The sequence below is a fragment of the Flavobacterium sp. 102 genome (assembly GCF_003634615.1).
Lineage (GTDB): Bacteria > Bacteroidota > Bacteroidia > Flavobacteriales > Flavobacteriaceae > Flavobacterium.
The window spans coordinates 2,018,501-2,075,963 of sequence record NZ_RBKX01000001.1 but is presented as its reverse complement, the minus strand read 5'-3'; the positions used below and the strand labels follow the sequence as shown (position 1 = coordinate 2,075,963).

The window sequence follows — 57,463 nt, the reverse complement described above, 5'->3', positions numbered from 1 at the left end:
AGCAAATCAGTGGAATCAAATCGGTAACCAAGGTTATTAATAAAAATGTTGAGGCGAATATTTTCAGCCGCAATCCAAACTGGAGTTCTGATAATATGGGACCAATTTACATTCCAGAAGCGGGAAAAACGATTACTTTAACCAAAGAGAATCTTCCTCAATACAAAAGATTAATCACAGTTTATGAAAAACATGATTTAAAAGTAGTGGGTGACGATATTTACATTGATGATCAAAAAGTAACCACTTACACTTTCGCTCAAAATTACTATTGGATGATGGGAGACAACCGAAACAACTCTGAAGATAGCCGTTATTGGGGATTTGTACCTGAAGACCATGTCGTTGGAAAACCGGTATTTATTTGGATGAGTTGGGATACCAATGGTAGCGGTTTAAACAAAATTCGTTGGGACAGAATGTTCACCACCGTAAGTGGCGAAGGCCAACCTCAATCTTACTTAAAATACTTCTTAGGCTTAGTCGTTTTGTATGTTTTAGGTGATTATTTCTGGAAAAGAAGAAAAAACGCAAAAGCTTAATTGTTTATAGGTTGTAGGTTATAAGTTAAAAACGTACAACTTACAACATAGAACTTAGAACCTACAAATGAACAACATCCTCATCCATCCGAGCTATTTTCCTTCCATCAGTCATTTTGTGGCGATGGCTCAATGTGATTTGGTTACTTTTGAAATGGATGACAATTTTCAAAAACAAACCAACCGCAACCGAATGTACATTTACAGTCCGAATGGTATTCAGTTGCTCAATATTCCTATAAAACATTCTAAAGAAGCGCATCAAAAGACCAAAGACATCAAGTTGGAAACCGCTTTTGATTGGCAAAAACAGCATTTTAAATCGCTCGATGCGGCTTATCGAAGTTCTCCATTCTTTGAGTATTTTGAAGATGACATTCGTCCGATATTTGAAAAAAAGCACGAATTCTTAATGGACTTAAATCTTGAGACGATGTCGATTGTGTCCAAATGTCTCGGACTCGAATTTGACTACAACGAAACCACCGAATATTTCCACGAAGTAACCGATAAAGTTGATTTGCGACATTTGGTCAATGGGAAAAAGGATAATTCTCAATTTGAACCTTTTACTCAAGTTTTCGGAGAAAAACATGGTTATTTGAACAACTTAAGCATCTTGGATTTATTGTTCAATGAAGGTCGATATGCTTTGGATTATTTGAAGAAGCAACAACTGTAATTACTTCACAAAAGAAAGTCTGCTCATCACCGGAAAGTGATCTGAATTCTCAAATTTGGAGAAACTTTTAAAACTCTTGACTTTCATCTTTTTATTGGCAAAAATGTAATCTATCCGCGCCGGATAATATTTGAATTTATACGTCTGTCCAAAACCATTTCCGGCTTCTTCAAAACAATCATTCAAATCACCTTTTATATTTCGGTAGATATAAGAAAACGCACTATTGTTCATATCGCCACAGATGATGACAGGATATTTACATTCTTTTTTGTGGTTGACTAAAATGGCTGCTTGCTGTTCTTGTTTTTTAAACGCCTCTCTAATTCTACCAAAAACTTGTTGCGATTTGTTTTGGTCAATCGCCTCAACGTGCTCCTGAATTTCATTCACATCCGGAGATATTTTTATCGATTGCAAATGAATATTATACACGCGAATCGTGTCTTTTCCCTTTTTAATATCGGCATAAATGATGTTATTTCCGGCTTCCGGTATTTTAAAATCACCTTTGTTGAAAATAGGAAATTTGGAAAAAATAGCTTGTCCGGTTTTGATTTGCTTTCCTTCCATAAAAACGGCTTTGTATTTGTAAATTCTTAAATCCACTTTGGCATTTTCTGAATATTCTTGTATGCAAAGAATATCAGGGTTTTGCTCGTTGATAAAAGACAAAATGGTGTCACCGATATGATCATTCGGAAGCCAATCAAACAAGTTAAACAAGCGTACATTGTAGCTCATAACCGTAAAATCTTTTTCTTCCTCGGGTAAGTCATTGGAAGAAAACTTATAGAACTTATTGATAAAAGTAATACCTAGTAATAAAACCAATCCTGAAAGCATCACTTGCCTTTTTAACTGAAGTAACCAATAAATAAAAAACAAGGCGTTTAAGATCAGAAACAACGGTAAAATCAAGGTCAAAACCGAAAGTAGTGGAAACAACTTAGGCGCCAAAAAAGGCAACACATAGGCAATAAAGGTCAATACAGTCACGACTATATTGAATCCGAAGACCACTTTGTTAAACCACGATAGTTTCTTCATTTACAATTATTTCCCTGCTTTGAAAAGAAATTCTTTTTCTTCACTGGTTAGGCTGTCATAACCCGATTGACTGATCTTATCTAAAATCTCATCAATTTGTTGCTGGGTTTTGTCTTTGGCAACAATTTTACTTTCTTTTTTAACTGTAGGTTTTTTGGGGTTAACGTGTACTTTTTTGAATGGTGTGGATTTCTTTGGGCTAAACAAATGAGTAAAAAAATCAATTATCGCACTCACCATCCGACTCAAATCGGTTCCGTTTTGCAATAACTTGATGTAAATATAACCAAAAAATGCTCCGCTCAAATGCGCTATATGTCCACCGGTATTATTCATTTGAATTTGGAGTAAATCCAATAACAGCAATACACCTGTAATGTGCCAAAGTTTGACATTACCAATCAACAACAATCTTAATTCCATTAGTGGCTGATAGGTCGTTGTAGCTACCAATAAAGCCATGATTGCTGCCGAAGCGCCAACCATCAATGAAGAATGACCAAGCAAATAAAAACTTAAAACATAAACCAATCCGGCAAAAACTGAGCCTAAAAGATACAAGCCAAGATATTGTTTTTGTGTAAAAAAGGTTAGAAATAATCGGCTGGAAAAATGCAAAACCATCATATTGAAAAACAAATGCAAAAATCCGTCATGAAAAAAAGCATAAGTCACTAAAGTCCATGGCTTGTATACAATAGCCAAAGGCTCCGAAGAAACCGCTAACCAATCCGGATAAGCAAAAACACCGGTCTTAAATTGGTAAAACAACGGAATAGACAACAAAAAAACACCCACATTCCAATAAACCATTTTATTGGCAATGCCGCCTATTTTGTACTGCAATTTTATGTCTTCAATGATGCTCATAATTTAATTCCAACGATTTTTATTGAATGAGTTTTTCTTCCAATACCACATCATGAGAAATCCGGTTAAAGCACCGCCTAAATGCGCAAAGTGAGCAATTCCCGTTCCGCCACTGCCAAAAATAGAACTGCCTTTAAATCCTAAAAATAAATCAACTGCCAATAATCCCGGCACAAAATATTTGGCCTTGATAGGAATTGGAACAAACATCAGTGCCAATTCAGCATTGGGAAACATAAAAGCAAAAGCGGTTAATAACCCATAAATCGCTCCGGAAGCACCAACAGCCGGAACCAAATAACTTGACATCATGCTGTTAAAATCACTTAACGGAATTATATTTTCCCAATTGGTATCATATTTTCCTTCCGCTAAAATCTTTAAAATATCAGCTTGGTTTTGACCGTTTTCAACTAATAAATTTACACCATGGTGAAAAGTATAATAATTCATTCCCATGTATAATAATGAAGCACCTATTCCACAGGAAATATAAAAGAACAAGAACTTTTTTGAACCCCAAAAATGTTCCAAGGCACTTCCAAAAGAATACAAGGCAAACATATTGAACAGAATATGCATAAAGTTAGGCATCTTCGCATGCATAAACATACTGGTCAATGGCTGCCAATATCTAAAACTTGGACTTTCAGGATAATACAAAGAAAACAATTGGTAAGCTACATCGCCCACATAATTGGAGCCAATGTAAAATATAACATTAATAATCAGTAACTGCTTTACAGTATCGGTCATTCGCATCATAAGCTGAATTTTTTATCTAAATCTTCCACACTCATCGTGATGAAAGTTGGTTTTTGAAACGGTGACACATTCGGTTCTTTGCAAGCAAAAAGATTGTGCACCAAATTTTCTTGTTCTTTTTCGGTTAAATACGTTCCGGTTTTAATGGCCAAACTTCTTGCCATCGACTTGGCAATCGTGTCATTTTGAGAAAAACTATTGTCCGGAATACCGTCTTGTAAATCACTCAATAACTCTTCCAAAACGATAGAAATTTCGCTTTCAGTCACATTGACAGGCAAACCTGAAATGAGTACATTGTCATCTTCAATAGCTTCAAAAACAAAACCGGTATTTTCGAGTGATGTTTTCAGTTCGGCCAACAATGCTACTTCGTCTGAAGAATAAAACAACTGCAAAGGAAATAACAATTGCTGACTTGATGCTTGCTTCACGGTCATGCTGGTTAAGAACTCTTCGTATAAAACACGTTCGTGCGCTCGTTTTTGGTTGATAATCACCATACCCGATTTGATTGGGCTGACAATGTATTTTTTATGAATTTGATAAGTGCGTTTGACTTCTTGTTCTATTTCATTTTCTTCAAATAAAGAGGAAGTTACAGCCTCATTTTCAAAAGTCATTTCGGCAATTTCTTGTCCGGCTTGTTTTAAACCAACATATAAGCTTTCCCAACTCGGTTGCGCTTCGGGCTTTCTATAATTAGAAGAAGAAGCAAAAGATTTACTGGGTTGCTTGTCTTCTGAAAATGGATTATAACTCCTATCGACTTGAATCGTAGGATACTCGGCTTCTTTATTTTGGTATTGATAAGGCGTGTCTAAATTGGGGTCGCGGTCGAAATCCAATACCGGAGCGACATTAAACTGTCCTAAACTGTGTTTGATAGACGAGCGCAAAATAGCATACAACGCATGTTCATCGTCAAACTTAATTTCGGTTTTGGTCGGATGAATATTGATATCAATCGTATGCGGCGGAACATCTAAGTATAAAAAATAACTTGGTTGTGCGCCATCTTTCAGCAAACCTTCATAAGCCGCCATGACAGCATGGTGCAAATAACCGCTTTTGATAAATCGATTGTTGACAAAAAAGAATTGCTCTCCTCTATTTTTTTTAGAGAATTCGGGCTTTCCTATAAATCCTTGCAGGTTTACAATCTCGGTGTCTTCTTTTACCGGAACTAATTTCTCATTGGTTTTACCCGAAAAAATATTGACGATGCGTTGTCTGAAATTCGATATCGGCAAGTTAAACATTTCACTGCCGTTGTGGTACATTGTAAAATGAATATTCGGATGCGCCATCGCGACGCGTTGGAATTCATCAACAATATGGCGTTGTTCAACGGTTTCCGATTTTAAAAAATTACGGCGTGCCGGAATATTAAAAAATAAATTTTTGACCGCAAACGAAGTACCTTTAGGCAAAACTGCCGGTTCTTGAGAAACAAATTTGCTGCCTTCAATAATTATGTGAATACCTAATTCTTCTTGCTCTTGTTTGGTTTTCATTTCCACATGCGCAATCGCCGCAATAGAAGCCAAAGCTTCACCGCGAAAACCTTTAGTATGCAAAGAAAATAAATCTTCCGCTTGACGGATTTTAGAAGTCGCATGCCGTTCAAAACACAAACGCGAATCGGTTACGCTCATTCCTAAACCATTATCAATAACTTGAACCAATGATTTTCCGGCATCTTTAATGATGAGTTTGATATCGGTGGCTTTCGCATCAACAGCATTCTCCAATAGCTCTTTCACTACCGAAGCCGGTCTTTGCACCACTTCGCCGGCAGCAATTTGATTGGCAACGTGATCAGGAAGTAATTGAATTATACTAGACATTCTTTTTTAAGTATTCAGTGTTTTATTATGGCTTCAGTATTTGGGTAACCGAAGCAAGCAAATTTAAGGAAAAAGTATTGGGATTTATAGTTAATACTTCCCTAAAAATAAAAAACCTATTCACAAAGGAATAGGTTCATATTATATATTCAAAAGGAATAAAATCAAATTGTTTTTCTTCTCAAATCAGCCATTTTAATTGCCGCGATTGCTGCTTCAGTTCCTTTGTTACCATGAATACCGCCGCTTCGATCGATAGATTGCTGTTCGTTGTTATCGGTTAATAAACAAAAGATAACCGGAACATCCGTTTGCACGTTCAAATCTTTGATGCCTTGGGTTACGCCTTCGCAGACAAATTCGAAATGCATCGTTTCGCCCTTAATCACACAACCAATCGTAATCACCACATCTACTTCTTGAGTAACAATCATGCGTTGCGCTCCGTAAACCAATTCGAAACTTCCGGGAACATTCCAACGGATAATATTTTCGGGTAACGCACCACAGTCTAACAAAGCTGCTTCAGCTCCGTTATACAAACCATTTGTAATATGATCGTTCCATTCTGAAACAACAATCCCAAACCGAAAGTCTTTCGCGTTTGGGATTGTGTTTTTATCGTAATTGGATAAGTTTTTGTTTGCCGTAGCCATAATTTAGGATTGTTCAGTCATCAGCTATTAGTGTTCAGCAATATTAACTGCCAACTAAACACTGAATACTGATCACTATTTTAATTTGCTAATCCAATCAAAGCATCAATTTGTTGTCCTTCCGGCGACATATCGAAGTTCTCTTTGATTTCGGTGAAATATTTTAATGCTTCTGCTTTATTTCCTAAAGCTAAAGCTGTCTTTCCTGCTTTTAATAGAAATCTAGGTCTTGTAAAATCATTAGTGCTGTTAACGTCTGCCGCTTTTACATAAAACTCTAGAGCTTCCTTTTGTTTGTTTTGTTGTGCATAAGCATCACCAATAGCGCCTTTAGACAAAGCACTCAAAGTAACATCTTTTGTAGAGAATTTTTCTAAACTTGTTACCGCTTCTGCATATTTACCTGTGTTCAGGTAAGCAATACCGGCATAATAGTTAGCCAAATTACCGGCAGCAGTTCCTGAATATTCTTCAGCGATTTTTAAGACTCCAAATTTACCTTCAGAACCGTTTAATACTAAATTGAACAATGAATCCGCTTTTACATCACCGTCAACTGCTTTTTGGAAGTTTTGTTGCGCAACGAATAACTGATCCGCAGCATCTTGTTGGTTTGGCTCAGCAATAAATTTTTCATAAGCAAAATAACCAACAACCGCCAATACTACAGCAACAAGGAAACCTAAAATAACTTTTTGATTTTTTGCAATAAAATCTTCTGCTCTCGAAGCTGATTCATCTAAAGTATCAAATGCTTTTGCGGTTGTACTGTCTTTAACATCAACATTCACATCTTCAATAAAATTATTGTCTAATTTCTCTTCTTTTTCTTTTGGTGATCTATATCCTCTTTTGTTAAAAGTTGCCATCTATTTTTAATTTAGTGTGCGCAAAAATAAAATTTTTATTCAAACCGACACAAAAAAAATTGATTTAATATTTAATACTGATGAAATTATTTTTTTTTATCAAAGGTTCTTTCTTTTCAAAGACAAAATATCACTTAAAGAAAAAATTTAAAAGCTATTTTTCTCGTTATTTTTGAATAATTTGCACCTCTTAACTTTAAGGCTTGGGAATAACAATAATTAATCAACCTTTTCCTGATATAAATAAGGAGCTTAAACACTAATTTCAAACAAATCCAAATTGTTTTTAAAACGAATATCAATACTCAATTACAAGAATTTTTCAGACGCTTCCTTCGAATTTGACCTCAAAATCAATTGTTTCGTGGGTAAAAACGGTATTGGAAAAACCAACATACTCGACGCTATTTATCATTTGGCCAATGGTAAAAGTTATTTCAATCCGTTAGCGGTGCAAAATATCAAACATGGCGAAGAGTTTTTTGTAGTCGATGGCGAGTTCGAAAAAAATGACCGTTCCGAGCAAATTCTCTGCAGTTTGAAAAAAGGCCAAAAAAAAATCCTCAAACGCAACAGCAAAGTCTACGAAAAATTTTCCGACCATATTGGTTTTATTCCGTTGGTCATCATTTCTCCAGCCGATAGAGATTTAATCATCGAAGGTAGCGAAACGCGACGTAAATTTATGGACAGCGTGATTTCGCAATTGGATAACACTTACTTACAAAAACTCATTCAATACCAAAAAATCATCAGCCAACGCAATGCTTTGTTGAAGTATTTCGCCTTGAACCATGTGTTTGAAAAAGACACTTTAAGCATCTATAATGAGCAGTTGGATAATTTGGGAAAAACTATTTTCGACAAAAGACAAAAGTTTCTGGAAGAATTTATTCCGATATTTAACCAATACCACCAAGACATTACCAACTCTGCCGAAACCGTGCAATTGGTTTACCAAAGTGATTTATTCGAAAAAGACACTTTGACTTTATTAGAAGAAAATCTCAGCAAAGATCGAGCTTTACAATACACTTCTGTTGGTGTTCACAAAGACGATTTGTCATTCGAAATTGACCATTATCCGATTAAAAAGTTTGGTTCTCAAGGCCAACAAAAATCTTTTCTTATCGCTTTGAAGTTGGCCCAATTCGATTTTGTCAAAAAACAAAGCGGCGAAAAACCAATCCTGCTTTTTGATGATATTTTTGACAAACTGGATGAATTTCGCGTTAGTAAGATTATAGAAATGGTCAACAACGAAGAATTCGGGCAATTATTTATCTCGGATACACATCCGGAACGAACGGAAAACATAGTAAAAACAACCCATCAGAGTTACAAAATATTTAACTTATAATGTTACACTATTTTGTAATTTAGCTAAAAAATTGCAAGACATGAAAACCAAATTATTTTCTCTATTATTATTGAGTTTCCTATTCATAAGCTGTCAAGGACAACCAAGTAAAAATATTCAAACATTAGCACCTAAAGCTTACGCTGAAAAGCTAAAAACTACTGAAAAACCTCAATTACTTGATGTTAGAACGCCGCAAGAATATAGCGTTGAACACCTTGAAAATGCGACCAATGTCAATATAAACAATAATGATTTTGTCTCGAAAGCGGCTGGATTTGACAAAACCAAACCAATTTTCGTGTATTGCAAAGTAGGCGGAAGAAGCGCACAAGCAGCAGATAAATTAGCTGAAATGGGTTTCAAAGAGATTTACAATTTAGAAGGCGGCATCATGAAATGGACCGCTAACGACCTGCCTAAGTCTTCGCAAAGCTCTACCAGTGCCAAAACCGGAATGACTTCGGACGATTATCAAAAACTGATCACATCCGACAAAAAAGTCTTGGTCAATTTCACTGCGGTTTGGTGTGGTCCTTGTCAAAAAATGAAACCATATGTATTGAAATTGCAAGAAGAATTGAAAGACCAAATTAAAATCATAAGATTGGATGCCGATGAAAATAAAACTTTGACCGAAGAAATGAAAATTGATGGTTTACCTACCGTTATTATATACGAGAACGGTAAAGAAGTATGGCGGAATATAGGCTATATCTCGGAAGAAGAATTAAGAAAACACTTGTAGTATGATAACTAAAGATGCCCTCCTGTTTCTGGAAGATTTAATCGCAAACAACAATACCGATTGGATGCATGCCAATAAAAAAAGGTATGAAAATTACAAAAAGGATTATCATAATTACATTGCTTTGCTTTTGGCAGAAATGAAACCATTGGACAAAACTTTAGAACCGTTGGAAGTCAAAAATTGTACGTTTCGCATCAATCGCGACATTCGTTTTTCTAAAGACAAATCGCCTTATAAAACCAACATGGGCGTATGGTTTACCCAAAATAAATTCCGTAAAAACAGTCCGGGATATTATGTACACTTCGAAAAAGGAAATTCCTTTATCGCCGGTGGTGTTTGGTGTCCGGAACCTAATGAATTAAAAAAAATACGCAAAGAAATCGCTTTTTTTAATGAAGATTTAGAAGCTATTGTCAATGATAAAACTTTCAAATCAACATTTGCAACACTGACACGCGACGACAGTAACACCTTAAAAAAAGCACCCAAAGATTTCGACCCAAATCATCCGGCCATTGAATTTTTAAAACTGAAAAGTTATACGGCTTCAACTAAAATTGATGATGCTCTTTTTACTGACAAAGATTTCAGCAAAATAGTAGCGCAAAAACTAATCACTTTAAAACCGATGAATGACTTTTTACGTAGAGCTTTAGAGACTGAAGATTAAATAATCAATGGCTAAAAAAAGAATACTGTTTTTGGGCGAAACTTATCGCGCCGATGCTGTTACTTGGATGAATGGACTCCGAGATTTTGGCGACTTCGAAATTGTCACTTGGGAATTGCAAACCAAAAGCTACGGAATTTACAGATTGATTCGAATACTTGAGTTGACCAAAGCATTTTTCACCATAAAAAGCATCGTCAAAAAATTCAATGCTGATATGGTCATTGCGGAGCGAACCACTAGTTATGGATACCTGGCAGCATTGTGTGGCATTAAACCCATAGCCATTGCCCAACAAGGCATAACCGATTTATGGCCGGTGAATTCCCCATCCTATCCATTCAAAAAAATCATTCAAAAATATGCTTATAACAAAGCCGATTTAATTCATGCTTGGGGAACTGTAATGGCCAATCATATGATTGAAAGTGGTGTCGACATGTCGAAAGTGATGATTTTACCCAAAGGCATTAATCTCAATTTTTTTCAGTTCAATGAGGCGTATGACAACCAAAAAATCAACGCAATTATAACGCGTTCGCTAAATCCGGAATACCAACATGATCTGATTTTAAAAGCTTTTGCATTGCTGAAGCAAAAAAACATTCCTTTTAATCTTGTAATTATTGGTGATGGTATCGAATTGAAAAAACTACAATCTTTAGCCATAGAATTGAATATAGAAAAGGAAGTTGACTTTATGGGCAGAATTGACAATAATGATATTCCAACCTATTTACAAAAATCCAATTTCTACATCAGTATGCCAACTACAGAAGGTGTTTCGGCTTCTCTATTTGAAGCTATGGCCTGTGGTTGTTTCCCAATTGTAAGTGATTTACCCGGCAATCGTCATTGGATAGAACAAAAAATTAACGGAATACTTGTACCTTCCGAAAATGCTGTTAAATTAGCGGAAGAATTAGAGTGGGCTTTTCTCCATACAGATTTAACTAAACTAGCTATTTTAGCCAACAGAGCGTTTGTTGAAGAGAATGCCAACTACGAAAAAAACATGAAAAAAATTGCCTTGAAATACCACGATTTGATTACAACTAAATCCGCCACTATTTAGTTATATGTGCGGCATAAACGGAATTCTACATTTAAACTATAAACCGGTTGACGAAAATCAATTGGTTAAAATGCGTGATGTCCTGGAACATCGTGGTCCGGATGACAAAGGCATTTATCTCAACAACAATATAGGCTTAGGTCATAGAAGGCTTTCCATTATTGATACTTCAACAGCCGGTCATCAGCCATTTATATCCGAAAACGGAAGATACATCATCGTCTTTAATGGTGAAATTTACAATTACCAATCTTTTTATCCCGAATTAAAAAGCAAAGGAATCACTTTAAAATCAGGCTCTGACACAGAAGTCCTACTTAGGCTCTTTGAATTATATGGTATGGAAATGCTACATCGCTTGAACGGGATGTTTGCCTTCGCTATTTGGGACACTTTAGAAAAAAAACTATCGCTTTGCAGAGATCGAATGGGTGTAAAACCTTTGTATTACGCCATTCACCAAAACACTTTATTTTTTGCCTCAGAACAAAAAGCGCTTTTTACCGCCGGTGTTCCTTTAGAAATTTCGGAAAACGGTATGGAAGAATATGTTTTCAATCGTTTTGTTGCCGGTGAAAACACTTTGTATAATCATGTGAAAAAGTTGCTCCCAGGACATTATATGGTTATTGAGGAAAACGGCAAAAGCACGACTAACAGATGGTGGAATTTAAAAGAACAAATCCAAAACCACAGCCCAATTATCCATCCGAAAAAATGGTTTGAAGAAACTTTCTTTGATTCGGTAAAACTGCGCATGGTGAGTGATGTTCCCGTTGGTGTTCTACTCAGTGGCGGATTAGACTCCTGCTCGATTCTATCGGCTTTATACCATCAAAATTTTAAGAATATTGAGGCTTTCAATATCAGTTTTTCGGAAGCCGAACACAATGAATTTCATTTGGCCAAAAGGATTACGGAAGAGTACCAATATATTTTGAATCATACCCAATTGGAGAATGACAATTTGTACCAAAATTTATTTGAAACCACTTATTTCCAAGACGAACCGATAATGCACCTCAACGAACCGCATTTATTGGCCATCGCTAAATTGGCAAAGCCAAAAGTAAAAGTGCTGCTTTCCGGTGAAGGTGCCGACGAATTGATGGGTGGTTATGTACGTTACAAAGCCTTGAAAAATCCTTCTTTGCTAAAAGTCATTTCACAAATTTCGAAGTTTGAAACCTTTAATAAAAAACCGCGCTACGACAAATTGTTCCGTTATTCCAAGATCAACAGCGATGCGGATTTAGTGATTTTCAATGGTTCTAATGTCTATCCTGAAGATATTAATTTGTTTTATGGCAATAAGAACAAACCCGAAAATGCCTATCGCCATCAGATTTTACAAGAAGCGCAAGAGTTGTATCCAAAAGACTTACAACGTCAAGCCTTGTATTTTGACCAACACACTTATTTGTGTTCGTTATTAGACCGAAACGACCGTTGCACTATGGGAAGTTCGATTGAATGTCGCGAACCGTTTTTAGACCCAAGATTAGTCGCCGGTTTAGGAACACTTGACAGCAAATGGATGTTCACCGGTAAAAAAGGAAAGTTCATTCTCAAAACTACGATGAAAGATAAACTTCCTAAAGAAATCATCGATTTCAGAAAGATTGGTTTGAGCGCGCCATGGGGAAAATACTTGACTGAATATCCTATTTTTAAAGAAGAACTGAACAGTTTTGCCAAAAGCGAGATGTTTGATATGCCTTTTTTGGAAAACATCAACGGTAGTAAAATTGTCAGTGAAATTCAAAAAGGAAACACCAAAATTATTCCTTATATAATGCCACTTTTCATGTTCCATGTTTGGCAAAAAAACTACCAAAAGAAATTCGTTTAAAATGATGGATTGTTTACTTTTGTAAACCATTAAGTCGATTTAAATGATGCCAATCCAGACCAATTTCTCCCTAAAAAAATACAATACTTTTGGCATTGAAGCCAAAGCCCAACAATTCATTGCAGTCCACACGGTAGCTGAATTAAAAACCGTTCTAAATGAAAACCAAAACCAAAAGAAATTCATTCTCGGCGGCGGAAGCAATATGTTGTTAACCCAAGACATTCAAGCCTTAGTGATTCATATCGATTTAAAAGGAAAAAGAATCCTCAAAGAAGACGATGATTTCGTTTGGGTAGAAAGTATGGCGGGTGAAAATTGGCATGAATTTGTACTTTGGACCATCGACCAAAACTTTGGCGGATTGGAGAATATGTCTTTAATTCCAGGGAATGTTGGAACAACTCCGGTGCAAAACATTGGCGCTTACGGTACCGAAATCAAAGATACTTTTGTATCGTGTGAAGCCGTTAATATTGCTACGCAAAGCCTCAAAACTTTCAACAAAGAAGAATGTCATTTTGGCTACCGAGAAAGCGTATTCAAACACGAAGCCAAAGACCAATTCGTCATTACTTCTGTCGTTTTCAAATTAACGAAACGCAATCATAAAATAAATACCTCCTACGGCGATATTACTAAGGAATTAGAAAAGCAAAACGTTGTTGTACCAACATTGAAAGATGTTTCCAATGCCGTAATTGCCATTCGCCAAAGCAAATTGCCGGATCCAAAAGAACTAGGCAACAGCGGTAGTTTTTTCAAAAACCCAATTATTTCAAAAGTGGATTATGAAAAAGCACATGCTTTACATCCCGATATGCCTCATTATGTGGTTTCTGAAACCGAAGTCAAAGTACCGGCCGGTTGGTTGATTGAACGCGCAGGGTTTAAAGGAAAACGTTTTGGTGATGCCGGAATTCATAAGAATCAAGCATTGGTTTTAGTGAATTATGGCAACGCAACCGGTCAAGAAATTTTGGCTGTTTCCAAAGACATTCAAGCCACTATTTTAAAAGAATTCGGCATTGCAATTGAAGCTGAAGTGAATGTGATTTAAAATGAAAACTATTCTGGAAACCAATCGTTGTTACCTCCGAGAATTAACTGTTATTGATGCTCAACATTTCTATGATTTGAATACCGATCAAGAAGTTATCAAATACACCGGTGATAAGGCTTTCACCAATGTGACTGAAGCCAAATCATTCTTGGAAAATTACAGTCAATATGAACTTTACGGATACGGTCGTTGGGCTGTAATTGTCAAATCAAATAATGAATTCATAGGTTGGTGTGGCTTGAAATATTCACCGGATTTAGACGAAGTCGATTTGGGTTTTCGCTTCTTTAGAAAATATTGGAACCAAGGTTACGCTACCGAAACCGCAAAAGCTTGTATCGATTATGGTTTCCATCATTTGCAACTCACTAAAATAGTCGGAAGAGCAATGGAACTGAATGTAGCTTCGGTCAAAGTTTTAGAAAAAACAGGCATGACATTCGTTGGCAAATTCAACTTTGATTTACACGAAGGTGTTTTATACCAAATTCAAAATAAAAAGTAATTATGTACATTCCTGAACTTTATAAAAACGAAAATCAAGAAGACATTCAAAACTTCCTTCATCAAAATGGATTTGCAATTTTGGTTAATCAAACCGATGGCAAATTGTGGGCAACGCATACGCCGTTGATTTTAGAAACCAATTTTGAAGGAAAACAGATTTTAGTCGGACACATCTCTAAACTCAATCCGCAAGCGGAAAGTTTTAAAACCAATAATGAAGTGTTGGCTATTTTTTCGGGTGCACATACTTATATTTCTTCTTCATGGTATGACCATGAAAATGTACCCACATGGAATTATCTCGCCATACATATTTACGGAAAAGTAACGGTTTACAACGACGAACAAGCCGTAGATTTTCTAAAAAAGTTAGTTGATAAATATGAAGCTAAATCCGAAAACCCGGTTCGTGTCGAAAATTTATCCGAAAAAACGATGCGCGAAGCTCGAGGCATTGTCGCTTTCGAAATTGAAATTACAGCGATAGAAGCCCAAAAGAAATTATCGCAAAATCGTGACGATAAGAACTACCAAAACATCATCACCGAATTAGAAAAAACCAATGACAATCAAGCCATTGATATTGCCAAGGAAATGAAAAAGAATCGCTAGGAATTTGTTAAAATTCCTTTGATTATTGCGGTTAGAATAACTACATTTGCAACCCTTTTTAAAGTCAAAAAAAGCCTATGTTACTAACTCTATTCTGTCTATTCATCGCCGTAGTTGTTATTCAGTTCTTGTATTATATTGTAATATTTGGCAAATTTTCTTTTGCTAAGCCACAGACTGCTACACCGAAAAGAGTTCCAATTTCGATTATTGTTTGCGCCAAAAACGAAGAAGAAAACGTAAAAAAGTTTGTCCCACTTTTAGCCGAACAAAACTACCACACTTTCGAAATCGTTTTGATTGACGATGCTTCCAGCGACAACACCTTGGAGATTTTTGAAGAGTTTGAAAAGCAATATGATAATGTCAAACTAGTGAAAGTAGAAAACAACGAAGCTTTTTGGGGCAACAAAAAATTCGCTTTAACCCTTGGTATAAAAGCGGCAAAATACGAATACTTATTATTCACTGATGCGGATTGTTATCCAACATCGAAAGACTGGATTACGAGTATGAGTTCGCAATTCACGGCTCAAAAGAATATCGTTTTGGGTTATGGTGCGTATGAAAAAATAGCCAATTCCTTTTTAAATAAAATCATTCGTTTTGAAACTTTACTAACGGCAACACAATATTTTGCTTGGGCTAAAATAGGGAAACCTTACATGGGCGTTGGTCGTAATATGGCTTACAAACGCGAAGAGTTTTTCAAAGTGCGTGGTTTTATGGATCATATGAAATTGCGTTCGGGTGATGATGATTTGTTTATCAATCAAGCCGCAACAGCAGAAAACACAGCGGTTTGTTACCTACCAGACAGTTTCACTTATTCAGAACCGAAAACTTCTTTTAAAGAATGGTTTACCCAAAAACGTCGTCACGTATCGACAGCAAAACACTATAAAATGTTTGACCGAAACCAATTGAGTATTTTTTACGCTTCGCAATTGCTCTTTCTGTTGTTACCAATAGTATTGTTGGCCTTCCAATTTCAATGGATTGCTGTGGTTAGTATTATTGGTTTCCGATATTTATTTGCTTGGTTGGCAATGGGATTTGCCGCCGGTAAATTAAAAGAAAAGGATGTGATGTATTGGTTCCCCATTATTGAAATTGTTCTAATTTTCACGCAATTGAATGTGTTTATCACCAATACTTTCTCAAAACCGGTTCATTGGAAATAAACAAATACATAGAGAAAGCTAAGAAAGGTGACCAAGTAGCGTTTACCTTTTTGCTCGACCATTATTGGAACGAAGTGTATGGCTTTATGTTGAAACGTACGGAAAACGAAACCGATTCGGAAGACATTACCATAGAAACTTTCTCTAAAGCTTTTGACAAAATTTCGACTTACAATCCCGAATTTCAATTCAACACTTGGTTGATTGCCATTGCCAAAAACGTGCACATTGATATGCTTCGTAAAAAGAGATCGACTGTTTTTGTGGAAATCACGGATGAAGAAGACCAACAAGCTTACAATGTTGCCGACAGTTCTCCTTCAGCAGAAGACGAATTGATTACCGAACAAAACCTGTCTCGCCTACTCCAATTCATCAAAGAATTGAAACCACATTACCAAGAAGTAATTCAACTTCGTTATTTTCAGGAAATGAGTTATCAGGAAATTGCCGAACAGCTGAACGAACCGTTAAGTAACGTTAAAATCAAATTGCTTCGCGCCAAAAAACTATTGGCAGAAATCATCGAAAGCAAAAGATAGTCCACTTTTTTAATTTATTTTTTTAAGTCTTCCCAACCTTTTAGGGAAATACAATCTCTATATAAATAAATATTTAACATTATTTATACTATTTTGATATTTCCTGCGTTATAACATTAAACATCTTGCTTATGTAGTATAAATACTTAACTCTAAAACCATATAATTATGTCAAACGTTAGTATTTATGAAAAAAACTGGATCGATCTGGTTTTTGAAGGCAAAAACAAAGCCTATGGCGCTTACCAATTACGCCAAGAAAATTCCAAAACTTCATTAATAGCTTTTTTAAGTGGCATCACCTTTTTTTGCGGCGCAATTGGCTTAGGTTTATTCCTAACTTCATTCGGAGATATCCCAACTCCATCACCAATCGATGAAGATATAGTAATACGAGTAGACAATTTTACTTATCCGCCTAAGAAAAACGAGGAACCTAAAAAAGACGTTGTAGCACCACTTATTGAAGACGAGCCAACACAAAAGATAGAATCGAAAGATTTAGTTGATCCAATCATTGTGAAATCGAATGACAATCCAGATGATATTACCAAAAATGTTGATCTAAGCAAAAATAACGACGATCCAAATCCGAATGGTGGTGATACAAAAGGAACCGTAATATCTACAACTACCGGCGGCACATCTACCGGAACCAGTACTGATGGTGACGGCGAAAGTAAAGGCAACGGCATCAATACCACCAATGAATTAGACAAACTTCCTTTGTATCCGGGAGGAATGAAAAGATTCTACGAATATGTAGTCAATAACTTTAACCGTCCTGAAATTGAAGAAGATGGAGAAGTAACTTTAAGTGTTATTATGTCATTTGTGATAGAAAAAGACGGTTCGCTAACCGATATCAAAGCCGTGAGAAGTACCGACTATAAGCTGGAAAAAGAAGCCATTCGACTTTTAAAAGCCTCGAAAGTAAAATGGTCTCCGGGAATAAAAGACGGAAAACCAGTGAGAACCTTATTCATGTTACCCATAAAAGTTAAACTTTAATTCCTTTAAACCGCCTCCAGCCCGAGGCGGTTTTTTGTTAACAAAAGTTGGAAAGATTAACAGCGATTTAGACTTTTAGGGTTTTAATTTCGATTAAATATTGGTATTATTGCAATTATGAAGATGACCCTGATTTCTTTTTTTATAAGCACACTATTATACTTTTCCAGTCCAATAACCCAAATAAATAATTATTTTACGGTTACCCAAAGGAATGAGGACACTACATTGATTACTGTTCCGTTTAATGTTAAATTTGGCATTGTATCGGAAGAATACCTCAGTGAAAAAAAAATAAAAATAGATTCGTTTTACAATAAGTTTATCAATTCCCCTTACTATAGCGGCAGTTTTTTAGTGGCCAAAAACGGTCGCATCATTTATGAAGATTACACAGGTTTTTCTAATGCTAAAACCGGAAAGAAAATTGATGCTAATACTGCAATTCATTTGGCATCCGTAAGCAAAGTACTGACTGCTACAGCCATCTTAAAATTGGTACAAGAAAACAATTTAATGCTCGACCAAAAAGTAACCGATTGGATTCCGAAATTCCCTTATAAGAATGTAACTATCCGAACGTTGTTGAATCACCGTAGCGGTTTGCCTCACTATTCCAACTTCCCGAGCATCATGAAAAAAGCTTGGAACAAAAAAAAGGTACTGACCAATAAAGATATTTTAGATTTGATGGTGAAGCAAAAATTCAAACCCATTTTTGCCCATAATGCGCGGTTTGATTATTGCAATACCAACTATGTAATTTTGGCCCTAATCATCGAAAGAGCTACCGGTCAAAACTATCGTGATGCTATGCAAACACTTATTTTTAAACCACTTGGCATGAAAAACACCTTTGTATTCAATTATGAAACCGACAGAGATACCGTTTCTAAATCATACAGAGCAAGCACTATTTTTCCTTGGGATCAATATGACAATTTGTATGGTGACAAAAACGTTTATTCTACACCAAGAGATTTGGTAAAATTTGATTTAGCCACTTATTCACCCGATTTTATCAAGCCTGAATTACTGCAAGAAGCTTATTATGGTTACAGTGCTGCTAACGTGCCAAATGCTATTAAAGACTATGGTTTGGGAATGCGCATGCGTTATTTGGCCAATAAAGAAAAATTAGTTTACCACAACGGTTGGTGGCATGGCAATAATACTTCGTTTGTTCCGGTGAAAAAGGATACTGTGACAATTATCTGTTTGGGGAATAAATATTCCAACAGACCATATGCTACTTTAAATATGGCCAGCAATCTTTTCTTTAAAAAAAATGTTGAGGAAATTCCGATGCCGGCTGAACTCGAAATCAAAGAATAAAATTTAGATTTTTATTTCGTTCACCAAATAAATTCCGTCTTCTTTAATCTCGATGCGTTTTTCTTTGTAAAGTGCGCCAATGGCTTTCTTAAACGTTTTTTTGCTCATCTTCAACACGGTTTTAATGTCTTCGGGATGACTGTTATCGGTTAATCTTAAAAAGCCTCGACTCGCTCTTAATTCGAATAGGATTTTTTCGGCATTCGGTTCCACATTACTGTACCCGAATTTATTTAAAGTAACGTCAATTTTGTTATCAGGACGAATATTTTTAATGTAACCTGTCAATCTATCACCTAATCTAAGGTCTTCATAAACTTGGTCTTTGTACAACAAACCTTTGTGGATATCATTGATAATAACATTGATTCCCAACTCAGTAATGTGAGAAATAATTAAATCGACTTCATCGCCAACCGCAACCGTTAAATTTTCATTATTCAAAAACTGATTGGTCTTGCTCGAAGCCATTATTCTATTGGTCTTTTCATCAATAAAGGCAAATACCAAATACCTTTTTCCTTTTTCCATTGGGCGTGCTTGTTCTTTGAACGGAACAAACAAATCTTTTTCTAAACCCCAATCGAGGAAAGCGCCAAATTGGTTGGTATAATTTACGCGTAACACCCCAAATTCATCCATCAAAATATAGGGTTCCAAAGTTGTGGCCACCGGTCGTTCTTCATGGTCAAGGTAAACAAACACTATGATTTCATCCCCAATAGTATATTCTTTAGGAACATATTTCACCGGTAACAACACATCGGCTGTGCCATTGGTTAAAAAAAGTCCTACTTTGGTTTCACGTGCTATGGTAAGTGTATTGTAATGCCCTATTTTCATTTTGACTGCTTGTAATTTTTTCTTTTGCAAAGATAGGGAAATTAGAAACTTGAATTTGTATAATAAAAAAATGTAGTTTTACTAAGTGTAACAAAATAACCGCTAACACTACTAACGGACTATGAGTGACAACTTAGAACAATCATTTGTAAAACAGCTGAAAGAAAACCAAAACATTATCCACAAGATATGTCGGTTGTACACTAATGGCGATGATGCGCACAACGATTTGTTCCAAGAAATTACCATTCAGTTATGGAAAGCCTTTCCGAAATTTAGAGGTGAATCTAAATTCTCCACTTGGGCTTATCGCGTAGCATTGAATACTGCAATTACACTCTACAGAAAAAGTACACGAACCGTTTCAACAGTCACTTACGAAGGACAAAAACATTTCTTAAGCCAGGAAGACTACAACTTAGAAGAAGAAGAGCAAATCAAATTGATGTACCAAGCGGTGCAACAGTTGAATGATATTGAAAAAGCTTTAGTGTTTTTGTATCTCGAAGATAAAGATTACACCGAAATATCGGAAACATTGGGGATTAGCGAAGTCAATGCTCGTGTAAAAATGAACAGAATAAAAGGAAAACTAAAAAAAATATTAAATCCCTAAGGATTATGGATGAGTTGGATTTATTAAAAAAAGCCTGGAAAAAAGACACCCATTCTTTTGAACAGGTCTCAGAAACTGAAATTTACAAAATGTTGCATAGGAAATCATCATCTATTGTAAAATGGATATTGGTGATTAGCGTACTCGAGTTTGCTTTGTGGGCTGCCTTGAGCATTTTATTCAATACCGATGAAGCCATTAAGAGTTTACACGCAGAAAGTTTTTCAATCTATTTGAAAATATTGACCTATGTTAATTATGCGGTAGTAATTTATTTCATCTATGCTTTTTACCGAAACTATGCAAAAATCTCTACGATTACCTCGACCAAGAAATTAATGCAAGACATTTTAAAAACCCGGAGAACTGTACAATATTATGTTTGGTATAACTTGGTTATGATATTCATCAGTACCATTTTAGGTTTTATCATGGCTTTTGTTTTCAATCCCCAAATGAGTGCTTTGAAAGATAAAATTGCACACGAAGACAATTATTTAACGTTATCAAAAACCATTTGTATCATAGTGATCACTTGTGTTGCGATTGTCGGTTTGTTTTGGCTTTTCTATCGCTTATTGTATGGTATTTTGTTGCGAAGATTACAAGGCAATTATAGAGAACTCAAAAAAATAGACTTATAATATGAAAAAAATTGCCTTACTTCTATTGGCGTTATTGACAGGAATCACTAATGCTCAAAATAATGAAAATTCTTTGTTGTGGAAAATCTCCGGTAATGGACTAACCAAGCCTTCTTATTTATTTGGAACCATTCATATTACATGCGATGCAGCTTTATCGGATAAAGTAAAAAAAGCCTTAGACAACACCGAACAACTGTGTTTAGAATTAGATATGGACGACGCCAATATGCAAGCCGAAATGATCTCCAAAATGATGATGAAAGATGGCGTGACGATGAAATCATTGGCTTCTGCAGAAGATTTTAAAATTGTGGATGACTTTCTAAAAACCCAATTAGGTTATTCAGCTGAAATGCTTAATACTTTCAAGCCGTTTATGATTTCGGCGATGTTGTACCCGAAAATGTTGGCTTGCGAAACCCAATCAGTAGAAGTGGAACTAATGAAAATTGGCAAAGATCAAAATGAAGAAGTTATTGGATTAGAAACCATCGCCGAACAAATGAATGTATTTGATGCGATTTCTTACCAGGATCAAATGAACGAATTGGTCAAGACTGCCAAAAGCAATTTAAAAAGAGATACTGCCGAATTAAACGAGATGTTAGCACTTTACAAAACTGAAAACATTGAAGCCATGCTAGAATTTACTGCAAAGTCTGAAAATGTAATGACTTCTAAATATTCAGATGTGATGTTAAACAACAGAAACCAAAACTGGATAAGCCGAATTGATAAAATTGCTAAGAGCAAATCAACTTTCTTTGGAGTTGGCGCTGCTCACTTAGGCGGAAAAGAAGGCGTAATTGTTTTGTTGAGAAAAGCAGGTTTTAAAGTAGAAGCGGTGAAATAGATTTTAACTATAAGTAATAAGAGAAAAGGGATAAGAAAATTAAAGAACTTATCCCTCTTTCTTCTAAAAACAAAAAAAGCCCTGATTTCTCAGGACTTTTTTAATTACAAATGCTTATTGATAACACCTTGCCATTCTTCAGCCAATTTTAGTTCTTCATAGGCATAAACCGGAACAATATATTCCTTATCGGCATCGTGAAAAATAACACCATTGTCTGGCGTTGTTCCGCATTTTGAAAAGAAAATCCATTCTACTTTTTTCAAAAGATTTGATTTTCCTAACGGATTAGCGGTGGCAACAGCACAACTTTCAACTTGTGCCAAATCTTGAAAAGCAACATAAGGTTCTTTTAGGTTAAAATCCATAAAGAGCAATCCTCTATTTTGAGCATCCATCGCCAAGGCTTTGCGTTGATGTGAAGCTACCAACTGAAAGCGGTAGCGGTTGTTCTGACTGTATTGGGCAAAAAGGGAGTCGATTTGTTTTTGATCTATTTTACTGGAATTCAATACCAGATAGAGCGGTATTGATATGATCAAAATAAAGATCAGACCAATTATAATTATTGAGATATCCATGTTTAATTTTTTTTTTAATAAAGTAAATATCGCTATCCAATAAGAATGCGATTGTGTTTAAATCTGTAAGTCGAAGGAGATTACTTTACCAAAAAAAATGATAGGGAAATAAAAAACGAGAAACGCTTTCGCAGCGATTCACATCCTGAAGAAAAATTTGGATTGATCCAACACTTTTAGTAACAAAATGACAATCTGCATCATAAAACAACTCTGGATAACCAAAACTAATAGGCTTAGCATGATGTTCAGAGATTATCCTAAATGATGGTATTTGAGGTTGCAATCCTTCTTTGTGAAGAGAAGTTTCTGCTTCAAAAAGTGTTACTGTTTTCGATTCCTGACACGGTTCAATAACCATAGACGTATGGGCGACAGCAATATTGCTCAAAAGCAACAGCAGCAACCACAACTTACGCAACGCTAAGAACTGTTTCGTGTCCATATCGCAAAAATAAAGATAATAAACTGCGAGCTTGGTAAAATAAAGTTAAAATGAGTTTTCAGTTGGTTTTGTGACAATCAATTTGCATCAACTTTTAGAATCCTATGTCAAATGTCTTCGACAGGCTCAGACTGACATTCTATTTACTTATTGCCAGTAGCGAAAAAGAATCATTTACTTTTAAAACAACAACCCATAAAAAAATCCCGCCATTCCGACGGGATTTAATTTTATATACTAACTAAGGATTAACCTTTTGTATACACTTCGATGGCACCATTGGCATCTTTTAACTTTAACTCCGTAAGGGTTAAATTTTCAATATCTTGCACTTGGGTTACTCCGTTAACCACTGTGGTTAAATTATTGTGCGATCTTGAGTAAATGCCAGAAGTAGTCGATAACGTACATGGATCTATAGTAGAGTCATAATCACCTTCGGTAAGCGTGTTATCTGCGTTTAAATCAAGATAATCTTTATTGCAACCCGCTTCGTTTTGTGGTGCGTCAACTAATGTTTCTTGTCCACCTATTATTGTTCCTACTTTGCTAAGATTCCATTTTCCGGATAATGGCGCTAGAGTTTCTCCTTCATTGTCATCGCTACAAGAGGTGACAAATAATCCGATGCCTAATACTAGGGCGAGTAATACACTTCGATTTTTCATTTTAATTTATTTATAATGTTAGAGACGAAATTAGGTGTAATACTTTAGTAAGCCGTTGTAGAATTATATATTAAACTTGTATAATTATTTTTGAATTGTTTTTTAATTTCATTATTTGAGTGCAAAAACAACTTCTATTGTAGTGCCTTTTCCAATCTCACTCATTACCTTGAAAGAGGCATTGAGCTGAGTTGCGCGTTCTTGCATGTTCTTTAAACCGATTCCACCATTTTCCAAAAGGGCGATATCAAATCCTTTTCCATCATCTTCAATCCATAATCTCAACTTATTATCACCATCAGATAAGCTGACGCGACAGTTTTTAGCCTTCGCATATTTAATGACATTTCTCAATGCTTCTTGAATAATTCGATAGATAGCAATTTTAACCAAACTGTCAATAGCATCCCATCGAAACTCATCTTCACATTCAAAAGAAAAATGAGTATTACTAATTTGATTGTGTTGCGCAATGATATCAAGCAATAAATTTTTATAATCAAAAAGAGTTTCAAAGGTCTCATTGTGCAAATCATGGGAAATGCTTCTGATTTCTCTTTCTATTTCCTGAAGAAAATCAATATAACCCGATCGCTTTTGTTTTACTTCTTGTGTATCACCTTCGTTTAGCATACCTAATTGTAATCGCACACCATAAAGCTTATTCATTACACTGTCATGCAGCTCTTTGGAAATTCGGTTTTGCTCGAGCTCTTTGGCTTGTGCCAATTTGATTTGATACTCTTTTAATAGTTCGAAAATTTCTTCCTCCGCTTTTTGCTGTTGTCTTTTATTCGCAATTTCCTTTTTTTGATGCTGCAAGTATCGGTATATGATAAGGAGAACCAAAAGCAACACTATAGCAATAGAACCTGTTACTACATATAAATTTTCGGCAATCAAATCCCTGTTTTCATTCTCAACTACTGCCGTTTCATATTCAATACGTGCATATCTGTTACGATTGATACGTTGAGCTTTAGTCAGACTATCTGTAATCGAGATGTATTTTTGATTGTATAGTCGGTTGTTGCGAACATCTATTTCGCTTAATAATTTTAAGGTCGATTTAATTTCGCCAACTGCTTTAAGCTTAACTGCCAACGCATTGGCTTCTTTTAAATAATGAATAGAAGAAGCTGTATCTTTAGTTATTGAATAATACTCGCCTAAATTGATCAACTGATACATAATGTTGTTCTGATGATTATTTTGCTTTGAGAGTTGTAAACTTTCTCTAAAAGCATTTTCTACTCCATTCAAAATGCCAAATTTCATCTTGGAATATCCTAAATTACCAATAACAGAAGCATAATCTTTGGGCCATTTGGCTTTCAAATCAGGACTAACAACGGAACTTAATTCCTTAATCGACTTTTGGTACTCGCCTTTTTTATCATAAATATTGGCTATATTGATAGAGTAATTGACAGTATAATTATTGGTTTTTTCAAAGTCAACATTCGATTTCTTTAACTCATCTAATACTGTTTTCGATAAATGAAAATACTTTAAAGCGTTATTATATTCCTCCAGTTTTTCAAAATTATACCCCATAACCACATAACAAGAATACAATAACTGATTGTTTTTACTGTTCTGTAAAAGCTTCAAGGCATTTGAAACCTGTATTTCACTCTCCAAATAATTGCCCTCATAAAACAAAAGGTAACCTTTCTTGAACAAGGTTTGTCCTTCTTTTTCCTTATCACCTTTAAAACTATAAAGTTTTTCCGCTTGATGGTAAAAATAGTAGGCGCTGTCTCGTTGGTTGTACTCATAACAATCGCCTTTGTAAAAATAAGCCCTTGCAATGGCAATAGTATCCTTTCTTTGCTTTGCCAACTGGAGTGCTTTTTCAGTTATCTTAAGTGACAAATCATATTTGTTCAAATAATAATATTCTGTGGAAATGTTGAACAGAAGATCCATATAAATGGAATCTCTGGTAGAAGATTTTTCAAGTAAACTTATAGAATCCAAAAATTGGAGTTTATGATCTTTGGAAAGTTTTTTGTAATCTGAATCACTAAACACAAGTGAGTCAATATTCTCGGTCTTCTTAGGCTGACAGCCGAATAGTAAAAAACTGAGTAGGATAAATAAAATAGCAGAGTTGGGGCGCATTGCTTTTTTTACAAAAATAAGCAAAAAAAAAGAGACTATATTTCATAGTCTCTTATAAAAATTAAGGTCTTGGTCCCGGTGGAATAACTGGTCCTCCGTCCATACCATTATCTGCTGTTACAGTTGTATTCTCAGTAGCCGGCATTTCATCTGTTGTACAAGAATAAAGTGATAAGCTGAAAAGCATTATCAAAAGTAGTTTTGGGAAAAATTTTGTTTTCATAAAAATTAGTGGTTTTAAATTTTAAATAATTGAGAGGTCAAGCTTTGTGAGCTCAACAATTTGTTGGGTTTCTGAAAAGAAGGGAAATTCTTTGCAGTGTTATTTTAACCTTAATTCCCTTGGTTAAAACAATTTACATAGCGCTATCGTTTTGGTATTAAGAACGACCAAATGTAAGCAGTTGAATTGGCTTAAAAATAAATTGCAAAGCCTGTTTAGTAAGTCAACAAGCGCGGAAAGTAGCTGGTTGGTTTTTGACTGTAACTCACAATTTTATTTAAGATATCCTGTGAATTATTGTGTCAATATTTTCCTTATAAGTTCGGGAAAATGGAAGAATAATCTCGTTATTGTCAAGATAGCAACTGTTTTTGCCTAAATTAATTCGATTAACATAATCTATATTAATGACATAACCGTGGTGAATTCTGAAGAAAAAGAAAGGCAATAATTTTTCAAAATGTTTTAAAGTCTTAAAAGCAGTAACTACTTTGCCGGACTTCAAATAAAAATCAGTGGTATTGCTATCTGCTTTTAAATAAATAATATCATGAAACTTAATAAAGTTATAATCGCCATTGGATTTTATTGAAATTTTATCGGCAAATAAAGCCTTATGCGTTTTTTGAAATCGAAACAAACACCTACGTAATTCGTTTGGGTCAATCGGTTTGAGCAAAAAACCGGTTACGCCTCGTTGATAAGCCTCATAAGCCGCTTCTTTAACGTCACTTAAAACAATTATAGTCGGCAATTCCTCAAGGTATTCGTGCAGTTCACTTAACAAGGAAAAGGAAATTGAACCCTGACTTTCATTACCATCATTGATAGATAAAAAAACAACATTGGGTTTCAGTTCCAATATTTTATCAATTCCTTCTTTTTTAGTTTGGCAAACCGCCACACATAAAAAATCGTCAAATTGTTTGATTTGCTCTAAAGTCGTTTCAAAGTCGTTAGAATCGTCTACCAGAATAAAGGAAAACTGCATTTTTTTTTGCAATTTAGCCTACATGAGAAAGCCTATTTTACGGCAAAACCGTAATTCTTCGCTACATATTAATTAAATTTGATTTCTCATAAACTTCTGGATTAAAACCATGATTGAAAACCTAACCACAAAAAGAAATATTCTAATTGTAGATGACCATCCCATTAATGTGGACAGTTATAAAACGCTACTATCTAATATTGAATCCAATAGGCATGCTGATTTCTTACTTGCTTTTGATTGCAAAGAAGCTTATGATATCATTAAGGGAAGAAAAAACAATGAAGCACTTATAGACTTTGCCTTTATAGACATCAATCTTCCTTCTTATGAAGAAAAAAAAATATTCTCAGGAAGTGATTTGGCCCTGATGATTAAAGACTTCTTTCCCGAATGTAGAATTATCATTATCTCGATGCACAAAGAACCATTGTGGGTAAACCAAATTTATAAAAGTGTCAATCCACAAGGTTTTATTGCCAAAAGCGACATCGACTACAAAAGTTTCCCTCTAATATTCCAAAGTATTGAAAAAAATGAGACTTACTATAGTAGTTCAATAAAAGAATCTCAGAGAGTGATGATTCAAAAAAACATTAACTGGGACGACAACGACAGCAAAATTTTGCAATACTTAGCGGATGGAATAAAAACCATACAGCTTCCGAATTTTGTACCGCTTTCATTAAGTGCCATTGAGAAAAGAAAAGCCAACATCAAGAAACAATTGATGCTCAATTCGGGTTCCGATAAAGAAATGGTTGATATTGCAAAAAAATTAGGGTTACTTTAAAAAAATTCCTTTTTAAAGATTGGATTTGTTTTGTTAGCTTATTTGGCTGGTGTCCGCTTTATCAACTTGCCATTTTCGTAGTTTATTTAAGCGCTCTTGTTCTTCAATTTCCTCGGCAGGAATCACTTTTAAGAAAGATGCGTGTTGCTCTATGGCATACTCAACTTTTTCTACGATTTGCTCTATGGTTTCGTTTTCATAATCAATAACCAAAGGTTCTTTGATGATAAATGATTGTAAAATATTTTTCTTTTTGACACGCAAACCTTTTTTGTCAAACGCACGACGGAAACCGTCAATAACTATAGGCACAACTATAGGTTTGTGTTGTTTTATAATATGAGCGGTTCCTTTTCTAACCGGTTTAAAGGACTTGGTGGTGCCTTGCGGAAAGGTAATTACCCAACCATCTTCTAAAGCTATTCGGATATTCTCCGTATCATTCGGATTAATTTCACGTTTTTCTGTTACATCTTTTCCGCCCGAGCGCCAGGTGCGTTCTACCGTTATTGCTCCGACGTAAGCCAAAATCCTTGGTAACAAACCTGCTTTCATTGTTTCACTGGCGGCAACATAATAGATATTCATCTTGGGTTGCCACAAATAACCAACATTTTTAATATTATCTACACGTCCTGATAAACTGGCATTGAACACGTGAAACATGGCTACTACATCGGCAAAATACGTTTGGTGATTCGATATAAAGAGTACATTTTTATCGGGCAAACCTTTAATGATTTCCGAACCTTCAATATGAAGTTCGTTAAAACCTCGATAACGACGGTGCGTTAATACACCAAAGATTCGGATTAGCCATTTTTTGATAAAGAGTATATGACCAAAAGGATTTCTTTTAAATAATCCCATAATTGATTTTTTATTTGTGACTTTTAGGGACGCAAATTTACAAAAACTAAAATTTATAAAACCAATTTAAGGGTTTCTTTCAATTCGCTCAACATCATAGCGGTGGCGCCCCAAACGAAATGCTCTCTTACCTGAAATCCAGGCACTTCAATACTACCGGCATAAGATGTTTTCATTGTGGTATTCACAATAATTTTATCATTCATAAAATCGGCGAACGGAAATTCGACTAATCCGGCGACTTCATCCTCTTGCAGATTGAACTCCAATTCGCTTTCGCTATAACCCAAATAAGGATAAACCATAAAATTACTCGGCGGAATATACACTTCGGTAAAGGCGCGAATCACATTGACATGATTAGGATTTACCCCAATTTCCTCATGGGTTTCTCTGAGTGCTGTTTCCTTTAAATCGGCATCAAAATCCTCTACTTTTCCCCCGGGAAAAGCAATTTGTGACGAATGAACTCCGTTGTAACTGGTTCTGAGAATTAGAGCCAAATAAGTTTGTGAAGCTTTGGGATAAAAAAGCATCAGTACAGCGGCTTGCTTTGGAGTAACCTTGGTGAAATCTATGGCTTTAATTAAATCTAATCGATTGGCTGGAGCCATTTTTGCATGGGCATGCGTTGCCGGTAGCTCGACATTTTGTATTTTTGGCGTATATTTTAAAAACTCTTCAAAGTGCATCATGCCTGATTTTAGAAATATAAAGTTACCTCAAAAAAACAACGCACACCAAATTTACACCAATAAAATGTACAGCAAAGAAGAAGCCCAACGCATCAAAAAGGAATTCTGGACCGCATTTGCCGAAGCTTATCCGAGAAAATGGTTGTTGTATGACACTAAGATTAAAGACGTTACTTTCAAATTCTATATAGATAACAAAAAGGCACAAGTGCTTTTAGATATTGAGCCAAAAGACGAAGAAAAGCGCAAAATTTATTTTGAAAAAATAGAATCACTCAAAACAATTTTACTCGAAGAATACCTTCCGGAAGCGATTTTGGAGCGTCAATTTTATTTAGAAAGCGGTAAAGTGATTAGTAGAATTTGGGTCGAAAAATTGGGTGTAAGCCTAAACAATAGAAATTATTGGCCTGAGATTTTTGATTTCTTCAGCGAAACAATGACGAAGTTTGAAGTCTTTTTCTACGAATATGAAGATTATATTAAGGATTTGGAAACCAATACTTAGCGAAGAATTATATCCGTCACTACTTCTTTACGAAGCTCTTCATTAATCATCGTAATTATTTTTTGTTTTCCATAACTCAACTCTTCCCGCAAGACCGCTGATGTTAAAGAAACATACAAAGTAGATCCTTTCAGAACCACTTCTTTAGTATAACTGTTGACACCATTACCCATTAACGATTTCCAAGCTTCCTGAACGTCAATTTTGTCCATGCCGCTTTGGAGTTTGTTGGTTTCAATAAACGCTTTTAAAACGTCGCCTATCGAACTTTCGTTGCTGAGTCTTTTGGTCATTATTTTAAAGAAAAAGGTTTGAATTTTTTATAAGTGTAAATTAGGTTCTGCTTGTTTTTGAGCACCAAAGTAGAATCTTCAATGGTGATAATCTCTTCATTCCATTTGCCGTAATCGGTTTTGTATTCGACAAAATAGGCATTCTCGATTTCCAAAATTTTAAGATTTTCCTTTATACCGTTGGTTTTAAAAGTGCCGTCAAATTGCGGCATTACTTTTTGGCGAAAGCCTACCATTTTATGGTCAGACTCTCCCGAAACTTCGGGATGTCGAAGTTCAAAAAAATCGATGGTTTCGTTGACTTTATAGTCTTTGGTTTCGCCGTTAGCCAAAGTCACTTGTTTGATTTCCCAATAGCCATTGAGCTTTGACAAATCTTCTTTTTTAACATCAGCTTGGCATGAGATTAATAAGAAAGTGATCAGTATGGCGGAAATTCTTTTCATGGTATTTACTGGTTTTAACTCCATCACAAATTTAATTTTTTAAGTTCATAAAGTGAGTGAAATAAAAATTAATATTATCAACATTAAACTATTTACTACTTTTAAAGTCCAAAGACAAATTCTAAGTTATGAAAAAGATATACCTACTCGTTTTTGTGTCCCTTTTTATGTTGAATTGCAGTTCTGATTCTGATAATTCTGCTGAACAAATGTACTTTCCTCCAACTGACAGCAGTAATACTTGGGAAACGAAATCCATAACAGATTTAAGCTGGAATCAAAGTGCCGTTCAACCTTTACTAGACTATTTGGAACAAAAAAACACCAAATCCTTTATCATATTAGTCAATGGTAGAATCGTGATGGAAAACTATTTTAACGGCCACTCGGCAACTTCTCCTTGGTATTGGGCAAGTGCCGGAAAAACATTGACTTCTACGGTAACCGGAATTGCACAAGATGAAGGATTACTCAACATTAATAACAAAGTCTCTGATTATTTAGGAACCGGTTGGACAAGCGCACCATTAGCCAAAGAAAATCTGATTACTTGTAAAAACTTATTGTCTATGAATTCAGGATTGAATGATGCTTTAGGTGATAATGTTGAGCCTGCCAATTTACAATATGTCGCCGATGCCGGAACACGTTGGGCTTACCACAATGTCTATGTGAAATTACAAGACGTAGTAGCCGAAGCCAGCGGACAAACTTGGACCAATTATTTCAACACTAAATTAAGAGACCGAATCGGAATGACTGGTGGCGCTTGGATTAACAGTGGTGATGGTCTAAGTGTTTATTGGAGTACCTGCAGAAACATGGCTCGTTTTGGATTACTATCCTTAAACAAAGGAAAATGGAACGGAACAACCATAGTAAATGAAAATTATTTTGTTCAAGCTACAACAACTTCTCAACCGATTAATCAGGCCTATGGTTATCTGTGGTGGTTGAATGGAAAATCTTCTTACCATTTGCCAACCAGTCAATTTGAATTTAACGGCACCTTGATGTCAAATGCACCAAGCGATATGTATGCAGCTTTGGGGAAAAACGACCAAAAAATTTATGTGATTCCAAGTAAAAAAATGGTAGTTATCCGAATGGGAGATGTAGCCAATCCTGACAATCCAACTTTTGCCTTATCAGGATTCGATAATGAATTATGGGATAAAATCAACGATTTATATCAGTAATCTATTTTCTGTTTAGCAAGCGAATCGAAGCGTAGACAAACAAAAGAAAAGCAATTAATCTCAATCCTAAGAAAATACTTGGTAGCGATTTTTCAATAAAATAGCTCAATACAGCAATTAAGATACTGATGATTATTAATTTTATTGGAGCTGTTCCTCTGAAGAAATATAAAACTTTATTCATAGTAATTTAATGATTTAAAGTATAAGTAAATATTAAATTGATATTTGAGAATGAACCATTTATCAGAGCATACTCTTTTAAATAATTTTTATTAGCAGAATATTCTAAACCCAAGCCAAATCTATTATTAAAAACATAACCTACTCCTGCATTTAAAAAAATAACTGTAGACAATTGATCAAAAACATATTTATCACTTGGGGAAGGGATTGGATTAGGAGTTGTATAGGTAACTAAATAATCAATGCTAAAATCGTCTTCCAGAACTTTTGACAATCCAATTGATCCGTCTACATAAAATTTATTTTTCCCTTTTTTATACAATGCATATCGATAACCAGCTGTTACGTTAATTGAACTAAAATCTGATTTCATTGTATATCGTACATTATAATCGTTACTTACTTGACTAAAATAGTCAGCTTCAGTCTTTACTTTTTGATAAAACAATCTAACAAATAACTCTGAACGATACGAATTTATACCAAAAGAATTTGAAAACTCTACTCCAACCATAGGATTATTAAAACTAGCATTCTTAGGCGTTAATTTATAATCGTCATTAAAAGTATAATTGGCTCTATAAAGACTTGTACCAGCAATTATTTTGTACTGTAGTTTATTTTTTCCAATTTCAGAGGATATATTTTGATTCACAAAAGAATTATTTTCGGTATTTGCTTTTGAAAAAATGGAAACCAATTCTTTTTCATCATAATCAATATCTAAAAAATCATTAAAGACGAGTTTATCTGATTTCAAATCATCATATAACTGCTTCCTATAATCATTATTTTCTTTGATTGAATTATCTTGATTATATTTTCTATGAACTAATAATTTTGGATTGACATCATCCTTGTTTTTAACGTAGAAAAAAACAACATCACCAATAATTGCTTTGTATAAAGACACATTTCCTTCAACCAAAAGCTTAAGTAAGACTACTTTTTGTTCTAATTTTGGTTCTTTACCTAAAATTTTAATTTTATTACTATTCTGTATTTGTTCATAATCATAATCTACAGTGTACTTAACAAACTTGTAGTTAGAATTGATTTTAAATTCTTTGATATTATCGATTGAAATTTCGATTGTTTTTTCTTCAAGTGAAGTTTTAAAGTAAATTTTTTCTGGGTTATTGTATGGATTAGAATTATCTATAAACCCTTCTTTTTTATTATTGGATTGATCTATATAATATCCGGGTGAATAACTTTTTTGGCTATAACCAATAAATGAGATTAGTAAAAAAACTAAAATGGTAATTTTTTTCATGGATTATACTTATTTAAAAAAAGAATCTACAAATTCAAACTTATTAAAAACTTGCAAATCTTCAATACCTTCTCCAACACCGATATATTTTACCGGAATTTGAAACTGATCTGAAATTCCGATTACAACGCCACCTTTGGCTGTACCGTCTAATTTGGTTACGGCTAAACAAGAAACTTCGGTCGCAGCGGTAAACTGTTTGGCTTGCTCAAAAGCATTTTGTCCGGTTGAACCATCCAATACTAATAAAACATCGTGAGGCGCATCTTCAACTACTTTTTGCATGACGCGTTTTACTTTTGTTAATTCCGCCATCAAGTTTACTTTGTTGTGCAAACGACCGGCAGTATCAATGATTACAATATCGGCATTTTGGGTTACGGCACTTTGTAACGTATCAAAAGCTACCGAAGCAGGATCACTTCCCATTTGTTGCTTTACTAATGGAACGCCTACTCTATCGGCCCAAATTTGCAATTGGTCAATCGCGGCGGCACGGAAAGTATCGGCTGCACCTAAAACTACTTTGTAACCGGCTTTGTTGAATTGGTGGGCTAATTTTCCAATCGTAGTCGTTTTTCCAACACCGTTTACACCAACTACCATTAATACATAAGGTTTTTTATTGGCCGGAATGGTAAACTCAGTTTCTTCACCTGATTTGGTTTCAGATAAAAGTGCGGCAATTTCTTCACGCAGGATTTTGTTGAGCTCGTCGGTTCCCATGTATTTGTCTTGGGCGACACGCGCTTCAATTCTTTCGATGATTTTTAATGTAGTGTTCACACCAACATCAGAAGACACCAATACTTCTTCTAAATTATCTAAAACCTCATCATCAACCTTGGATTTTCCGGCAACAGCTTTGGTTAATTTAGAAAAAAATGATGTTTTGGTCTGTTCGAGACCTTTATCTAAAGTCTCTTTTTTTTCGGAGGAAAATATTCTTTTGAAAAAACTCATTGGAAACGTATTGAAAATTCGGATTTGTTCGATACCCGAGTCTCATTTTTAAAATGAGACGAATAGGCGAAGCAAATATAAAAATAAAAAAGCTACTTCCGAATGAAAGTAGCTTTGATATATTGAGTTTGTTGGATTATTTCTTGTTAAGGAAACTATCAACTTCTTCCGGAGTCATAATGCTTTCTTGGAAAGTATATGCACCTGTTTTAGGAGATTTAACCATTTTGATAGCTTTGGTTAATCTTTTTGAAGATGTTTGTAACGTTGCAACGGTTTTCTTTGCCATGACTTATATTGTTTATTATGAAATTTTAAATATTTAAAACCTCTAATTATTTAATCTCTTTGTGAACAGTCATTCTCTTTAAGATTGGATTAAACTTTTTAATCTCTAATCTGTCCGGAGTATTTTTTTTGTTTTTGTTTGTGATGTAACGAGAAGTTCCCGGTAAACCAGTTCCTTTGTGCTCAGTACACTCTAAAATAACTTGTATTCTATTACCTTTCTTTGCCATCTTACTTTATTTTTATTGGGATAGAATTATTTAATAAATCCTTCAACTTTTGCTTTTTTCAAAACAGCAGCCAATCCATTTTTATTGATTGTTTTAATTGTAGACGCAGCTACTCTCAACGTAATCCATCTGTCTTCTTCAGCAAGATAGAAACGTTTTTTAACTAAGTTAACAGAAAATTTTCTCTTAGTTTTGTTCATAGCGTGAGAAACGTTATTTCCTACCATCGCTCTTTTACCTGTAAGGTCACAAACTCTTGACATTATGCTTTTCTTTTATCGTTATTCAAAATCAGGGTGCAAACTTACGCAAAATATATTGTAGTAACAAAAAAATTATGGCAGATTTTTTAAAATTTCTTTCTGCAATATTTCCAACGCTTTATTTGCCGTTCTATCTATCACTTTTTCACGAGGTTGCCCAAAATTAAACTCAGCAACCAATACTTCATTTGGCGTAGCCAAAGCAATAAAAACGACACCAACTTCCGCTTTTCCCGCTTCAGAAGTTGGTCCCGCGTTACCTGTTGTGGCCAAAGCGTAGTCGGTTTTCATCATTTTTTGAATATTCAGCGCCATCGCCTTCGCCACTTCTGCACTAACAACATCATGTTGATTAATTAACTCAACCTCAACACCGAGAACATTTATTTTGGTTTCTTTGGAATAACTGACAACGCTTCCTCGGAAATAATGCGAAGCTCCGGCTACCGAAGACAACATTTGGGCTATTTTTCCACCAGTACAACTTTCAGCCGTGGCAATGGTTTTACCTTGTGCTGCAAGCATTCTACCGATGATTACTTCTATTGTTTCATCATCATCAAAACCGACGATTATATCACCGATGATTTTGGTTAAAGCGTTTACATTTTCTTGAACAGCTTTTTCTAAAATTGCTTTGTTTTCTCCTCGAGCAGTTAATCTCAAACGCACTCTTCCCGGATTGGGCAAATATGCCAATTTGATAAATTCAGGCAAGTTGTTTTCCCAATTTTCAATGCGTTCAGCGACTAAACTTTCGCCTTGTCCGTAGGTTAAAATGGTCTTGTGAACAATGTATGGTCTTTTGAATTCGGCTACTATTTTCGGAATTAATTCTTCGTTAACTATGCCTTTCATTTCATAAGGAACGCCGGGCATCGAGACAAAAACAGTTTTGCCTTTTTTCATCCACATTCCCGCAGCGGTACCGTAATTATTTTTCAAAACTTGCGCTTTGGAAGGCAATAACGCTTGGTCTTTGTTGACTTGTGTCGGATTAAAATTCAATTTGGCAAACAACGCTACAATATGGTCTTCAACTTCTTGATTCCTAACAAAAGTGTCTTCGAAATACTCACAGAAAGTCAGTTTAGTAATATCGTCTTTGGTTGGCCCTAAGCCGCCGGTTATTATGATCAAGTCGACTTTATCTTGCAAAGCTGTAAAAGTGTCTAAGATGTGCTGTTTGTCATCGGAAATGGAAAGCATTTCATGGGTTTGCACTCCGATTTTATCTAAGGCTTTGGCGATGTAACCCGAATTGGTGTCGACAATTTGCCCGATGAGTATTTCGTCGCCTATGGTGACTATGGATGCGATCATTCTTTTGAGGTTCTAAGGTTCTGAGGCACTAAGGTGAGGTTGCATGTTTAGTTTATAAAGAAACTAACCGATAACTAATTAGCCCCGATTGAAGTGATACCATGTTTAACGAAAAGCGGGAACTGCCATAACTGATAATTCCCGAACCATTGCTTCGCCAGTTCACTATCGCTCGAGTCGCTTTTAATTTTTAAAGTTCGAAATCTTTTTTGATTTCTTTGATTGCTTTGTCTACTTGACTTTGAATACTGGCAAAAGTATCGTTGATTTCTTTGCGTTTTCCTTCTCTTTTAGTCCAAGCTTCTACTTGAAGTATTTCTTCAAATGCTACAGACATTCCCAATAAATCAAGCGTTGGTTTTATCTTGTGCGCGTAAGCATAAGCTTGTTTGTGGTCTTTTTCTTTGATGCCGGTTTCGATATACTTCATATCTTCCGGTACTTCGGTAACGAATAAGTCAATGATTTGCATCACAAACTCCGGATCGTTGTCTGAAAGTGCGTAAACTTTCGCTAGGTTGTAGTTTATTGCCATTATTTTATGTGTAATCTTAGTAGTTTTTTGTTTTCTATAAATCCTTCAAGAACGTCGTTTGGAGCGACTTTGCTCACTCCTTCGGGAGTTCCTGTAAATATAATATCTCCTTTTTTCAAGGTAAAATACTGTGAAATATGAGAAATGATTTCATCGATTTTCCACAACATGTGGCTGGTATTTCCTTTTTGAACGGTTTTTCCGTTGTTAGTCAACTCAAAAGTAATATTTTCCACCGAATTAAAATTATTTATCGGTAAAAAGGCACCAATCATCGCTGAACCGTCAAATCCTTTTGCTTTTTCCCAAGGTAAACCTTTCTCTTTCAGCTTGTTCTGAACATCTCGCGCGGTAAAATCAATTCCTAAACCAATCTCATCATAGTACTTGTGAGCGAACTTAGCCTCAATGTATTTGCCTACTTTATTGATTTTGACTAAAACCTCTACTTCATGGTGAATTTCATTACTAAATTCCGGTATCACAAAGGGCGATTTATTGGGTATAACTGCCGTATCAGGTTTTAAAAATATCACCGGTTCATCGGGACGCTCGTTGTTGAGTTCTTCGATGTGGTTGGCGTAATTTCTTCCGATGCAGATTATTTTCATTTTTGTTATCTGTTGTCTGATGTCTGTTTTCTGTTGCTTTTAACCGAGAACTGACAACGGAGAACTATTTTGTGTTCAACTTTCTTAATTTAATTCCGGTTAATACCTTTTTAGTATACAATGGAAATTCAGCGTTTTGTATCCAACCGAAATAACCCGGTTCTTTATCCAAAACCTCATCGACTAAAGCACCTTTGTGTTTGCCAAATGTAAATATCTCCTGACCTTCAGTATTTAACGCAATAAAACCAGCAAAGTCAACTGATTTTTTACGGGTGGTGTATTCAGAAAGGGTTTTCATATCGTTTTCTAAATCTTCGTAACGATCTAATTGTGCTTTTAGAATTTCGTAAGTTGCCATGGTATCTGCTTCGGCACTGTGCGCATTTTCAAGACTTCCGTTGCAATAAAACTTATAAGCTGCACTCAACGTTCTTTCTTCTTTTTTGTGAAAAATGGTTTGTACATCAACGGACACTCGGTTTTTCATATCAAAATCAACTTCGGCACGCAAAAGTTCTTCTGCCAACAACGGAATATCGAATCGATCCGAATTAAATCCGGCCAAATCAGAGTCTTTAATCATGTTGTGAACTTGATTGGCTAATTCTTTGAACGTTGGTTCATTGGCTACTTTCTCATTAGAAATACCATGAATTGCGGTAGATTGCGGTGGAATTGGAATGGTTGGATTCACTAACCAAGTTTTGCTTTCTTTGTTTCCGTTTGGGAAAACTTTGAAGATTGAAATTTCGACGATTCTGTCTCTAGCCACGTCAATTCCGGTAGTTTCAAGATCGAAGAAGCAAATAGGTCTGTTGAGTTTTAATTCCATTATAAAAATTTATGCTCACAAATATAAAATATTGAAGTTACCGTTTATCGATATTTTAATAAAGATTTATGATTTGACCATAAAAAAACCCTTTCGAAAAAGAAAAGGGTTGATTTATAATTATTTGAATTTAGAACTATTTTTGTGCCTCAAATTTATTAATCAGTAAATCCGTCTTTTATTTAAATCCTTACGATTAACATTTAGGTTGATATAATAAAAGTCCGATTAAATTAATACTTTTTTAAATTTGAAATCTCTTCTTCTATTTTTCTAACTTCAAGTTGTTTTTTGGTAATTTTTACTTCAAACTTGCTATTTTCTACTGCTGACAAATTCCCCTCACTTTTTTTCTGTTCAAATTTTTCTTGAAGTTTAAATAAATCTTTATTGGCATTAACTAATCTTTGATTTAGCTTAATTTCTCTTTTTTTAGCGTCGTTTCGTTTATCATTATTTTTGGAAATCGCTCTGTTTTCTTTTTGAATTTGCTTTTGCTCTTTTTTAAGTTTTTTTTGAGCTTTGGCTAATTCTCTTCGCTCGTCGGTGGCTCTATTATCAATTTTTTTCTGTTCTCTACTGATTTTCTTTTGATCTTGAATGTCCGATTTAAGTTGAGATTTTTTTTCGTTGATGTTAGCTTTGCTCGATTCGATTTTTACTTGAGCAGAATCAACCACAATTGTAGTCTTTACTTCTTGCGCCAATGAAATACAAAATGTAAATAAACAAAGTACACAGCTAGTTAGTTTTTTCATGATAATTTTAGATTAATTTTTTACTAACAAATGTACAATTGCTGTAATCTAAAATTATTACACAACTTCTATTAAAACTTACACATTTACAGGTTTAATAATAACTTTAATTTAAGTATTTAAGGTGGCCCGATTCAGTTTGAGTTTTAACTAAAAAACCTTTCAAATAAACACTTGAAAGGTTTTTGTATTACCACATTAAAATTTCTAATATTCTCTATTTGCATCAAATGCCTCTAAATATTCAGCTACTCGTTTTACAAAACTTCCACCTAATGCGCCATCTACAACTCTGTGGTCATAACTGTGCGACAAAAACATTTTTTGGCGAATGCCGATAAAATCACCTTCCGGAGTTTCGATAACGGCTGGTACTTTTCTAATCGCGCCTAAAGCTAAGATTCCCACTTGTGGTTGGTTGATAATCGGTGTTCCAAATACTGAACCAAAAGTTCCCACATTCGTTACCGTATAAGTTCCGCCTTGTGTATCGTCCGGTTTTAGTTTTCCGGCTTTAGCTCGGTTTCCTAAATCGTTTACGGCTTTGGCCATGCCTACCAAGTTCAATTGGTCAGCATTTTTAATTACCGGAACTATCAAGTTTCCGTTAGGCAACGCAGCGGCCATACCAAGATTGATATTTTTTCTTTTGATAATAAAATCACCGTCTACTGAAATATTCATACCCGGAAAATCTTTCAACGCTTTCGCCACCGCTTCCATAAAGATTGGCGTAAAAGTTAACTTTTCTCCTTCACGTTTTTCGAAAGCATTTTTAACGCGGTCTCTCCATTTTACGATATTGGTCACATCCACTTCGATAAACGATTGTACGTGCGCTGATGTTTGCACGGAAGCGACCATATAACCGGAAATCAGCTTGCGCATTCTGTCCATTTCCACAATTTCATCACCGCCGTTTACAGAAACCGGAACGGCTTGAGTTGTCGGTTGTTGGTTGTTGATTGTTGGCTGAACTATTTGACTAGTGGCTAATGGCTTTTGCCTATTGCCTATATATTTTAAGATGTCTTCTTTGGTTACGCGTCCGTCTTTTCCGGAACCGGCAATGTTTTCCAATTCGGCAACAGAAATTCCTTCCGCTGTCGCAATGTTTTTCACCAATGGCGAGAAAAATTTATCAGACGATTTAAAATCGGCCGGAGCAGCATTGGCTACAGCGACTTCAACAGTTTTAGAAACTTCAGCAACAGGTGAAACCATTTCTTGAGCAACCGGCGTAACGGCAACGCTTCCACCTTCGGTTTCAATGACAGCAATAGTTTGCCCTACTTTTACCACATCATTTACCTGGAATAAAATTTCGGTTAAAATACCCGAAACTTCGCTTGGCACTTCGCTATCTACTTTATCGGTAGCGATTTCCAATACGGCTTCATCAGCGTCGATTTTTTCACCTACGTTTTTCAACCAATTGGTAATGGTTGCTTCTGCAACGCTTTCTCCCATTTTGGGTAATTTCAATTCAAACTTTGCCATATTGATAATCTAAAGTTGTATTTTGTTGTTTCGTTTGCAAAATTAATAAAACAAATTAGGTTTTAACTTTAATTCTATAATTTTTTACTACAAAACGATTTGTGTTTTATTCTCAAATTATAATCACTTCTCCTCTATCGTCGCTGCTATTACTTCCGATAATAAAGCTACTTTCGACTGGTAACAATTTAAAAGTAAGCGACTTGATTTTGTTTTCTTCCAAAAAGACAATGGCTTTTTTAAAACCTAAATAGTTGGTATCCAAAATCACCTCTGTATTTTTTGCCTTCGAAATCGTTTGCGAAATTACTATTTTCCCGTTTTCTAATGGTATTCTTTCAACACTTTTTTGCAATTTTAGGACTAATTTTTCTTTTAACGCTTCATTATCAGAAACTAAAATGTATTGAGCGGGTTTGACTTTAGGCTTCGATTTTCCTTTAAAAACTTTTACTATCGAAAAATAAAAGGCTCCGAAACGCGCCATGAGATTGAAAAATACCGAGCGTTTGAAATGCTTTTGGTAAAAGAAATTCATAAACTCTCTGAAATGCTTCATATAAGTTGCATCTTTCACCGTACTTTCCCCTTTGTAATGAATGACTGTCGTTTCGTGAAAATAGTAGTTCTGTTTTTGCAACAACAAAGCACGATACGATAAATCAATATCGTCGGCATACATAAAGCAATTTTCGTCAAAACCTTCTAATTGGTTGTACAATTCGCGCTTCATTATCATAAAAGCACCCACAAGAATGTCCACTTTTCCGGTTTGGTTTTCGGCTAAATGTTGGGCGTAATATTTATTGAACAAAGTCGATTTCGGAAACATTTTATACAACCCGAAAATCTTGGTAAAAGCAACCCAAGGTGTTGGAATACCGCGTTTACTTTCGGCTAAAAAGTTTCCGGTACCGTCGATTAATTTGCAACCAATGATACCAGTGTTCAGTTGCCAGTATTGAGTATTAAGTATCTTTTCAAAGGTGTCCTCTGCAACAACGGTGTCCGGATTCAAAATACACAAATAATCGCCTTTGGCTTCTCTAACGGCAATGTTGTTTCCTTTTGGGAAGCCAGAGTTTTCTTTGTTTTCGATGAGTTTTATATGTGGAAAACGTTGTTTCATCATGGCGCAACTGTCATCCGAAGAATGGTTATCGATGACGATAATTTCTGCGTCTAAATTCTGAATAGCTTTTTGCACACTTAAAACGCATTGCTCTAAAAAGTAACGCACATTATAATTAAGGATGATGACGGATAGTTGCATTGGGCAAATATAATAGATTGTTAGATTATTAGATACGGCTACGCCTTTAGATTGTTAGAAATTTGAGTTACTTTTGCCGAAAAGTTATGGTTTTCATTTAACACATAACTCCTAATTTATAACTCATACCTCAAAAGTGAATTACCTTTCAGTAGAAAATATATCGAAATCCTTTGGCGAAAGAACGTTGTTTGCTAACCTTTCCTTTGGTATCAACAAAGACCAAAAAATCGCCTTTATTGCCAAAAACGGTTCGGGGAAAACCCAGATTATGAAAATGATTAATGGCGATGACGAGCCGGATACCGGTCAGATTATCATTCGCAAAGGAATCAAAATGGCATTTCTTTCTCAGAACAACAATCTGCAAGACGAATTGACGATTGAGGAAAGTATTTTCGCTTCGGATAACGAAATTTTGCATGTGATTGAACAATACGAAAAAGCGTTGGAAAACCCGGAAGACGAGGAAAAATACCAATTGGCTTTCGACGAAATGGACCGCCACAACGCTTGGGATTTTGAAACGCAATTCAAGCAAATTTTATCCAAACTAAAGTTAGACGATTTAAAACTGAAAGTAAAAAGTCTTTCCGGTGGACAAAAAAAGCGTTTGTCTCTCGCAATTATTCTAATCAATCGTCCGGATTTATTGATTTTGGACGAACCAACGAATCACTTGGATTTAGAAATGATTGAATGGCTGGAAAGTTATTTTGCCAAAGAAAACATCACATTGTTTATGGTAACGCACGACCGCTTCTTTTTGGAACGCGTTTGTAACGAAATCATCGAACTCGACAACGGAAAATTATACCAATACAAAGGCAATTACTCTTATTATTTGCAGAAAAAAGAAGAGCGAATCGCTATGGAAAACTCGAGTATTGACAAAGCACAAAACCTTTTTGTAAAAGAATTGGCATGGATGCGACGCCAACCCAAAGCGAGAACGACCAAATCAAAATCGCGCCAAGATGATTTTTACGTAATTAAGGAAAAAGCAGAAAGTCGTCGTAAGGAAAACGTAGTTGAACTCGAAATCAACATGGAACGTATGGGCAGCAAGATTATCGAACTGTACAAACTGAATAAAAAATTCAAGGAGAAAACCATATTAGACAACTTTACTTATGATTTCCAACGTGGCGAACGCATTGGAATTATTGGTAAAAACGGTACCGGAAAATCGACTTTCTTAAACATATTGACCAAAACTATGCTTCCCGATTCGGGTAAAGTAATTATTGGTGACACGATTAAAATTGGCTATTACACCCAAAGCGGTATCAACCCAAAACCGGGACAAAAAGTCATTGACATCATCAAAGAATACGGCGAATACATTCCGTTGACGAAAGGAAAAATCATTTCGGCGTCACAATTGTTGGAGCGCTTTTTGTTTGATGCCAAAAAACAATACGACTTTGTAGAAAAACTTAGCGGTGGCGAATTGAAGAGACTTTATTTATGTACGGTTTTAATTCAGAATCCGAACTTTTTAATTCTCGATGAGCCAACGAATGATTTGGATATCGTGACCCTAAATGTCTTAGAAAGTTTTCTTTTAGATTATCCCGGATGCTTGCTTGTAGTTTCTCACGATAGATATTTTATGGATAAAATCGTGGATCATTTGTTCATTTTTAGAGGCGAAGGACAAATTGAAGATTTTCCCGGCAATTATTCTGATTTCAGGGCGTATGAAGATTCGGCTGAGCCAAAAAATTTATCGAGCGTTTCTACTGAAAAAACGAATTGGAAACAAAATAACCCAACGACTTCGGGTTTGAATTTCAACGAGCAAAAGGAATTCAGCAAAATCGAACGCGAAATCAAAGATTTAGAATACGAGAAAAAGCAAATCGAAAACCAATTCGCTGAAGGCAAAGTTGCTGACGCTGACATCACGAAAAAAGCCAACGAATTGGAAGTAATTATTAAAAAACTGGAAGCTAAAGAAGAGCGTTGGTTTGAACTTTCGAGCAAAATGGAATAAATTATTTCACAGAGATTCACAGAGAAAAATGAGTCTCACAGAGAAAAAATCTGTGTATCCCTGCTTAAACTCCGTGAATCTCTGTGTAACAAAAAATAAATGTTACAGCTAATTAAGTCATATTTAAAATTCCTCTGGAACTCCAAAAACGAACACGGAGTGCATTCACCGTTTGTATTTGATTTAGTAACCAAATGTTTTTATGACAAGAAGAAATACGCTGAATATTCTATTCTAAAAAAATATCGAAAATCACTTTTAGAAAATACGAATACAATAGAAGTTACAGATTTTGGTGCCGGCTCGCGAGTTTTTAAAAGCAATACTCGAGCGATAAATCAAATTGCCAAAACCGCTGGAATTTCTCCAAAAAGAGCCGAATTATTGTTTAGAATTACAAAGTATTTCCAACCGGACACGAGCGATAACGAACCGGAGAAGCAAAGTATCTTAGAAATTGGCACTTCATTAGGATTAGCGACTTCAGCATTATCATTAGGGAACCCGAATGCCAAAATTACCACTTTGGAAGGTTGTAAAAACACCCTTAACCAATATCAATTGCAATCCCGAAGTTTCGGAACAATGTTCAATAATGTTGAATGTGTAAATATTGAATTTTCAAGCCATCTAAAAAATTATCAATCGTCAATTATCAATTATCAATTGATTTACTTCGACGGCAACCATTCCAAACAAGCTACTTTAACCTATTTCGAACTTCTATTACCAACAATTACCAACGAAACGGTGTGGATTTTCGATGACATTCATTGGTCGGCAGCCATGGAAGAAGCTTGGGAAACAATAAAAAACCACCCAAAAGTTACGGTAACAATTGACACTTTTCAATGGGGAATTGTTTTCTTCCGAATCGAGCAGGAAAAGGAGCATTTTGTGATTAGAGTCTAAGTCTAATTTTTGACAAACTTATGGTTGATTATCTTACCATTGGTTAAGACTGATACGATATATAATCCTTGTGCTAAATTCTGAACATTTATCTGTGTGAAGTTTCCGGTTTGTTCCAAAACTTTTTTTCCGGTTATATCCACTATTGAAATCTTTTGGATTTCCGTAGCTGTTGAAAACTGAATATTCAAAACGGATTGTGTTGGGTTTGGATAAATTGAAAAAGTGGCAATATTATACTCTTCTTCGGACAAATTTGTACAGTTAATTCCCATGGGAGAAAGAGAAAATGAATCCGGAATCGCAACTAGATTATCTCCCCATATTGAAAGAGAATCATCTGTTTTTAAGGCTACTGTATGCCATTGACAGGAAGAGCTGAATTTCCAATTAGTCTCAGTTCCTATTTGTGTTAAAATTAGCTTATCATCAGTAGTGCCATCTCCTAGTAAGCCATTGTAATTATCACCACAACCCCATAAAGTCCCATTATTTTTTATGCAGATAGTATTGAATGAACCGGCGCTTATACTTTGCCAAGTAGTATCATTTCCTATCTGGACCAAGGTGTTTCTGGAGTTTGTGGTTCCGTCGCCAAGTCTTCCGTCATAATTTGATCCTGTACTATAGACAGTTCCATTAGTTTTCAATGCTATTGAATGGTAATCACCGACAGATACATCTTCCCAATCTGCAGCCGTTCCATTTTGAATTGGCACAAGTGAATTTGTATTATTTCCATTACCAAACTGTCCGTAAGCATTATTTCCCCATACCCATAAAGTATGATTGTTTTTTACAGCCATTGTATGTGTAGAACCAACAGAAACTTTTAACCAATCTGTAGCAATTCCTATTTGCGTGGGAACATTTCTATTAATTATTGTTCCATCTCCCAATTGCCCATACATGTAATTTTGACCCCAACCCCATAATGTCCCGTTATTTTTTATCGCCATAGCTGTCCAGTAGGCTGTAGATATTTGTTTCCAATCTGTTGCTGTTCCAATTTGAGTTGGAACAATTTTATTAACAAAAGTACCATCGCCTAATTGACCTTCAAGATTATAACCCCAAGCCCATAAGGTTCCATTATCTTTAATGGCTAAAGTAAATACTTGTCCGGCTGAAACCATTTTCCAATCAGAAGAATTTCCAATTTGGACTGGACTGGTTCTATTGGTTGTAGTGCCATCCCCCAATTGTCCATTAAAATTGTAACCCCATCCCCATAAGGTTCCATCATTTTTTATTGCTAAAGTGGTAAGGGAACTTGTAGAAACAGTTTTCCAACACTGAGCATTTATCTTAAAACAAATCAAAAGCAACAATAAAACAGAATATTTCATCTTCAAGAAACGAGTAGATTTATTCTATAAAAATAAGAAAATATTTCGAAAAGTAAACAATTCAAAAAATTACAACAAAAAAAAAGGCAATCATCCCTGATTGCCTTTTTCCGAATTAATAAACCAATTCAAAAAAATTATTCTTTCGCTTCTTCATTTTCTCTTGCCTTTGCTCCTATTCTGTTCATTTTGAACATGGGTGCAAATTTGAATTTGATTGAGGCAATTTTATTGTTGTCTTCTGAAGACAAGCCTTCTTTTTCTACTGTATTTTTTCTACTGTCTAGTGCTTCATAAATCAATTTTACTTCATCATAATCTTCTCTGGTGAAATTTTCTTTATTGTTTTTATAAGCATCAAAGAAAGTTTGGTAAGTATCTAAAATGTTGTCTTTATTTACCCAACCAAAATTCATATCTTCTCCCAATTTACCGGCACCAAAGAAAGTATCTCTAAGTCTTTGATTAGGATTAACTTTAACCGGAACTTTTGCAGTTTCCACAGAAGTTCTGATTACAAAATACCTAGCATTGATAGAATCTAATCTGGCCTGATTTCTAGGCTTAATATCATCCCCTAAGGTTGCTATAGCTTCATTTGATTCTGCTGTTCTTCTGTCATAATCAGCAGCAATTTGTTCCCAATTGGCTTCAGCATCCTCAGTTTTTACATTTTCAAGCGAATCTACATAGCTTTCTAAAGCAGCTATTCTTTCGTCTGCAGCTTTTTCTGAGTCATTGTTTTTACAAGAGACAAAGCTTACTAATGCAGTAAAAAATACTCCATATCTAATTATTCTGTTTTTCATCATTTTAAGTTTTAATGTTAGTGTAAAATTAGTCAGGATAACCTTCTAATCCATTACACAATTATCTACAATAGTTGTATAATTCCTTGATTCAAAATTGTGCGGCTGTTTGTAACATTATCTTTATATTTACTACTTATTTGACAAATTCAATTTTCAGCAAGCAATGGCAAATCCTTTAATCAACATAAAGAACCTCAAACGTGATTTCCAATTAGGAAGCGAAACCATCTACGTTTTAAAAGGCATCGATTTACAAATCAACAAAGGCGAATATGTAGCGCTAATGGGACCATCAGGCTCCGGAAAATCTACATTGATGAACCTTTTAGGCTGTTTAGACACCCCAACTTCAGGAACTTATATCTTAAACGGAAAAGATGTTAGCCAAATGCACGACGATGATTTGGCAGAAATCCGTAACAAAGAAATCGGATTCGTATTCCAAACCTTCAATCTTTTACCAAGAACTACGGCATTAGACAATGTAGCCTTACCTATGATTTACGCCGGTTTTTCTAAATCTGAAAGAAACATACGAGCTACCGAAGTGCTGACACAAGTAAATCTATCGGACAGAATGGACCACCAACCCAACCAACTTTCAGGTGGACAACGCCAGCGTGTTGCCATTGCCAGAGCTTTGGTCAACAAACCTTCCATCATTTTGGCCGATGAACCAACAGGAAATCTCGACAGTAAAACCTCAGTCGAAATTATGAATCTATTCAACGACATCCACAAAAACGGCAACACCGTTATTCTGGTAACCCACGAAGAAGACATTGCTAAATATGCTCATAGAATCATCCGTTTGCGAGATGGCATTATTGAAAGTGACACACTAAATGTTGATCATTTGTAAAAGTCAGGAGCGAAAGTTTAGGGCTTTATCGGCAATCCATATTCCTGCTGTCCATTTTGCAAGATGCCATTCCCATCAGGGCTAGTTAGTAATCCTTTTGTATTCTTGTTAACAATACAAAAACTTAGTACCTTAGCGCCTTAGCACCTCATAAAAATGAAACAAGCCTTAATGGCGAGTTACATCGAATACCAATAACAAATAAAATCTAATGAGATGAAAGTCTATACCAAAACCGGCGACACCGGAACCACTGCTCTTTTTGGCGGAACCCGAGTCCCAAAACACCATATCCGTATCGAAAGTTACGGCACCGTTGACGAACTCAACTCACATATTGGCTTAATTCGCGACCAAGACATCAATCAATTGTATAAAAATGTTCTGATTGAAGTTCAAGACCGACTTTTCACCGTCGGCGCCATTTTAGCCACACCTCCTGAAAAAGAAGTTTTGAAAAACGGACAACCTCGACTAAACATCAACCGCATTTCCGAAGAAGACATTGCGCTTTTAGAAAATGAAATCGACAGTATGGATACCGCTTTACCACAAATGACACACTTTGTCTTGCCTGGTGGTCATACTACCGTGTCATATTGTCACATTGCCCGCTGTGTCTGCCGTAGAGCCGAACGCTTGGCTGTGCATTTACATGAATTAGAACCTACAGACGAACAAGTTATCAAGTACTTGAACCGACTTTCTGACTACCTTTTTGTCTTGGCACGGAAGTTGTCCTTTGACCTTCAAGCGGATGAAGTAAAATGGATTCCGAGGAAATAGAAGGCAGAAAACAGAAGACAGAAAGCAGACAAAATCTGCATTCTGCGTTCTTTAATCTACCGTCTGAAAAGACGTTCTTAAACTTACTAAAAAATAAATCAAAAAAAACTTGACTTTTTCAGTATAAAATTTATTTTTGCATAAACTAAAATCGACAGAAGATGTATTGGACATTAGAATTGGCATCCTATTTAAGCGATGCGCCTTGGCCAGCTACCAAAGATGAACTTATCGACTATGCTATACGAACAGGAGCTCCACTAGAAGTAGTAGAGAATTTACAATCTATAGAAGACGAAGGTGAAATTTACGAATCTATGGAAGAGATTTGGCCGGATTATCCAACAGACGAAGATTACCTTTGGAACGAGGATGAATATTAAAAAATATACAATCACAACAGAAAAAAGTCCATTGAGGGCTTTTTTTTTGTTTAAATTTGCACTCCTTCATCAGGAAAACTAAAACATAAAAATACAAACCCATTATGAGTTTCATTAATAGCATTATTAAGGCTTTTGTAGGCGACAAATCGCAAAAAGACGTCAAAGCAACGCAACCTTACATCAATAAAATCAAAGCTTTAGAACCTGTTTTAGCCGCTTTGTCTCACGATGAGTTGAGAGCCAAAACAGCCGAGTTTAAAAGTAAAATAAAACAAGCGCGTGCCAAGCAAGACGCCGAGATTGAAGCCAAAAAAACACTAGCAGAAAACACCGTAGACATTGACCAAAGAGAAGATATCTACATTGCTATTGACGCTTTGGAAAAAGAAGCTTACGAAATCTCAGAAAAAGTATTGAGCGAAATCCTTCCCGATGCTTTTGCCGTGATCAAAGAAACTGCAAGACGTTTCAAAGAAAACACTACTATTACCGTTTCGGCTACACCAAAAGACAGAGAGCTTTCTGCTGCAAAATCTTATATCACTTTAGACGGCGACCAAGCCGTTTGGGCTAACTCTTGGAATGCGGCCGGAAAACAAATTACTTGGGATATGGTGCACTATGACGTTCAGTTGATTGGTGGTATCGTATTGCACGAAGGGAAAATCGCCGAGATGCAAACGGGTGAAGGAAAAACATTAGTAGCCACATTACCACTTTACTTAAACGCTTTGACCGGAAACGGTGTTCACTTGGTAACCGTGAATGACTATTTGGCGAAACGTGACAGTACTTGGAAAGCTCCATTATTTGAATTCCACGGATTGACTGTAGATTGTATTGACAATCACTCGCCAAACTCAGATGCCAGAAGAAAAGCCTATGAAGCCGATATTACTTATGGAACCAATAACGAATTTGGTTTCGATTATTTGCGTGATAACATGGCCCATTCGCCGGAAGATTTGGTACAAAGAAAACACAACTACGCGATTGTCGACGAGGTCGATTCGGTATTGATTGATGATGCTCGTACACCATTGATTATCTCCGGTCCGGTTCCTGATGGTGACCGTCATGAATTCAACGAATTGAAACCAAAAATCGAAAATCTTTATAGCTTACAACGTCAATTGGCTAACGGATTTTTGACTGAAGCCAAACGTTTAATCAAAGAAGGCAACACTAAAGAAGGTGGTTTCCAATTGTTGAGAGCGTATCGTTCGTTACCAAAAAACAAAGCCTTAATCAAGTTTTTGAGTGAAGAAGGTATGAAAGCCCTTTTGCAAAAAACTGAAAACGAATACATGCAAGACAACAACCGCAGAATGCCGGAAGTAGACGAAGCGATGTATTTTGTAATCGAAGAGAAAAACAATCAGGTTGAATTGACCGATAACGGAATTAAATTCTTATCCAAAGATACTTCTGATGATTTCTTCGTTTTACCGGATATTGGAACTGAAATTGCCAACATCGAAAAACAAAACTTGGAAAAAGACCAAGAAGCAGAAGCGAAAGAAAAATTATTCCAAGATTTTGGCGTAAAATCAGAAAGAATTCACACGCTGACACAATTATTGAAAGCGTATACTTTGTTCGAAAAAGACACCGAATACGTGATCATGGACAATAAAATCCTTATTGTTGATGAGCAAACCGGTCGTATCATGGATGGTCGTCGTTATTCTGACGGATTGCACCAAGCCATTGAAGCCAAAGAAAATGTAACGATTGAAGCCGCTACGCAAACCTTTGCAACGATTACTTTACAGAATTATTTCCGTATGTACAGCAAATTAGCCGGTATGACGGGAACAGCCGTTACCGAAGCCGGTGAGTTATGGCAGATTTACAAATTAGACGTAGTCGAAATTCCAACCAACAGAGGAATGGCACGTCAGGATAAAGAAGATTTGATTTACCGTTCGGTTCGTGAAAAATTCAATGCCGTTATCGAAGATGTAACCCAGTTATCTCAATCGGGAAGACCGGTTTTGATTGGTACCACATCGGTAGAAATTTCGGAATTATTGAGCCGAATGTTGAAAATAAGAAACGTTCCTCACAACGTATTGAACGCGAAATTACACAAACAAGAAGCACAAATTGTGGAAGAAGCCGGAAAACCGGGCGTTGTAACTATTGCAACGAACATGGCCGGACGTGGAACGGATATCAAGTTGACACCGGAAGTAAAAGCGGCCGGAGGTTTGGCCATCATTGGTACGGAACGCCACGATTCACGTCGTGTTGACCGTCAGTTGCGTGGTCGTGCCGGTCGTCAAGGAGATCCGGGAAGTTCACAGTTTTATGTGTCTTTGGAAGATAATTTGATGCGTTTATTCGGTTCCGACAGAGTAGCGAAAATCATGGACAGAATGGGATTGAAAGAAGGTGAAGTCATCCAACATTCCATGATGACCAAATCGATTGAACGCGCTCAGAAAAAAGTAGAAGAAAATAACTTTGGTACTCGTAAGCGTTTGTTAGAATATGATGATGTGATGAATGCACAACGTGAAGTGGTTTACAAACGTCGTCGTCATGCTTTGCACGGAGAGCGTTTGAAACTGGATATCGCCAATATGATGTATGATACTTGCGAATTAATCGTAGGCGAAAACAAAGGCAGAAATGATTTCAAAAACTTCGAATTTGAATTGATTCGTTACTTCTCGATTACATCGCCAATTTCTGCTAACGAATTTGATAAATTATCTGAAGTGGAAATTACGGGTAAAGTATATAAAGCCGCTTTAGCCTATTACACCGAGAAAACCGAAAGAAGTGCTCGTGAAGCTTTCCCAATCATTGCTGATGTTTACCAAAAAGAAGGCAACAAATTTGAGCGTATTATTGTACCATTTTCAGACGGAATTAAAACACTGAATGTGGTAACCGATTTGAAAAAAGCTTTTGATTCTAACGGAGTTCAATTGGTCGCCGATTTCGAAAAAAATATCACTCTAGCCATTGTGGATGAAGCTTGGAAAAAGCATTTACGCAAAATGGACGAATTGAAACAATCCGTACAATTAGCGGTTCACGAACAAAAAGATCCGTTACTGATTTACAAATTGGAAGCATTCAAATTGTTTAGTGCCATGCTTGATGGTGTAAATAAAGAAGTGATTTCGTTCTTGTTCAAAGGCGATTTACCTCAGCAAAATCAAAACATTCAGGAAGCGCGACAAGTACGTGAAAAACAAAATTATACTGAAAGCAAAGACGAAATCGAAAGCAGCGAAAGCGCGAATCGTGAAGCCAGTCAAGCTGCACAACAACGACCACAAGTAACGGAAACCATCGTGAGAGAAACTCCGAAAATCAACCGTAACGATACTGTGACCATTAAACACGTGATGAGTGGCAAAACAGAAACTACCAAGTACAAAAAAGCCGAAGGCATGTTGGCCACCGGCGAATGGGTTTTGGTGAATGACTAAATAATATTTAGTGTTCAGTTGAACTTTCTAATAAACAAATCCTCAACGGTTTAAAACTGTTGGGGATTTTTTGTTTTTCTGAAATACTGTGAAATAAACAAATATGATGTAGAATTATACAAATATACTCTGGCCAAATAAATTACCTTTGCGCGCTTAAATAGAGTACCTTTACAAGAATCAGTTCTTCCTTATTTATAACCCAATACTACATTTACATTGAAAATACACATTAAATACATGGTTTCGCTTCGTTGCAAATTGGCCGTGAAAGAAGAATTAGATAAATTAAAATTAAAGCACACCGCGATTGATTTAGGCGAAGTAACTCTCAAAAAAGACATTCATGCAGAGGATAGAGAAGCGCTTCGCAAAGCATTGTTAAAAAAAGGTTTGGAATTAATCGATGACAAAAAATCATTGCTCATCGAAAGAACCAAAAATGTTATTGTAGAATTAGTCCATTACGCTGAAGAACATCCGAAAGTCAATTTTTCAGAATATTTGAGCCAAGAACTAGACTACAATTATACGCATCTTGCCAATCTTTTTTCAGAAGTTACCGGAACTACTATTGTTAATTACATCATTTTAAATAAGATAGAGCGTGTCAAAGAATTGCTTTTATATGATGAATTATCGCTTACTGAAATAAGTTTCTTAATGGACTATAGTAGTGTTTCCCATTTGTCAAACCAGTTTAAAAAAGTAACGGGACTTACACCAACGTATTTTAAAAAAATGAAACAATACAAAAAACGCATTCAGCTCGAAGAATTATAAAAGACATTCTTTTGGTTTTAAAACAATCCTCAACGGTTCAAACGGTTGGGGATTTTTTTTGATAATGCAAATTCATTTTCATTCATATAATACTGCGATATAATAATGAATCACTGCGACATATTAATAAAAAGTATTTTAATGTGTCGCAGTGCTTTTTTAATGTGTCGCAGTGATTTTTTAATGTGTCGCAGTGCTTTTTTAATGTGTCGCAGTTATTTTTTAATGTGTAGCAGTTATTTTTTAAACTGTTGCTTCGGTAAAATACAATTAAGCCTCTTTTTTTTGAAATATCGCAATTAAATTATAGTATTTTGCCTATGTATTTTTATATTTATACCTTTACTTTATTCGTATTAAACTATGAAAACCAATGTGGTATGAAAAACAAACGCATAATAAGAACTTATCATCTGACTGATGCCGAACTGGTGACAAAGAGTAAAGAAAAGTTGCGCTTTATGAGAAGAGATGCTGTTCATTTTGCACAATACGGTATAACCGAAAGTGAATTTGAAATGCTTGAGCAACAGATTGAAACCTTTTCGGACTGGGAAACTGATATTGAGGTCAAAGCGATACAAACTGAAATTACGTTGGCAAAAAAAGCTAAAGCCGATGCAGTTATAGAAGCCATAAAAAAGGTGATGACTATAGTAGCATTAAAGTTCAAAAAAGGAAGCGCCATATATAAAGCTTTTGGCACTCATAAATTAGCATTGCAAAAAGAAGCCGACTTGCATTTGACCGCCAAACTAGTTGTTGAAAGAGGATTATTACACATGTCCGAACTGTCTGTTCACGGACTAACTTTGGATCAGCTCAATACTATTACCGCCTTAAACAATGAGTATTTTGACGTATTGCTCAATCAAAAAGTAGCACAAGCCAATAGAAAAAACTGCAATAATGATCGCATACTGTTAGGCAATGAAATTTATACTAAGTTGAAGCGTTATACTACTTTAGGACTTTCCATTTGGAGAACCAAAAGCGAGGCCATGTATAATGATTATTTGATGTATGATAAAACAAATGCAAAAGAGATATCTTAAACACAATCCTCAATAGTTCATACTCTTGGGGATTTTTATATATTTGAAAAAACATACACCATGAAATTAAAACTAACCGTAATTGTTGCCTTATTATTTGCCCAAATAACATTGGCTCAAGATTTGGCTTCTTTAAAAGAAGGCGCACAAAAAATCTATTTGGCCACCGCGACTTTAGACTATGATGCCATCTTGGATTCTACTTATCCGAAGGTTTTCGAAATCGTTTCTAAAGAACAAATGAAAGAAATACTAATTGAAACTTTCAATGGGAATGAACAAATGAAAATTAAGCTACTCAATGTGGCGCCTAATTTTGAATACGGAGAAATAAAAAAAATTGGCGACCAAAACTTTTGCTTAATTGATCATAATCTGGAGATGGAATTAACCCTCACAGAAAAAATTGAAGTCGAAGAAATTGAAATGATGACCGACCTGATGAAAGCTGCAATGGAGTGTGAAAAAGTAACTTTTAATCAAGAAACCAATTCTTTCTATATAAAGAAAAAAGCCACCATGATTGGAATTTCCGATGCTGCCACAAAAAACCAATGGAAATTTATCAATAAGGATAAAGAAAATGTACTGGTAAACAAACTATTCAGTAATAAAGTGGTTACCGCATTGGGCATGTAATGCTAATGAAATTAATCCATTAAATAATTTAATCCTCAATAGTTCAAACTGTTGGGGATTTTTTATATTTGAAAAAATGATTCGCAATTATGAAATCTAAATATCTTTCCTGTTTATTGCTGCTTTTCGCTTTCAATGGCTTTTCGCAAAGCACTGAAAAGTTAAAAACGGCAGCACAAAATCTCTATGAAGCTAATTATTTAATGGATTTTGAAACCATTGTTAATTTGTCATACCTGCCAATGGTGAACCAAATCGGGAAAGAAGTCATGCTTGAAAAAACAGAGCTTCATTACGAAAATGAAGAATACCGATTGCGGTACCAGTTACCTACTGTTCCACTTCAACTTGGACCAATAAAACAACTTAACGGTAAATCGTTCAGCGTAATAACCATCCGTATTCCAAAGCGTTACTTTTTTGAAGCCCAATTGACTTCCGAACAAGCCACTGAAAAGAAAAATTGGTTACAAGAAGTGAACCATACCAAAGACGTCACATTTGAACCGACCAGAAACAGTTTTAATGTGAAGAAAATAACAACTTTTATAGCGGTGTTTGATGAAACTACTGATGGTGAATGGAAGTTCTTCAACTTTGACAATCAGGAGCAATTAGTTTCTTTCTCGTCTCTTTTTGATGAAAATGTAAAAAGGGCTTTGGGCATTAAATAAATAGTTTTACCTTTACTTATAACATTTGATACCAACCTAAAAAGTATAACCATGGCAAAAGGAAAAGACGTTCAGAAAGCGGCTAAAAAAGAACCTCTGAAGACCGCAAAAGAAAAAAAAGAGGAGAAAAGAGTAAAAAAACAAACTCCTAAAAGAGATTAAGAATAACAAAAGCCATCAAATATTACTACTTGATGGCTTTTTTATTATAACTAAACTAAATATTAAAACTTGTATCCGGCACCAATAAATACGCCACTTACACTTACATCACCCATCCCTAAAGAGTATTTGGCATTTACATCAATTTCTTCCGTAATATCATAGGTTGCCCCAAAATCGATATTCAACTTCAACTTGTCTTCTTCAAAATCACTAAAATAATTCAAACTAGGACCCGCTAACAAACCTATTTTTTCAGCAACAGCATATTTTGCCAATAGCGGAAGACTAAAGAAGTTAGAATCTGAAATCGCCACATAAAGTAATTCAGGTTGAACTGAAAATTTTTCAGACAATCCAATATTAGCAAATCCTCCAAGGAAAAAACCGGTTTCGGATGCCGAGGCAGAAGTTCCCATAAATTTAACTTTAACGGTCGCAAAATCAACACCTGCTTTCACTCCGTATTTTACTTCCTGAGCTTGCGCAAAAAAAGTTCCGGCCAATAAGACTGCTGTAAAAAGTAATTTTTTCATCATAATATGTTTTTAATGTTATGAAGCAAAACTACTTAGCCACTATACCAATTGAAATACGGCAAATGCCTTATTTTTATAACTCATCAGGAAAAATCTTCCCCGGATTCAATATATTATTAGGGTCAAACACACGCTTGATACTTTCCATCAATTCTAAATGGGTTCGCGTGAAAGCAATGTCCATAAAGTTTTTTTGTACATAACCGATGCCGTGTTCACCGGATAAGGTTCCTTTGAGCGAAACCGTCAATTCAAATATTTCTCTGATGCCAAGTGGCACTTGTGTTTGCCAATTGTCATCGATCATATCGCCTTTAATGATGTTGACGTGCAAATTTCCATCGCCGGCATGACCATAACAAACCGATTTAAAACCATACTTTACGCCTATCCTCTTAATTCCTGACAATAATTCAGGTAACATATATCTTGGGACAACGGTGTCTTCCTCTTTGTAAACCGAATTCGATTTCACGGCTTCCGCTACAGAACGACGCATTTTCCACAAGGCATTTTTCTCGTCTTCCGTATCGGCAAACAAAACCTCATCGATTTCAAATTGTTCTACTACAGCCAAAATCTTCTCCGCTTCCTGCATCAAAACCTCGGGATAATTCCCATCGACTTCAATTAACAAATGCGCTTGATGTTCCGGTTTGATTGGTATGCTGATGCCTTCCACAAATTGCAAAGTCCAATCTATCGCATCGCGTTCCATGAACTCCAAAGCACTCGGTACAATTCCGGCGCGGAAAATGGCGGAAACGGCTTCACAAGCTTCATCGGCTTTGAAAAACGGAACCAACATTAAGACGTTGTGATTGTTTTTAGGTAAAAGTTTTAAAACGGCTTTGGTGATTACACCTAAAGTTCCTTCGCTTCCCACCATCAATTGGGTCAAATTATATCCGGTAGAATTTTTTAAAGTATTGGCACCTGTCCAAATGATTTCTCCATTAGGCAAAACC

General features: G+C 35.6%; 64 protein-coding genes (2 of these 64 cut by a window edge). 30 read left to right on the top strand and 34 right to left on the bottom strand.

From position 1 onward, the window contains the following. Together lepB and C8C84_RS09015 are read left to right on the top strand one after the other, a co-directional pair. A protein-coding gene (gene lepB / locus C8C84_RS09020) for a signal peptidase I (protein ID WP_121313227.1) crosses the window boundary here: on the top strand, window positions 1-542 show its 3' portion. It extends 1,012 nt beyond the left edge of the window; only the last 542 of its 1,554 coding nucleotides appear in the window; the start codon falls outside the window, past its left edge; its stop codon occupies window positions 540-542. A gap of 67 nt (window positions 543-609) precedes the next feature. Then, entirely contained in the window at window positions 610-1,224 is a 615-nt protein-coding gene (locus C8C84_RS09015) for a WbqC family protein (RefSeq protein WP_121313225.1), read from the top strand. Here the strand turns inward: C8C84_RS09015 and C8C84_RS09010 are convergent, their stop codons facing one another. The 6 genes from C8C84_RS09010 to C8C84_RS08985 form a co-directional block, all read right to left on the bottom strand. Beyond that, a complete protein-coding gene (locus tag C8C84_RS09010) occupies window positions 1,225-2,274 on the bottom strand; it encodes an endonuclease/exonuclease/phosphatase family protein (RefSeq protein ID WP_121313223.1) in 1,050 nt (349 codons plus the stop codon). It lies immediately after the preceding gene. 6 nt (window positions 2,275-2,280) lie between these two features. Continuing rightward, window positions 2,281-3,144, bottom strand: coding sequence for a rhomboid family intramembrane serine protease (locus tag C8C84_RS09005; RefSeq protein ID WP_121313221.1), 864 nt, complete (start codon window positions 3,142-3,144; stop codon window positions 2,281-2,283). 3 nt (window positions 3,145-3,147) lie between these two features. Next, entirely contained in the window at window positions 3,148-3,909 is a 762-nt protein-coding gene (locus C8C84_RS09000; protein WP_121313219.1) for a rhomboid family intramembrane serine protease, read from the bottom strand. Then, a complete protein-coding gene (gene mutL / locus C8C84_RS08995) occupies window positions 3,906-5,759 on the bottom strand; it encodes a DNA mismatch repair endonuclease MutL (protein ID WP_121313218.1) in 1,854 nt (617 codons plus the stop codon). The genes C8C84_RS09000 and mutL overlap by 4 nt, the downstream gene beginning before the upstream one ends. 164 nt (window positions 5,760-5,923) lie before the next feature. Next, window positions 5,924-6,415 (bottom strand): 6,7-dimethyl-8-ribityllumazine synthase, encoded by a 492-nt coding sequence (ribH, locus tag C8C84_RS08990; RefSeq protein WP_121313216.1) that lies wholly within the window; start codon window positions 6,413-6,415, stop codon window positions 5,924-5,926. 80 nt (window positions 6,416-6,495) lie between these two features. Then, a complete protein-coding gene (locus C8C84_RS08985; protein ID WP_121313214.1) occupies window positions 6,496-7,284 on the bottom strand; it encodes a tol-pal system YbgF family protein in 789 nt (262 codons plus the stop codon). Window positions 7,285-7,564: 280 nt separating this feature from the next. Between C8C84_RS08985 and C8C84_RS08980 the strand changes: the two genes are divergently transcribed. The 12 genes from C8C84_RS08980 (at window position 7,565) to C8C84_RS08925 (ending at window position 19,249) form a co-directional block, all read left to right on the top strand. Next, a complete protein-coding gene (locus C8C84_RS08980) occupies window positions 7,565-8,644 on the top strand; it encodes a DNA replication/repair protein RecF (protein ID WP_121313212.1) in 1,080 nt (359 codons plus the stop codon). Between the two features lie 40 nt (window positions 8,645-8,684). After that, the gene (locus tag C8C84_RS08975) at window positions 8,685-9,392 is read left to right on the top strand and encodes a thioredoxin domain-containing protein (protein ID WP_121313210.1); all 708 of its coding nucleotides are present in this window, start codon (window positions 8,685-8,687) and stop codon (window positions 9,390-9,392) included. Between the two features lies 1 nt (window position 9,393). Then, on the top strand, window positions 9,394-10,068 hold the full coding sequence (locus C8C84_RS08970; protein ID WP_121313209.1) for a DUF2461 domain-containing protein: 675 nt from the start codon (window positions 9,394-9,396) through the stop codon (window positions 10,066-10,068). A 7-nt stretch (window positions 10,069-10,075) separates the two neighbouring features. Continuing rightward, window positions 10,076-11,143 carry a glycosyltransferase family 4 protein gene (locus C8C84_RS08965; protein WP_121313207.1) on the top strand — a complete coding sequence of 356 codons (1,068 nt, stop codon included), beginning with the start codon at window positions 10,076-10,078 and terminating at the stop codon, window positions 11,141-11,143. Between the two features lie 4 nt (window positions 11,144-11,147). Continuing rightward, window positions 11,148-12,995, top strand: coding sequence for an asparagine synthase (glutamine-hydrolyzing) (asnB, locus tag C8C84_RS08960; protein ID WP_121313206.1), 1,848 nt, complete (start codon window positions 11,148-11,150; stop codon window positions 12,993-12,995). A 46-nt stretch (window positions 12,996-13,041) separates the two neighbouring features. Beyond that, window positions 13,042-14,055 (top strand): UDP-N-acetylmuramate dehydrogenase, encoded by a 1,014-nt coding sequence (murB, locus tag C8C84_RS08955; RefSeq protein ID WP_121315017.1) that lies wholly within the window; start codon window positions 13,042-13,044, stop codon window positions 14,053-14,055. A 1-nt stretch (window position 14,056) separates the two neighbouring features. Beyond that, window positions 14,057-14,563 carry a GNAT family N-acetyltransferase gene (locus C8C84_RS08950; RefSeq protein ID WP_121313205.1) on the top strand — a complete coding sequence of 169 codons (507 nt, stop codon included), beginning with the start codon at window positions 14,057-14,059 and terminating at the stop codon, window positions 14,561-14,563. 2 nt (window positions 14,564-14,565) lie between these two features. Next, the gene (locus tag C8C84_RS08945) at window positions 14,566-15,177 is read left to right on the top strand and encodes an FMN-binding negative transcriptional regulator (protein ID WP_121313204.1); all 612 of its coding nucleotides are present in this window, start codon (window positions 14,566-14,568) and stop codon (window positions 15,175-15,177) included. Window positions 15,178-15,254: 77 nt separating this feature from the next. Next, a complete protein-coding gene (locus C8C84_RS08940) occupies window positions 15,255-16,361 on the top strand; it encodes a glycosyltransferase (protein WP_121313202.1) in 1,107 nt (368 codons plus the stop codon). Then, on the top strand, window positions 16,352-16,903 hold the full coding sequence (locus C8C84_RS08935; RefSeq protein WP_121313201.1) for an RNA polymerase sigma factor: 552 nt from the start codon (window positions 16,352-16,354) through the stop codon (window positions 16,901-16,903). Before C8C84_RS08940 ends, C8C84_RS08935 begins: the two co-directional genes overlap by 10 nt. Window positions 16,904-17,071: 168 nt before the next feature. Next, the gene (locus C8C84_RS08930) at window positions 17,072-17,914 is read left to right on the top strand and encodes an energy transducer TonB (RefSeq protein WP_121313200.1); all 843 of its coding nucleotides are present in this window, start codon (window positions 17,072-17,074) and stop codon (window positions 17,912-17,914) included. 117 nt (window positions 17,915-18,031) lie between these two features. After that, window positions 18,032-19,249, top strand: a complete 1,218-nt coding sequence (locus C8C84_RS08925; RefSeq protein WP_121313199.1) for a serine hydrolase — start codon at window positions 18,032-18,034, stop codon at window positions 19,247-19,249. Between the two features lie 3 nt (window positions 19,250-19,252). Here C8C84_RS08925 and C8C84_RS08920 read toward each other — a convergent pair whose 3' ends face one another. Continuing rightward, complete coding sequence (locus tag C8C84_RS08920) at window positions 19,253-20,092, bottom strand: S1 RNA-binding domain-containing protein (RefSeq protein ID WP_121313198.1); 840 nt, start codon at window positions 20,090-20,092, stop codon at window positions 19,253-19,255. A 121-nt stretch (window positions 20,093-20,213) separates the two neighbouring features. Here C8C84_RS08920 and C8C84_RS08915 point away from each other — a divergent pair, with 121 nt between their 5' ends. Genes C8C84_RS08915 through C8C84_RS08905 form a run of 3 tightly spaced genes read left to right on the top strand, consistent with a single transcriptional unit; the run spans window position 20,214 to window position 22,208 of the window. Beyond that, window positions 20,214-20,708: an RNA polymerase sigma factor gene (locus tag C8C84_RS08915; RefSeq protein WP_121313197.1), complete on the top strand. Its 495-nt coding sequence runs from the start codon at window positions 20,214-20,216 to the stop codon at window positions 20,706-20,708. 5 nt (window positions 20,709-20,713) lie between these two features. Next, complete coding sequence (locus tag C8C84_RS08910; RefSeq protein ID WP_121313196.1) at window positions 20,714-21,352, top strand: hypothetical protein; 639 nt, start codon at window positions 20,714-20,716, stop codon at window positions 21,350-21,352. A gap of 1 nt (window position 21,353) precedes the next feature. After that, entirely contained in the window at window positions 21,354-22,208 is an 855-nt protein-coding gene (locus C8C84_RS08905) for a TraB/GumN family protein (RefSeq protein ID WP_121313195.1), read from the top strand. Between the two features lie 104 nt (window positions 22,209-22,312). Here the strand turns inward: C8C84_RS08905 and C8C84_RS08900 are convergent, their stop codons facing one another. The 6 genes from C8C84_RS08900 to C8C84_RS08880 form a co-directional block, all read right to left on the bottom strand. Then, the gene (locus C8C84_RS08900) at window positions 22,313-22,789 is read right to left on the bottom strand and encodes a hypothetical protein (RefSeq protein WP_121313194.1); all 477 of its coding nucleotides are present in this window, start codon (window positions 22,787-22,789) and stop codon (window positions 22,313-22,315) included. 85 nt (window positions 22,790-22,874) lie between these two features. Then, on the bottom strand, window positions 22,875-23,234 hold the full coding sequence (locus C8C84_RS08895) for a hypothetical protein (RefSeq protein WP_121313193.1): 360 nt from the start codon (window positions 23,232-23,234) through the stop codon (window positions 22,875-22,877). Window positions 23,235-23,482: 248 nt separating this feature from the next. Next, complete coding sequence (locus C8C84_RS08890) at window positions 23,483-23,902, bottom strand: lipocalin family protein (RefSeq protein WP_121313192.1); 420 nt, start codon at window positions 23,900-23,902, stop codon at window positions 23,483-23,485. Window positions 23,903-24,013: 111 nt separating this feature from the next. Continuing rightward, entirely contained in the window at window positions 24,014-25,885 is a 1,872-nt protein-coding gene (locus tag C8C84_RS08885; RefSeq protein WP_158592560.1) for a sensor histidine kinase, read from the bottom strand. A gap of 205 nt (window positions 25,886-26,090) precedes the next feature. Beyond that, on the bottom strand, window positions 26,091-26,252 hold the full coding sequence (locus C8C84_RS17040) for a hypothetical protein (protein WP_158592559.1): 162 nt from the start codon (window positions 26,250-26,252) through the stop codon (window positions 26,091-26,093). A 277-nt stretch (window positions 26,253-26,529) separates the two neighbouring features. Continuing rightward, window positions 26,530-27,243, bottom strand: coding sequence for a LytTR family DNA-binding domain-containing protein (locus C8C84_RS08880; RefSeq protein ID WP_147406832.1), 714 nt, complete (start codon window positions 27,241-27,243; stop codon window positions 26,530-26,532). 109 nt (window positions 27,244-27,352) lie between these two features. Here C8C84_RS08880 and C8C84_RS08875 point away from each other — a divergent pair, with 109 nt between their 5' ends. Continuing rightward, the gene (locus tag C8C84_RS08875) at window positions 27,353-28,036 is read left to right on the top strand and encodes a response regulator (protein ID WP_121313189.1); all 684 of its coding nucleotides are present in this window, start codon (window positions 27,353-27,355) and stop codon (window positions 28,034-28,036) included. A gap of 33 nt (window positions 28,037-28,069) precedes the next feature. Here C8C84_RS08875 and C8C84_RS08870 read toward each other — a convergent pair whose 3' ends face one another. Both C8C84_RS08870 and C8C84_RS08865 read right to left on the bottom strand, forming a co-directional pair. Further along, window positions 28,070-28,906, bottom strand: coding sequence for a 1-acyl-sn-glycerol-3-phosphate acyltransferase (locus C8C84_RS08870; protein WP_121313188.1), 837 nt, complete (start codon window positions 28,904-28,906; stop codon window positions 28,070-28,072). 53 nt (window positions 28,907-28,959) lie between these two features. Beyond that, a complete protein-coding gene (locus C8C84_RS08865) occupies window positions 28,960-29,601 on the bottom strand; it encodes a CoA pyrophosphatase (RefSeq protein WP_370453641.1) in 642 nt (213 codons plus the stop codon). A gap of 64 nt (window positions 29,602-29,665) precedes the next feature. On the opposite strand from C8C84_RS08865, the gene C8C84_RS08860 reads away from it, so the two are divergent. Then, entirely contained in the window at window positions 29,666-30,109 is a 444-nt protein-coding gene (locus tag C8C84_RS08860) for a DUF4268 domain-containing protein (RefSeq protein ID WP_121315015.1), read from the top strand. Here the strand turns inward: C8C84_RS08860 and C8C84_RS08855 are convergent. Together C8C84_RS08855 and C8C84_RS08850 are read right to left on the bottom strand one after the other, a co-directional pair. Then, entirely contained in the window at window positions 30,106-30,402 is a 297-nt protein-coding gene (locus C8C84_RS08855; protein WP_121313187.1) for a DUF721 domain-containing protein, read from the bottom strand. The two genes, C8C84_RS08860 and C8C84_RS08855, sit on opposite strands and share 4 nt — an antisense overlap. Then, entirely contained in the window at window positions 30,402-30,848 is a 447-nt protein-coding gene (locus C8C84_RS08850) for a hypothetical protein (RefSeq protein ID WP_147406831.1), read from the bottom strand. The genes C8C84_RS08855 and C8C84_RS08850 overlap by 1 nt, the downstream gene beginning before the upstream one ends. Before the next feature lie 128 nt (window positions 30,849-30,976). Between C8C84_RS08850 and C8C84_RS08845 the strand changes: the two genes are divergently transcribed. Then, the gene (locus tag C8C84_RS08845) at window positions 30,977-32,047 is read left to right on the top strand and encodes a serine hydrolase (RefSeq protein ID WP_121313185.1); all 1,071 of its coding nucleotides are present in this window, start codon (window positions 30,977-30,979) and stop codon (window positions 32,045-32,047) included. 1 nt (window position 32,048) lies between these two features. Here the strand turns inward: C8C84_RS08845 and C8C84_RS08840 are convergent, their stop codons facing one another. From C8C84_RS08840 to C8C84_RS08780, 13 genes are all read right to left on the bottom strand, one after another. After that, entirely contained in the window at window positions 32,049-32,231 is a 183-nt protein-coding gene (locus tag C8C84_RS08840) for a hypothetical protein (protein ID WP_121313184.1), read from the bottom strand. 6 nt (window positions 32,232-32,237) lie between these two features. Continuing rightward, window positions 32,238-33,509, bottom strand: a complete 1,272-nt coding sequence (locus tag C8C84_RS08835) for a hypothetical protein (RefSeq protein WP_121313183.1) — start codon at window positions 33,507-33,509, stop codon at window positions 32,238-32,240. A gap of 9 nt (window positions 33,510-33,518) precedes the next feature. After that, window positions 33,519-34,472: a signal recognition particle-docking protein FtsY gene (ftsY, locus tag C8C84_RS08830; protein ID WP_121313182.1), complete on the bottom strand. Its 954-nt coding sequence runs from the start codon at window positions 34,470-34,472 to the stop codon at window positions 33,519-33,521. 136 nt (window positions 34,473-34,608) lie between these two features. Continuing rightward, complete coding sequence (locus tag C8C84_RS08825) at window positions 34,609-34,761, bottom strand: DUF4295 domain-containing protein (protein ID WP_121313181.1); 153 nt, start codon at window positions 34,759-34,761, stop codon at window positions 34,609-34,611. 46 nt (window positions 34,762-34,807) lie between these two features. Then, a complete protein-coding gene (gene rpmG, locus C8C84_RS08820; RefSeq protein ID WP_035126304.1) occupies window positions 34,808-34,990 on the bottom strand; it encodes a 50S ribosomal protein L33 in 183 nt (60 codons plus the stop codon). A 26-nt stretch (window positions 34,991-35,016) separates the two neighbouring features. Further along, entirely contained in the window at window positions 35,017-35,253 is a 237-nt protein-coding gene (gene rpmB / locus C8C84_RS08815) for a 50S ribosomal protein L28 (protein WP_121313180.1), read from the bottom strand. A 72-nt stretch (window positions 35,254-35,325) separates the two neighbouring features. After that, entirely contained in the window at window positions 35,326-36,576 is a 1,251-nt protein-coding gene (locus C8C84_RS08810; protein WP_121313179.1) for a CinA family nicotinamide mononucleotide deamidase-related protein, read from the bottom strand. Between the two features lie 190 nt (window positions 36,577-36,766). Next, window positions 36,767-37,111 carry an Hpt domain-containing protein gene (locus tag C8C84_RS08805; protein WP_121313178.1) on the bottom strand — a complete coding sequence of 115 codons (345 nt, stop codon included), beginning with the start codon at window positions 37,109-37,111 and terminating at the stop codon, window positions 36,767-36,769. Beyond that, the gene (locus C8C84_RS08800) at window positions 37,111-37,722 is read right to left on the bottom strand and encodes a fumarylacetoacetate hydrolase family protein (protein ID WP_121313177.1); all 612 of its coding nucleotides are present in this window, start codon (window positions 37,720-37,722) and stop codon (window positions 37,111-37,113) included. Before C8C84_RS08800 ends, C8C84_RS08805 begins: the two co-directional genes overlap by 1 nt. A gap of 64 nt (window positions 37,723-37,786) precedes the next feature. After that, window positions 37,787-38,557, bottom strand: coding sequence for a 3'-5' exonuclease (locus C8C84_RS08795; protein WP_121313176.1), 771 nt, complete (start codon window positions 38,555-38,557; stop codon window positions 37,787-37,789). A 233-nt stretch (window positions 38,558-38,790) separates the two neighbouring features. Continuing rightward, window positions 38,791-39,315, bottom strand: a complete 525-nt coding sequence (locus C8C84_RS08790) for a hypothetical protein (protein ID WP_121313175.1) — start codon at window positions 39,313-39,315, stop codon at window positions 38,791-38,793. 207 nt (window positions 39,316-39,522) lie between these two features. Beyond that, window positions 39,523-40,815 (bottom strand): dihydrolipoamide acetyltransferase family protein, encoded by a 1,293-nt coding sequence (locus C8C84_RS08785; protein WP_121313174.1) that lies wholly within the window; start codon window positions 40,813-40,815, stop codon window positions 39,523-39,525. A gap of 112 nt (window positions 40,816-40,927) precedes the next feature. Further along, a complete protein-coding gene (locus tag C8C84_RS08780) occupies window positions 40,928-42,088 on the bottom strand; it encodes a glycosyltransferase family 2 protein (RefSeq protein WP_121313173.1) in 1,161 nt (386 codons plus the stop codon). Window positions 42,089-42,224: 136 nt separating this feature from the next. Between C8C84_RS08780 and C8C84_RS08775 the strand changes: the two genes are divergently transcribed. Further along, on the top strand, window positions 42,225-44,087 hold the full coding sequence (locus tag C8C84_RS08775; RefSeq protein WP_121313172.1) for an ABC-F family ATP-binding cassette domain-containing protein: 1,863 nt from the start codon (window positions 42,225-42,227) through the stop codon (window positions 44,085-44,087). 99 nt (window positions 44,088-44,186) lie between these two features. Then, complete coding sequence (locus tag C8C84_RS08770; RefSeq protein ID WP_121313171.1) at window positions 44,187-44,999, top strand: class I SAM-dependent methyltransferase; 813 nt, start codon at window positions 44,187-44,189, stop codon at window positions 44,997-44,999. A 2-nt stretch (window positions 45,000-45,001) separates the two neighbouring features. On the opposite strand, the gene C8C84_RS08765 is transcribed toward C8C84_RS08770, so the two are convergent. Both C8C84_RS08765 and C8C84_RS08760 read right to left on the bottom strand, forming a co-directional pair. Further along, window positions 45,002-46,348: a T9SS type A sorting domain-containing protein gene (locus C8C84_RS08765; RefSeq protein ID WP_121313170.1), complete on the bottom strand. Its 1,347-nt coding sequence runs from the start codon at window positions 46,346-46,348 to the stop codon at window positions 45,002-45,004. Between the two features lie 137 nt (window positions 46,349-46,485). Beyond that, a complete protein-coding gene (locus C8C84_RS08760) occupies window positions 46,486-47,157 on the bottom strand; it encodes a hypothetical protein (RefSeq protein WP_121315014.1) in 672 nt (223 codons plus the stop codon). Between the two features lie 166 nt (window positions 47,158-47,323). Here C8C84_RS08760 and C8C84_RS08755 point away from each other — a divergent pair, with 166 nt between their 5' ends. The 8 genes from C8C84_RS08755 (at window position 47,324) to C8C84_RS08715 (ending at window position 55,794) form a co-directional block, all read left to right on the top strand. Further along, window positions 47,324-48,022 (top strand): ABC transporter ATP-binding protein, encoded by a 699-nt coding sequence (locus C8C84_RS08755; RefSeq protein ID WP_121313169.1) that lies wholly within the window; start codon window positions 47,324-47,326, stop codon window positions 48,020-48,022. A 216-nt stretch (window positions 48,023-48,238) separates the two neighbouring features. Next, window positions 48,239-48,808, top strand: coding sequence for a cob(I)yrinic acid a,c-diamide adenosyltransferase (locus C8C84_RS08750; RefSeq protein ID WP_121313168.1), 570 nt, complete (start codon window positions 48,239-48,241; stop codon window positions 48,806-48,808). A 161-nt stretch (window positions 48,809-48,969) separates the two neighbouring features. Next, window positions 48,970-49,191, top strand: coding sequence for a DUF2795 domain-containing protein (locus C8C84_RS08745; RefSeq protein ID WP_002986941.1), 222 nt, complete (start codon window positions 48,970-48,972; stop codon window positions 49,189-49,191). A gap of 104 nt (window positions 49,192-49,295) precedes the next feature. After that, complete coding sequence (secA, locus tag C8C84_RS08740) at window positions 49,296-52,643, top strand: preprotein translocase subunit SecA (protein WP_121313167.1); 3,348 nt, start codon at window positions 49,296-49,298, stop codon at window positions 52,641-52,643. Window positions 52,644-52,862: 219 nt separating this feature from the next. Then, window positions 52,863-53,426 carry an AraC family transcriptional regulator gene (locus tag C8C84_RS08735; RefSeq protein ID WP_121313166.1) on the top strand — a complete coding sequence of 188 codons (564 nt, stop codon included), beginning with the start codon at window positions 52,863-52,865 and terminating at the stop codon, window positions 53,424-53,426. Window positions 53,427-53,806: 380 nt separating this feature from the next. After that, complete coding sequence (locus C8C84_RS08725) at window positions 53,807-54,481, top strand: hypothetical protein (RefSeq protein WP_147406830.1); 675 nt, start codon at window positions 53,807-53,809, stop codon at window positions 54,479-54,481. Between the two features lie 60 nt (window positions 54,482-54,541). Then, the gene (locus C8C84_RS08720) at window positions 54,542-55,120 is read left to right on the top strand and encodes a hypothetical protein (protein WP_121313164.1); all 579 of its coding nucleotides are present in this window, start codon (window positions 54,542-54,544) and stop codon (window positions 55,118-55,120) included. An 89-nt stretch (window positions 55,121-55,209) separates the two neighbouring features. Beyond that, window positions 55,210-55,794 (top strand): hypothetical protein, encoded by a 585-nt coding sequence (locus C8C84_RS08715; RefSeq protein WP_121313163.1) that lies wholly within the window; start codon window positions 55,210-55,212, stop codon window positions 55,792-55,794. Between the two features lie 224 nt (window positions 55,795-56,018). Here the strand turns inward: C8C84_RS08715 and C8C84_RS08705 are convergent, their stop codons facing one another. Then, window positions 56,019-56,495 (bottom strand): outer membrane beta-barrel protein, encoded by a 477-nt coding sequence (locus tag C8C84_RS08705; protein WP_121313161.1) that lies wholly within the window; start codon window positions 56,493-56,495, stop codon window positions 56,019-56,021. A gap of 73 nt (window positions 56,496-56,568) precedes the next feature. Next, window positions 56,569-57,463, bottom strand: partial view of an FAD-binding oxidoreductase gene (locus C8C84_RS08700; RefSeq protein ID WP_121313160.1) — the 3' portion only. Its footprint extends 509 nt past the window's final position; only the last 895 of its 1,404 coding nucleotides appear in the window; its start codon lies off the right edge, out of view; the stop codon is at window positions 56,569-56,571.

Excerpts from the sequence above, each read along its gene's own strand:
- C8C84_RS08835 (WP_121313183.1), bottom strand. The coding sequence starts at position 33,509 with ATGAAAAAAATTACCATTTTAGTTTTTTTACTAATCTCATTTATTGGT.
- C8C84_RS08790 (WP_121313175.1), bottom strand. The coding sequence starts at position 39,315 with ATGAAAAAACTAACTAGCTGTGTACTTTGTTTATTTACATTTTGTATT.
- C8C84_RS09010 (WP_121313223.1), bottom strand. The coding sequence starts at position 2,274 with ATGAAGAAACTATCGTGGTTTAACAAAGTGGTCTTCGGATTCAATATA.
- C8C84_RS09000 (WP_121313219.1), bottom strand. The coding sequence starts at position 3,909 with ATGATGCGAATGACCGATACTGTAAAGCAGTTACTGATTATTAATGTT.
- C8C84_RS08870 (WP_121313188.1), bottom strand. The coding sequence starts at position 28,906 with ATGGGATTATTTAAAAGAAATCCTTTTGGTCATATACTCTTTATCAAA.
- C8C84_RS17040 (WP_158592559.1), bottom strand. The coding sequence starts at position 26,252 with ATGAAAACAAAATTTTTCCCAAAACTACTTTTGATAATGCTTTTCAGC.
- C8C84_RS08825 (WP_121313181.1), bottom strand. The coding sequence starts at position 34,761 with ATGGCAAAGAAAACCGTTGCAACGTTACAAACATCTTCAAAAAGATTA.
- C8C84_RS08905 (WP_121313195.1), top strand. The coding sequence starts at position 21,354 with ATGAAAAAAATTGCCTTACTTCTATTGGCGTTATTGACAGGAATCACT.
- C8C84_RS08970 (WP_121313209.1), top strand. The coding sequence starts at position 9,394 with ATGATAACTAAAGATGCCCTCCTGTTTCTGGAAGATTTAATCGCAAAC.
- rpmG (WP_035126304.1), bottom strand. The coding sequence starts at position 34,990 with ATGGCAAAGAAAGGTAATAGAATACAAGTTATTTTAGAGTGTACTGAG.
- C8C84_RS08875 (WP_121313189.1), top strand. The coding sequence starts at position 27,353 with ATGATTGAAAACCTAACCACAAAAAGAAATATTCTAATTGTAGATGAC.
- C8C84_RS08865 (WP_370453641.1), bottom strand. The coding sequence starts at position 29,601 with ATGATGCACTTTGAAGAGTTTTTAAAATATACGCCAAAAATACAAAAT.
- C8C84_RS08755 (WP_121313169.1), top strand. The coding sequence starts at position 47,324 with ATGGCAAATCCTTTAATCAACATAAAGAACCTCAAACGTGATTTCCAA.
- murB (WP_121315017.1), top strand. The coding sequence starts at position 13,042 with ATGCCAATCCAGACCAATTTCTCCCTAAAAAAATACAATACTTTTGGC.
- C8C84_RS08880 (WP_147406832.1), bottom strand. The coding sequence starts at position 27,243 with ATGCAGTTTTCCTTTATTCTGGTAGACGATTCTAACGACTTTGAAACG.
- asnB (WP_121313206.1), top strand. The coding sequence starts at position 11,148 with ATGTGCGGCATAAACGGAATTCTACATTTAAACTATAAACCGGTTGAC.
- rpmB (WP_121313180.1), bottom strand. The coding sequence starts at position 35,253 with ATGTCAAGAGTTTGTGACCTTACAGGTAAAAGAGCGATGGTAGGAAAT.
- C8C84_RS08930 (WP_121313200.1), top strand. The coding sequence starts at position 17,072 with ATGTCAAACGTTAGTATTTATGAAAAAAACTGGATCGATCTGGTTTTT.
- C8C84_RS08950 (WP_121313205.1), top strand. The coding sequence starts at position 14,057 with ATGAAAACTATTCTGGAAACCAATCGTTGTTACCTCCGAGAATTAACT.
- C8C84_RS08780 (WP_121313173.1), bottom strand. The coding sequence starts at position 42,088 with ATGCAACTATCCGTCATCATCCTTAATTATAATGTGCGTTACTTTTTA.
- C8C84_RS08920 (WP_121313198.1), bottom strand. The coding sequence starts at position 20,092 with ATGAAAATAGGGCATTACAATACACTTACCATAGCACGTGAAACCAAA.
- C8C84_RS08720 (WP_121313164.1), top strand. The coding sequence starts at position 54,542 with ATGAAATTAAAACTAACCGTAATTGTTGCCTTATTATTTGCCCAAATA.
- C8C84_RS08715 (WP_121313163.1), top strand. The coding sequence starts at position 55,210 with ATGAAATCTAAATATCTTTCCTGTTTATTGCTGCTTTTCGCTTTCAAT.
- ribH (WP_121313216.1), bottom strand. The coding sequence starts at position 6,415 with ATGGCTACGGCAAACAAAAACTTATCCAATTACGATAAAAACACAATC.
- C8C84_RS09005 (WP_121313221.1), bottom strand. The coding sequence starts at position 3,144 with ATGAGCATCATTGAAGACATAAAATTGCAGTACAAAATAGGCGGCATT.
- C8C84_RS08860 (WP_121315015.1), top strand. The coding sequence starts at position 29,666 with ATGTACAGCAAAGAAGAAGCCCAACGCATCAAAAAGGAATTCTGGACC.
- mutL (WP_121313218.1), bottom strand. The coding sequence starts at position 5,759 with ATGTCTAGTATAATTCAATTACTTCCTGATCACGTTGCCAATCAAATT.
- C8C84_RS08840 (WP_121313184.1), bottom strand. The coding sequence starts at position 32,231 with ATGAATAAAGTTTTATATTTCTTCAGAGGAACAGCTCCAATAAAATTA.
- C8C84_RS08725 (WP_147406830.1), top strand. The coding sequence starts at position 53,807 with ATGAAAAACAAACGCATAATAAGAACTTATCATCTGACTGATGCCGAA.
- C8C84_RS08855 (WP_121313187.1), bottom strand. The coding sequence starts at position 30,402 with ATGACCAAAAGACTCAGCAACGAAAGTTCGATAGGCGACGTTTTAAAA.
- C8C84_RS08965 (WP_121313207.1), top strand. The coding sequence starts at position 10,076 with ATGGCTAAAAAAAGAATACTGTTTTTGGGCGAAACTTATCGCGCCGAT.
- C8C84_RS08785 (WP_121313174.1), bottom strand. The coding sequence starts at position 40,815 with ATGGCAAAGTTTGAATTGAAATTACCCAAAATGGGAGAAAGCGTTGCA.
- C8C84_RS08795 (WP_121313176.1), bottom strand. The coding sequence starts at position 38,557 with ATGGAATTAAAACTCAACAGACCTATTTGCTTCTTCGATCTTGAAACT.
- ftsY (WP_121313182.1), bottom strand. The coding sequence starts at position 34,472 with ATGAGTTTTTTCAAAAGAATATTTTCCTCCGAAAAAAAAGAGACTTTA.
- C8C84_RS08705 (WP_121313161.1), bottom strand. The coding sequence starts at position 56,495 with ATGATGAAAAAATTACTTTTTACAGCAGTCTTATTGGCCGGAACTTTT.
- C8C84_RS08750 (WP_121313168.1), top strand. The coding sequence starts at position 48,239 with ATGAAAGTCTATACCAAAACCGGCGACACCGGAACCACTGCTCTTTTT.
- C8C84_RS08765 (WP_121313170.1), bottom strand. The coding sequence starts at position 46,348 with ATGAAATATTCTGTTTTATTGTTGCTTTTGATTTGTTTTAAGATAAAT.
- C8C84_RS08805 (WP_121313178.1), bottom strand. The coding sequence starts at position 37,111 with ATGGCAATAAACTACAACCTAGCGAAAGTTTACGCACTTTCAGACAAC.
- C8C84_RS08850 (WP_147406831.1), bottom strand. The coding sequence starts at position 30,848 with ATGAAAAGAATTTCCGCCATACTGATCACTTTCTTATTAATCTCATGC.
- C8C84_RS08925 (WP_121313199.1), top strand. The coding sequence starts at position 18,032 with ATGAAGATGACCCTGATTTCTTTTTTTATAAGCACACTATTATACTTT.
- C8C84_RS08890 (WP_121313192.1), bottom strand. The coding sequence starts at position 23,902 with ATGAAAAATCGAAGTGTATTACTCGCCCTAGTATTAGGCATCGGATTA.
- secA (WP_121313167.1), top strand. The coding sequence starts at position 49,296 with ATGAGTTTCATTAATAGCATTATTAAGGCTTTTGTAGGCGACAAATCG.
- C8C84_RS08770 (WP_121313171.1), top strand. The coding sequence starts at position 44,187 with ATGTTACAGCTAATTAAGTCATATTTAAAATTCCTCTGGAACTCCAAA.
- C8C84_RS08975 (WP_121313210.1), top strand. The coding sequence starts at position 8,685 with ATGAAAACCAAATTATTTTCTCTATTATTATTGAGTTTCCTATTCATA.
- C8C84_RS08800 (WP_121313177.1), bottom strand. The coding sequence starts at position 37,722 with ATGAAAATAATCTGCATCGGAAGAAATTACGCCAACCACATCGAAGAA.
- C8C84_RS08845 (WP_121313185.1), top strand. The coding sequence starts at position 30,977 with ATGAAAAAGATATACCTACTCGTTTTTGTGTCCCTTTTTATGTTGAAT.
- C8C84_RS09015 (WP_121313225.1), top strand. The coding sequence starts at position 610 with ATGAACAACATCCTCATCCATCCGAGCTATTTTCCTTCCATCAGTCAT.
- C8C84_RS08760 (WP_121315014.1), bottom strand. The coding sequence starts at position 47,157 with ATGAAAAACAGAATAATTAGATATGGAGTATTTTTTACTGCATTAGTA.
- C8C84_RS08940 (WP_121313202.1), top strand. The coding sequence starts at position 15,255 with ATGTTACTAACTCTATTCTGTCTATTCATCGCCGTAGTTGTTATTCAG.
- C8C84_RS08985 (WP_121313214.1), bottom strand. The coding sequence starts at position 7,284 with ATGGCAACTTTTAACAAAAGAGGATATAGATCACCAAAAGAAAAAGAA.
- C8C84_RS08900 (WP_121313194.1), bottom strand. The coding sequence starts at position 22,789 with ATGGATATCTCAATAATTATAATTGGTCTGATCTTTATTTTGATCATA.
- C8C84_RS08910 (WP_121313196.1), top strand. The coding sequence starts at position 20,714 with ATGGATGAGTTGGATTTATTAAAAAAAGCCTGGAAAAAAGACACCCAT.
- C8C84_RS08945 (WP_121313204.1), top strand. The coding sequence starts at position 14,566 with ATGTACATTCCTGAACTTTATAAAAACGAAAATCAAGAAGACATTCAA.
- C8C84_RS08810 (WP_121313179.1), bottom strand. The coding sequence starts at position 36,576 with ATGATCGCATCCATAGTCACCATAGGCGACGAAATACTCATCGGGCAA.
- C8C84_RS08915 (WP_121313197.1), top strand. The coding sequence starts at position 20,214 with ATGAGTGACAACTTAGAACAATCATTTGTAAAACAGCTGAAAGAAAAC.
- C8C84_RS08745 (WP_002986941.1), top strand. The coding sequence starts at position 48,970 with ATGTATTGGACATTAGAATTGGCATCCTATTTAAGCGATGCGCCTTGG.
- C8C84_RS08895 (WP_121313193.1), bottom strand. The coding sequence starts at position 23,234 with ATGGACACGAAACAGTTCTTAGCGTTGCGTAAGTTGTGGTTGCTGCTG.